Below are 56666 nucleotides of genomic sequence, written 5' to 3' on the forward strand. Positions count from 1 at the left end.
GCCGCCAAGGCGTCGGGCATGATGGGCCTGACCGCCGAAATGCTCGGCAAGATGCATGGCATCAGCCGTGAGCAGCAAGACCTGTTCGGCTTGCGTTCGCATCAGCTCGCCCACAAGGCGACTGTCGAAGGCAAGTTCAAGGATGAGATCATCCCGATGCAGGGTTACGACGAGAACGGCTTCCTCAAGGTCTTCGACTACGATGAAACCATTCGCCCGGACACCACCCTGGAAAGCCTGGCGGCGTTGAAGCCAGCGTTCAACCCGAAAGGGGGTACGGTAACAGCCGGTACGTCTTCACAGATCACTGACGGTGCTTCGTGCATGATCGTGATGTCGGCCCAGCGCGCCCAGGACCTGGGTATCCAGCCGCTGGCCGTGATCCGTTCCATGGCTGTGGCGGGTGTCGACCCGGCAATCATGGGTTATGGTCCGGTGCCTGCGACCCAGAAAGCGCTCAAGCGTGCAGGCCTGACCATCGCCGATATCGACTTCTTCGAGCTCAACGAAGCCTTCGCTGCACAGGCCCTGCCAGTGCTCAAGGATCTGAAAGTGCTCGACAAGATGGATGAGAAGGTTAACCTGCACGGCGGCGCCATCGCTTTGGGTCACCCATTCGGTTGCTCGGGCGCACGGATTTCCGGCACCCTGCTCAACGTCATGAAGCAGAATGGCGGGACCTTCGGCGTTTCGACCATGTGCGTCGGCCTGGGCCAAGGTATTACCACCGTCTTCGAACGCGTTTAAGCGTTTTGCGGATGGAAACCGGGGCCTGGTGCCCCGGTTTTTGTTTTTGTAGAAATTTTTTTCAAGAGGGTGAGCAACATGCAGATACAGCCAGGCATATACCGGCATTACAAGGGGCCTGAGTATCGTGTGTTCGGTACGGCGCGCCATTCTGAAACCGAGGAATGGATGGTGGTTTACCAGACGCTTTATGGCGATTTCAGCTGCTGGTTGCGTCCGTTGACGATGTTTACCGAGACGGTTGAGGTTGACGGGAAGTGCGTACCGCGCTTTGCTTTGATCACGCCTGAGGCCGAGCAGTTTCCTCCTCCGGCGCCTGAGCAGCTATTGCGTCAAGCTTGACCTCACTCTGTTGCCACTATATATAGCGGTGCCGCGTCAGGTACCTGCCGTGTTTTTATTTTCAGTATTCAGGAATTTTCCGATCCATGGGCAAATCGCTGGTCATTGTGGAATCCCCGGCTAAGGCCAAGACCATCAACAAGTACCTGGGCAGCCAGTACGTGGTGAAGTCGAGTATCGGCCATATCCGCGACCTGCCCACCAGCGGTTCGGCCAGCGCCAATAAGGAGCCTGCTGCCAAGCGTGGCAAGGCCGCTGCGGGCGAGGCGCCAGCTTTGTCGCCAAAAGAAAAGGCCCGCAAGCAACTGGTTGCGCGCATGGGGGTTGATCCGGACCACGGCTGGAAAGCCAAGTACGAGATCCTTCCAGGCAAGGAAAAGGTCATCGAAGAACTGCGTCGTCTGGCCAAAGACGCCGACACCATCTATCTCGCAACCGACTTGGATCGCGAGGGGGAAGCCATTGCCTGGCACCTGCGCGAAGCCATTGGTGGTGACGACAGCCGCTACAAGCGTGTGGTGTTCAACGAAATTACCAAGAAGGCCATTCAGGAAGCCTTCTCGCAGCCGGGCGAGCTGGACATCGACCGGGTCAATGCCCAGCAGGCCCGTCGCTTCCTCGACCGTGTCGTGGGCTACATGGTTTCGCCACTGTTGTGGGCCAAGATCGCCCGTGGCCTGTCTGCCGGTCGCGTACAGTCGGTCGCGGTGAAGCTGGTGGTCGAGCGTGAGCGTGAAATTCGCGCGTTCATCCCGGAAGAGTACTGGGAAGTGCATGCTGACCTGGGCACCGCCAAGGACGCCAAAGTGCGCTTCGAAGTGGCCCGTGAGAAGGGTGAGGCGTTCAAGCCGCTCAACGAAGCCCAGGCCATGGCGGCGCTGGAGAAGCTCAAGTCTTCCAGCTACACCGTTGCCAAGCGTGAAGACCGCCCGACCAGCAGCAAGCCGTCGGCGCCGTTCATTACCTCGACCTTGCAGCAGGCCGCGAGCAACCGCCTGGGCTTCGGGGTAAAGAAAACCATGATGATGGCTCAGCGCTTGTACGAAGCGGGCTACATCACCTATATGCGTACCGACTCGACCAACCTCTCGACCGATGCAGTGGAAATGGCCCGCAGCTACATCGAGAGCGAGTTCGGCAAGAAATACCTGCCTGAAGCGCCGATTGTCTACGGCAGCAAAGAGGGGGCTCAGGAAGCGCACGAAGCCATTCGTCCATCTGACGTCAACACGCACCCGACCAAGCTCAGTGGTATGGAGCGCGATGCCGAGCGTCTGTACGAGCTGATCTGGCGCCAGTTCCTCGCCTGCCAGATGCCACCGGCGCAGTACTTGTCGACCACCGTCAGTGTCACTGCCGGCGACTTCGAGCTGCGTGCCAAGGGCCGTATCCTCAAGTTCGACGGTTACACCCGCGTGCTGCCACAGCAGAGCAAGCCAGGTGATGACGACGTATTGCCGGAAATGAACCAGGGCGAAGTGCTCAAGCTGATTCAGCTTGATCCGAGCCAGCATTTCACCAAGCCGCCTGCACGTTACTCCGAGGCCAGCCTGGTCAAGGAAATGGAAAAGCGCGGTATCGGCCGTCCTTCCACTTATGCAGCGATCATTTCGACGATCCAGGATCGCGGCTATGTGACCCTGCACAACCGTCGTTTCTATTCGGAAAAGATGGGCGATATCGTCACCGAGCGCCTGTCTGAGAGCTTCTCCAATCTGATGGACTACGGCTTCACCGCCGGCATGGAAGAGAATCTCGATGACGTTGCCCAGGGCGAGCGCGACTGGAAAAACGTTCTGGATGAGTTCTATGGTGACTTCAGCACCAAGCTCAAGCTGGCTGAAGATGGCGAGAAAGGCATGCGTGCCAACCAGCCGACCCTGACCAACATCGCGTGCAAGGATTGCGGGCGGCCAATGATGATCCGTACCGCGTCCACCGGTGTGTTCCTCGGTTGTTCGGGTTACAGCCTGCCGCCCAAAGAGCGTTGCAAGGCCACGGTCAACCTGGTGCCGGGTGATGAAATTGCCGCTGATGACGAGGGTGAATCGGAATCGCGTGTGCTGCTCAACAAGCACCGTTGCCCGATCTGCTCCACGGCAATGGACGCGTACCTGCTCGATGAAAAGCACAAGTTGCACATCTGCGGTAACAACCCGGATTGCACCGGCTATGAAATCGAAGAGGGTAGCTACCGCATCAAGGGGTACGAAGGGCCGAGCCTGGAGTGCGACAAGTGCGGCAGTGAAATGCAGCTCAAAACCGGTCGCTTCGGCAAGTTCTTCGGTTGCACCAATGCCGAATGCAAGAACACCCGCAAGCTGCTCAAGAGCGGCGAAGCGGCACCGCCGAAGATGGATGCGGTGAAGATGCCGGAACTCAAGTGCGAAAAGGTCAACGACACCTATGTGCTGCGTGACGGTGCTTCGGGGTTGTTCCTGGCGGCCAGCCAGTTCCCGAAAAACCGTGAGACCCGTGCGCCGTTGGTGATCGAGATCATTCCGCACAAGGACGAAATCGATCCGAAGTACCACTTCCTCTGCGAAGCGCCGAAAAAAGACCCGGACGGTCGCCCGGCGGTGATTCGCTACAGCCGTAAAACCAAGGAGCAGTACGTGCAGACCGAGGTTGACGGCAAGCCGACTGGCTGGCGCGCCTTCTACGACGGTAATGCCTGGAAGGTTGAAGACAAGCGCTGACCGAGTTGCGGGGCAAGCCCGCTCCTACAGGGCACCAATAACCTGTAGGAGCGGGCTTGCCCCGCGATGAAGTAGTGTAGATTGATAGACCGCCTTGCAGCCTTTCGGAGGGCATCCAGATGGCCCAGGAACTCTATACCCGCACCAACCAGAAGATTTACTTCGCAGGCCTGGCGCTCGACGCCATGGGCAAGGCGCAAGAGAGCCGGGCGATGAATGCCCAGGCGCTGATTCAGGCCGAGCGTGAGTCGGCGCTGTTCCACCTCTACGGTGCCTTACTGGGGCTTTGTCACGAGATTGCCGGTTTTTACCGCTTGCCACAGGCGGTAGCGCCGCGTGCAGAACTGCTGTTGACCCGTGATGTGCTCGACGCAGTGGCCATTCCAGAAATGGCCGAGTTGGTTGAGTTGGCCGAACAACGTGAGACCTGGCTGGCGCAGCTGCTGGTGGCTTATGCCGATTTGTTCCGACCGCCGGTCGCGAAAAAAGCACCGAAAAGCGATGTTACCCAGCCGCTGATTCAGGCGGTGAGCCTTGATGAGCCTGAAGCGCAGCCGCTTTCACGGGAAGAATTGGAAAGCTGGCGGCAAAACCTCAAGGGCCTGACTGTTCGTTTTCGCGAAGGCCTGAGTGAGTGCTGATTGAGGCACTCGCTGGTACAATAACCGCCTTTCGTGGAGAACAGCCCCTTATGCCAACGTCCTTTTTAGAAATTGTCGAGTTACCTGATGGCCGGATCGAGCTGCGCCGTGCCGAGGACGAAGGCTCCCTGGTAACCCTGGATTTCTCCGAGGACGCCAAGGCCTTCCTGCAGGGGCAGCACGTCGAAGTGGCCAAGGCCATGCTCAGTGTTGGCGTGCAGATGGCCGGCAAGCTGGTGGAAGGCGAAATCGAGCGAGACGACGGACCACGCGTCCTGCATTGATCGCGCTGCATGGCTTCCTCGTCCTGAGGAAGCCTGGCTAAACCAATCAATAGTGCTCCTGAATATCAGCCCAGGCGGATGTTCAGGCTTTGCGCATCTCCTGCGCGTGCGGCGTTGCTCAATTGCTGGCGGGTGCTGCTGTTGACGGTGTTCAACCAGCTGACCACGGTATGGCTGCGGCCCAGGCGCAAGGCTTCGCAGGCCAGTTGCAAAGCGCTCTGGTTGCCGCGTGGCTGCAGCAGCAGGATGCGTTCGCGGTTAAGGCCCGCCTCACGTAACCATGCCTGGGTCAGGCTGGCGGGTGGGGCGATCAGGGTGAGCCAGCGCTCGTCCTGTTCTTCGCTCAATTCACTCAGTTCACGCAGCATGGGAGCCAGCAGGCTCTGGCAGCTGCCCAGCGCGCCACGCAAGGACAGTTCGCTGAAAACCTGAGCGGCGCCAGGGTGGGGCGCAGGCTTGGCGGTTTTCAGTCCGGGCAGCACTGGCTGGGCCAGGAACGCTTCGAACAGGGGCAATTGTGCTTGCTGTGGTGCGTGGGGGAACTGCATGACGCCTCCTTTTATCGGCGAATAACGCCGACACTCAAGCCCTCGATCACCAGCTCCTGCTCTTTCAGGTTGACTTCGATGGGGGCGAACTCGGGGTTTTCAGCAATCAGCCAGACCTTGCTGCCTTCTCGCTTGAAGCGCTTGACCGTTACCTCGTCGCCCAGGCGGGCGACCACGATTTGGCCATTACGGGCTTCGCGGCAGGTGTGCACGGCAAGCAAGTCGCCATCGACAATACCGACGTCTTTCATGCTCATGCCGTTTACGCGCAACAGATAGTCGGCCCTGGGGTGGAAGAAGGCCGGGTTGATGTTGCAGGACTCTTCGATGTGCTGCTGGGCGAGGATGGGGGCGCCGGCTGCAACCCGGCCGATAATCGGCAGGCCGCTATCTTCGGTTTTGGCCTCGACGCCAGGGATGCGAATGCCGCGCGAGGCGCCTGGGGTCATCTCGATTGCGCCCTTGCGTGCCAGGGCCTTGAGGTGCTCTTCGGCGGCGTTAGGCGACTTGAAACCCAGCTCTTGGGCGATTTCCGCACGGGTAGGCGGGAAGCCGTTGTCTTCCAGGCAGCGCTTGATGAAAGCCAGAATCTCAGCTTGGCGTGGCGTCAGTTTTAGCATATTGATCGCTCTGTCTTTTTATACAGTGACTGTAATTATATACAGTAAGCGTTGAGCTGCAAGCGCCATGCTTGAAGAAAAACCGGGGTGGGGCGTCAAGCGCTTGCAGCACGCGGCCTGCAGCTGTGATTTAATAGCTGACCGTATAGCCGCAAAACGCCTGCACAGACTTGACAAATCACCGCTTTGAAACGTATGTTTCAAACAAGTGTTTGTCAGGCGGAGTAGTCATGGCCCAGTCGGAAACCGTTGAACGCATTCTCGATGCTGCCGAGCAGTTGTTCGCGGAAAAAGGTTTTGCCGAAACCTCATTACGGCTGATCACCAGCAAGGCCGGCGTCAACCTGGCAGCGGTGAATTACCATTTCGGTTCGAAGAAGGCGCTGATCCAGGCGGTCTTCTCGCGCTTTCTCGGCCCTTTCTGCACCAGTCTCGAGCGCGAGCTGGAACGCCGTCAGGCGCGCCCCGAACACAAACCCAGTCTTGAAGAGCTGCTGGAGATCCTGGTTGAGCAGGCGCTGGTCGTGCAGCCGCGCAGCGGTAACGATCTGTCGATCTTCATGCGCCTGCTGGGCCTGGCGTTCAGTCAGAGCCAGGGGCATTTGCGCCGTTACCTCGAAGACATGTACGGCAAGGTGTTCCGTCGCTACATGTTGCTGGTCAATGAGGCCGCGCCGCGTATCCCACCGATCGAGCTGTTCTGGCGTGTGCACTTCATGCTCGGCGCGGCGGCATTCAGCATGTCCGGGATTAAAGCCTTGCGCGCCATTGCCGAGACCGATTTTGGCGTCAACACCTCGATCGAGCAGGTCATGCGCCTGATGGTGCCGTTCCTGGCTGCTGGCATGCGTGCCGACAGCGGTGTCACCGATGAAGCCATGGCCGCTGCGCAACTGCGCCCGCGCAGTAAATCGTCGAGCACGACAGCCACCGCCAAGGCCTAGCATGGCTGGGCGCGGCGGGCCGCATCGGCTAAGCTAGCGCTCATGCCCAGTCTGGATTTACTGCACATATCCCTTGCCGATCAATGCCTCTATGGGTTTTCCCAGGGGCAGTTGTGCCTGCGCTTGCCGGTGTCCACTGCCGTGAAGGGGGCGGGTGAGCGCAACGGTTCCGGGTGTACGCCACGCGGCCTGCACCAGGTGCGGGCGAAGATCGGTGCCGGCTTACCGCAAGGTGCAGTGCTGCGCGGGCGGCGCTGGACCGGCGAGATATGGACACCTTCTCTGCACATGCAACATCCCGGTCGCGACTGGATCCTCAGCCGTATCCTCTGGCTCAGTGGTTGCGAGCCAGGGTTGAATCGCATGGGCGAAGTCGACACGTTCCGTCGTTACATTTATCTGCATGGCACGCCCGACTGCGAACCTTTGGGTGTGCCGTTGTCCCATGGCTGCGTACGCCTGCGCAATGCTGACCTGTTGCACCTGTTTGAGCGGGTGCCGGTGCATTGCCGGGTGCTGATCGCACAAGCCGCATGCCCTCAATGGGCCAATATGCCCCTGAACTGAAGGATCAAATATGAGTGCCAGCCTGCAAGGCTCCCTGATGGTAGATATCGCCGGTACCTGGCTGACTGCAGAAGATCGTCAGTTGCTGCGCCAACCCGAAGTGGCCGGCCTGATCATCTTCGCACGCAACATCGAAAGCCCACGTCAGGTGCGTGAACTGACCGCCTCGATTCGCGCCATTCGCCCGGACCTGATCCTGGCGGTGGATCAAGAGGGCGGTCGGGTGCAGCGTCTGCGTCAGGGCTTTGTGCGTTTGCCGGCGATGCGCGCGATTGCCGATAACGACAACGCCGAGTACCTGGCCGAGCAGTGCGGTTGGTTGATGGCCACTGAAGTGTTGGCCGTGGGTCTGGACCTGAGTTTCGCCCCGGTTCTGGACCTGGATCACCAGCGCAGCGCGGTGGTCGGTAGCCGTGCGTTCGAGGGTGATCCGCAGCGCGCTACTGCGCTGGCAGGTGCGTTCATTCGCGGCATGAGCGCTGCTGGCATGGCGGCATGCGGCAAGCACTTCCCCGGGCACGGTTGGGCTGAAGCTGATTCCCACGTTGCCATCCCGACCGACGAGCGCAGCCTGGAGCAGATCCGCGCCGTTGATCTGGTGCCCTTTGCGCGCCTGAGCGGTCAGTTGGCAGCGGTGATGCCAGCCCATGTGATCTATCCGCAGGTCGACAATCAACCTGCAGGCTTCTCGCGGCGTTGGCTGCAAGACATTCTGCGCGGTGAGTTGGGCTTTGACGGGGTTATCTTCAGTGATGACCTGTCGATGGCCGGTGCCCATGTAGTAGGTGATGCCGCCAGCCGCATTGAGGCGGCGTTGAGCGCCGGTTGTGACATGGGGTTGGTGTGCAATGACCGGGCCGCAGCGGAGCTGGCGTTGAGCGCGGCGCAGCGCCTGAAGGTCAAGCCTTCGCCGCGTATTGCGCACATGCGCGGGCAGGGTTTTGCACGTACCGATTACCGCCAGCAGCCGCGTTGGCTGGAGGCGCTGGGGGCGTTGAAAGAGGCTCAGTTGGTTGATTGAAATCGCGGGGCAAGCCCGCTCCTGCCGCGGTCGGTGGGAGCGGGCTTGCCCCGCGATACAATCACCCTGTTTTCGACGCTTTACGCTTGCCCGGCAGCGGCGCAAACAACGCATCAATATCTTCTGCCGCCAAACGCCAATCCCCAGCCTGCCTACCATCCAGCACCCCGGCCGCCAGCGCTGACTTCTCCTGCTGCAACTGCTGGATTTTCTCTTCCACCGTGCCGCGGGTAATCAGCTTGTACACGAACACCGGTTTTTCCTGGCCGATGCGATAGGCGCGGTCGGTGGCCTGGTTTTCAGCCGCCGGATTCCACCAGGGATCAAAGTGGATCACCGTGTCGGCGGCCGTCAGGTTCAGACCGACACCTCCAGCCTTGAGGCTGATCAGGAAGATCTGCAAGCGCCCGCTCTGGAAGTCGTGCACCGGCGCCCGGCGATCACGGGTTTCGCCCGTCAACAGGGCATAAGCGATGGCGCGTTGCTGCAGCTCAGCCTCGATCAAGCGCAACATGCTGGTGAATTGCGAGAACAGCAACACGCGCCGCCCTTCGGCAAGCAGCTCTTCAAGCATTTCCATCAGGCTCGCCAGCTTGCCTGAGTGAGCGCTGCGGGCGGTTGATGCCTGGCTGTTGACCAGGCGCAAGTCACAGCACACCTGACGCAGCTTGAGCAGCGCCTCAAGGATGATGATCTGGCTGCGGGCGACGCCTTTGCGGGTGATTTCCGCGCGGACTTTCTGGTCCATGGCCAGGCGCATGGTTTCGTAAACATCGCGCTGGGCATCGCTGAGTTCGACCCAGTGAACCATCTCGGTTTTCGCTGGCAGTTCAGTGGCGACTTGTTCCTTGGTGCGCCTGAGCAGGAAGGGTTTGATCCGTGCGTTGAGGTGCTGCAGGCGTTCATCATTGCCCTGACGCTCAATCGGCACCCGGTAGTCGCGGTTGAAGGCTTTGGCGTCGCCCAGCCAGCCGGGCAGCAAGAAGTGAAACAGCGACCACAGTTCGCCCAGATGATTTTCCAGCGGTGTGCCGCTCAGGCACAGGCGTTGGCGCGCTTCGAGCTGGCGCGCGGCCTGGGCGGCCTTGCTGCCTGGGCTTTTGATGTACTGCGCTTCGTCAAGAATCAGCACATGAAACACCAGGCCCTTGAAGTGTTCCAGGTCCTTGGGCAACAGGGCGTAGGTGGTCAGCAGCAGGTCGTAATCCTGCAGCTGGTCAAAGTGCTTGCGTCGGCCGACGCCTTGCAGGGCCAGCACCTTCAGGCCTGGGGCAAAACGCGCGGCTTCATCCTGCCAATTGGGGATCAGGCTGGTGGGCATAACCACCATGGCCGGGCGGGTCAGGCGTCCGGCGTTTTTTTCGGTAAGCAGGTGGGCGAGGGTTTGCAGGGTTTTGCCCAGGCCCATGTCGTCAGCGAGGATGCCACCGACGTCCAGCTCGCGCAGGGCCTGCATCCAGCTCAGGCCTTCGAGCTGATAACTGCGCAGGGTGGCGTTGAGGCCGTCCGGGGTCTGCGCAGGCTGCAAGCGTATGTCGCGCAGGCGTTCAGCCAGGTTGCGCACCCGGTCGCCACCTTGCCAGCTCAGCGGCAATTCCTCGAGGGCATTCAGGCGTGTGGCGTCAGGGGTGGCCAGGCGCAGGCTGATTTCGCCCGGCTCGCGCTGGTAGAAATCACCGAGGGTAGCCAGCACCGGTTTCAGTCGCCCGTAGGGCAGGGCAACTTGCAGTGGGCGGCGCCCTCCCGCGTGCCCGGGGATGGTCACCAGCAGTTGTTCATCTTCGCGGCGTTTGGCCAGTTGTGCGGTGTTGAGCAACTCCGGGTGAGTGCGTAGCAGGTTGAGCAGAATCGGCAGCAGGCTCAGGCGTTCACCGTCGACCACAATGCCCAACTCCAGGTCGAACCAGTCGCGTTCCGGTGCTTCCTGGATATGTGCATACCAGTCGTCTACCGGGGTCAGGTCAAAGGCGAAGTCATCGGCAAACTCAATCTGCCAGCCTTGCTCACGCAGGGCTGGCAGTTCGCTCAGGACAAAGCGCAGCCAGGCGCTGTCGTTAGGCAGTTCGAACGGATCACCCGCGCTTTCCGGCAGCGCCTTGCTCTGGCGTGTGGCAATTTTGAAGCCCAGGCGCAGCAGCGTTTCACGCAGGCTGCGCTCGGCGGCAGGTTGGCGCTGGATGCGCAGGGTCTGCTCGGCTTCATGCTTGACGATGGCGATGTTCTTGGTGCCGCACACGTATTCGCCGGCGTAACCAAAGGCCAACGCTGCGCGGTGCTGGATGTGGCGCTGCATGCGCCCGTTACGCGGTTCGAAGGCGCTGAATTCGATGCTGCCCAGCCACAACCGTGGTTGTGGCTGGAGGGTGTCAATCAGTTGCTCGGGCATTTTCAGGGCTTGCTGACCTTGAGCAGCAGGGCCAGGTGGCCGCCGTCAAGGAAGGTCAGTTCTCCATTTTTTACCGTGCTGTTGCTTTGCTTGAGTTGTTCGCTCTGGGTGACGGCGCCGTTGCCATCGAACTGGTTGACCCAGAAGCTGGCCTCGACACTGATAAAGCGCTCTTCTTTAAGGTTCAGGTTGCCCTCGATGGGGAAGTGCCCGAACTGTTCTTTGCCGTCACTGATGGCAACGCTGCCGGCATCCTGTTTCCAGGCTTTGTGCAGCAGCACGGTGTATTGGCTGTCAGCGCTCAATTTGGCGGCTTCTTCGGTCAATGCCGGCTGGCGCAGATCGCCTGCGGCAATGGCCTGGGCGCCGTTGCTCCAGTCTTCCGGGGCGAACTGGCTGGTGATCGCCGGAACGGCGTTCTGCCGTACCAGCAGCATTTCAACCTGATAAACGCCTTCAGCAAACGCCGCTGGAGTGAACAACGCCAGCAGCAGGGTCAGGCAGCGAATGGCACGCATGGGTCTTCCTTCACGCAGATTGTGGGGTCAGGCGCTCGAACAGCGCCTCGAGGTTATTGAAGCGTTCTTCCGGGCGTTCCATTGGCACCATGAACTTGAACTGGGTGGCGCCTTCGAACTTGTAGCGTTTGGGCTGGCCCTGGATCAGTTTGATCAGCACCAGCGGATCGACCGGGGTCTCGGCTTCGAACTCGATCTTGCCGCCGTTGGGGCCGGCATCGACTTTCTTGATGCCGAGCTTTTCCGCCTGCAGCTTGAGCAAGGTCAGGCGCACCAGGTTTTTGGTCGGTTCCGGCAGCAGACCGAAGCGGTCGATCATTTCCACTTGCAGGTCTTTGAGGCCGTCTTCGTCCACCGCCGAGGCGATGCGCTTGTACAAGATCAAACGTGCGTGCACGTCTGGCAGGTAGTCTTCGGGAATCAGCGCAGGCAGGCGCAGGTTGATTTCCGGGCCACCGCCCAGCGGCTGGTCGAGGTTTGGCTGCGTGCCTTTGCGGATGGCCTTGACCGCACGCTCGAGCATTTCCATGTACAGGGTAAAGCCGACGGCCTGGATTTGGCCGCTCTGGCCTTCGCCGAGTAGTTCACCGGCGCCACGGATTTCCAGGTCGTTGGTGGCCAGCACGAAACCGGCGCCCAGGTCCTGGGTATTGGCAATCGCTTCCAGGCGCTTTTCGGCGTCCGGAGTGATCTGCTGGCGCGGCGGCGTCAGCAGGTAAGCGTAGGCCTGGTGGTGACTACGGCCGACCCGGCCGCGCAGCTGGTGCAGCTGGGCCAGGCCGAACTTGTCGGCACGCTCGATGATGATGGTGTTGGCGCTCGGCACGTCGATACCGGTCTCGATAATGGTCGAGGCAATCAGGACGTTGAAGCGCTTGTGGTAGAAGTCGCTCATCACCTGTTCGAGTTCGCGCTCGCGCATCTGCCCATGGCCAATGCCGATGCGCGCTTCAGGCACCAGTTCGGCCAGGTCGGCAGCACATTTCTCGATGCTCTTCACATCGTTGTGCAGGTAGTAGACCTGACCACCGCGCAGCAATTCACGCAACAGCGCTTCTTTGACTGTGCTCTTGTTCTGCTCCATGACGAAGGTGCGCACCGACAGGCGGCGGGCGGGCGGGGTGGCAATGATCGACAGATCACGCATGCCGGCCACGGCCATGTTCAAGGTGCGAGGAATCGGCGTGGCGGTCAGGGTGAGGATATCCACCTCGCTGCGCAGGGCCTTGAGCTGTTCTTTCTGGCGCACACCAAAGCGGTGCTCTTCATCGATGATCACCAGGCCCAGGTCTTTGATCTTGACGTCGTCCTGCAGCAGCTTGTGGGTGCCGATAACGATGTCGATCTTGCCTTCGGCCAGGTCGGCGACAGCAGTCGCAACTTCCTTAGGCGACTTGAAGCGGCTCATGACTTCCACGGTCACCGGCCAATCGGCAAAGCGGTCGCGGAAGCTGTTGTAGTGCTGCTGGGCGAGCAGGGTGGTCGGTACCAGAATGGCCACCTGACGGCCGCCGTGCACGGCAATGAAGGCGGCGCGCATGGCCACTTCGGTTTTGCCGAAACCAACATCGCCACACACCAGGCGATCCATGGGCTTGGCTGCCAGCATGTCTTCGCGCACCGCTTCGATCGCGCTTTGCTGGTCGGGCGTTTCTTCGAACGGGAAGCCGGCACTGAAGGTGGCGTAGTCCACCGACGGGTCAGCGAAGGCGTAGCCTTTGCGGGCGGCACGGCGTGCATAGATGTCGAGCAGCTCGGCGGCCACGTCGCGTACCTGTTCGGCGGCCTTGCGCTTGGCCTTTTGCCAGGCCTCGGAGCCGAGCCTGTGCAGCGGTGCCAAGGCGTCGTCACTGCCGGTGTAGCGGGCGATCAGGTGCAGGTTGGCGACCGGTACGTAGAGTTTGGCGCCTTCGGCATATTCCAGGGTGAGGAACTCGGCGGTCTGGTTATCGATTTCCAGTGTCGCCAGGCCCAGGTAGCGGCCCACGCCGTGGTCGATATGCACCACCGGTGCGCCTTCGCGCAGCTCGGTAAGGTTCTTGATCACCGCGTCGTTGTTGGCGTCGCTGCGCTTGTCGCGACGGCGGCGCTGCATGACCCGTTGTCCGAACAGCGGGCTCTCGGCGACCAGGGCAATTGCCGGGTCGTCCAGCAGCAGGCCTTCATCGAGCGGTGCGATAGTGATCGCCAGGCGTTCTTTGCCAGCAACAAAGGCGCTCCAGCTGTCGACCGTTTGCGGACGCAGCTTCAAGCGTTCGAGCAACTCCAGCAGCACTTCGCGGCGGCCTGCCGACTCGGCGGTGAACAGCACCCGGCCTGGGAACTGATCGAGAAAGCCCGACAATGCCGCCAATGGCTGATTGGCTTTGGCTTCAATGGCCAGGCTCGGCAAGGGCTGGGCCGGGAAACGTTCACGGCCAACACCGCTGTCGACATCGTCTTGGCTTACGACCACGCGCGGCCAGTTTTTCAGGCGGGCAAAGCAGTCTTCCACCGGCAGGAACAGTTCGGCCGGTGGCAACAGCGGGCGCGAAATGTCGATGCGGCGCTCTTCATAGCGATTGCGCACATCGTTCCAGAAGTGTTCGGCCGCCTGTTCAACACCTGGCAGGGAAAACACCTGGGTGTCCTGGGGCAGGTAGTCGAACAGGGTCGAGGTGTCTTCAAAGAACAGCGGCAGGTAATACTCGATGCCGGCCGGGGTAATGCCGCTGGACAGGTCCTGGAAGATCGGACAGCGACGGAAGTCGACATCGAAGCGTTCGCGAAAACGTGCCTTGAATTGCGTGACCGCTTCTTTTTGCAGCGGGAACTCGCGGGCCGGCAGCAGGCGTACCGACTCGACCTTGTCGATCGAGCGCTGGGTCTCCGGGTCGAAGGTGCGCAGGGTTTCGATCTCGTCGTCGAACAGATCGATCCGGTACGGCAGTTTGCTGCCCATGGGGAACAGGTCGATCAGTGCGCCACGCACGGCGAACTCGCCGTGTTCGTAGACCGTGTCGACGCAGCGGTAGCCGCTGGCCTCCAGGCGCAGGCGCATCTGCTCGACGTCGAGTTTCTGGCCGATGTCCAGCACCAGGCTGCTGCCCAGCAGAAAGCGCGTTGGCGCCAGGCGATGCAGGGCGGTGGTGATCGGCACCACCAGAATGCCGTGATCAAGCTCCGGCAGCCGGTACAGGCTGGAGATCCGCTGGGAAATGATGTCCTGGTGCGGCGAGAACAGGTCGTAGGGCAGGGTTTCCCAGTCGGGGAAGGGCAGTACCGGCAGCTCAGGCGCGAAGAAGCGCAACTCCTGCTCCAGTCGGTCAGCGCTCTGGCTGTCGGCGGTCAGTAGCAGGGTGAAGCGCTTGGCGGCGCTGGCGGCTTCGGCAATGGCCAGGCTCAGGGCAGCGCCCGGCAGGTTGCCCCAGGTTTGTTTGCCGGCAGTGGCCGGCAGGTGCGGTAGACGCAGAACAGGCACGGGAGGTCGAGCTCCAAGCGTTGCGACAAAGACGCCAATTGTACCGTTCAGAGGCCCGTGCTGTCAGGTTTGCACCAGCTAATTACATGTAGTGACAGAGCGGCGACAGGCGCTCATTGCTCGATGGGCTGCGGGGCGTCATAATGTAGCCCCTTTTTTCTGTCCCTACATGTGGAAGGTTCCCGTGACTCAGAAGCCCGACCAGTGTCTTGGTGAGTGGATTGATCGTGAAGCACTTGCAGAAGCGATGATCCCGCTTATCGGTCAGCTCTACCGCAATAACAATGTGGTGAGCTCGATCTATGGCCGCAGCCTGATCAACCGCTCGGTGATCTCGATCCTCAAAGCGCATCGCTTTGCTCGTCATCGCCAAACCGACGAAACCGAACTCTCTGTCCACGAGACATTCCCGCTGCTCAAAGCGATGAGCGAGCTGAAACTGGGCGCCGCTTCGGTTGACCTGGGCAAGCTGGCCAACAAATTCAAGCTGGAAGGCAACGGTCGCAGCGCCGAGCAGTTCGTGCGTGAAGAAATGGCTGAAGTGGTTGGTCAGCAGAACGCTTCGGCGCGTAAAGGCACCGACGTTGTGCTTTACGGCTTCGGTCGTATCGGCCGCCTGCTGGCGCGCATCCTGATCGAAAAAACCGGTGGCGGCGACGGCCTGCGTCTGCGTGCCATCGTTGTGCGCAAAGGCGCCGAGAACGATCTGGTCAAGCGTGCCAGCCTGCTGCGTCGTGACTCGGTTCACGGCCCGTTCGATGGCACCATCACCATCGACGAAGCGAACAACACCATCACCGCCAACGGTAACCTGATCCAGGTTATCTACGCCAAGAACCCGAGCGAAGTCGACTACACCCAGTACGGCATCGAAAACGCCTTGGTCGTGGACAACACCGGTGTATGGCGTGATGCCGACGGTCTGGGTCAGCACCTGGCTTGCCCGGGCGCCGCTCGCGTGATCCTCACCGCGCCTGGCAAAGGCGCGCTGAAGAACATCGTTCACGGTATCAACCACGGCGACATCAGCGCTGACGACAAGATCATCTCCGCCGCTTCCTGCACCACCAACGCCATCGTGCCGGTGCTCAAGGCTGTGAATGACAAGTTCGGCATCGTCAACGGTCACGTTGAAACCGTTCACTCGTTCACCAACGACCAGAACCTGATCGACAACTTCCACAAGGGCAGCCGTCGTGGCCGCGCCGCGCCGCTGAACATGGTTATCACCGAGACCGGTGCAGCCACTGCAGCCGCCAAGGCACTGCCAGTGCTCAAGGGCAAGCTGACCGGCAACGCGATCCGTGTACCAACGCCGAACGTGTCGATGGCCATCCTGAACCTGAACCTGGAAAAGGCCACCAACCGCGAAGAGATCAACGAGTACCTGCGCCAGATGGCCATGCACTCGGATCTGCACAAGCAGATCGACTACGTGAGCTCGCAGGAAGTGGTATCCACCGACTTCGTTGGCTCGCGCCACGCCGGTGTGGTCGATGCCGAAGCCACCATCTGCAACGACAACCGTGTTGTTCTGTACGTTTGGTACGACAACGAATTCGGTTACAGCTGCCAGGTAGTGCGCGTGATGGAAGACATGGCCGGTGTAAACCCGCCAGCTTTCCCACGCTAAGCTTGTCTTGGTTGTGAAAAACGGGAACCTCAGGGTTCCCGTTTTTTTTGCCTGAATATTCCAGGAGGACGGATGCGCAAGGCAGTCTTGGGGGTTGTGCTGGCGAGTCTGCTGGGCTGTGGGCAGGAGCACGCGCTGGAGCGGATCAGCGGCCCGACCATGGGCAGCAGCTACACCGTGCAGTATGTCCGCACGCCACAAGGACCGGCGCCGGAGCGGGTCAGGCGCGAGGTGGAGGAGGTTCTTGAAGGTATCGACAAGCACTTTTCCACCTACCGCGGCGACTCATCCATCGAAACCTTCAATCGCTTGCCCGTCAATAGCTGTCAGCGTATGCCCGCTGAGGTGCTGGAACTGGTGCGTATGGGCGAGCAACTCGCGCAGCAGAGTGACGGTGCGTTTGACCTGACCGTGGAGCCCTTGCTTGATCTGTGGGGCTTCGGTCCGCAGTCGCGAATGGAAAAAGTACCCGATGCACAGGCGTTGGCCAGCGCGCGTGCGCGTGTCGGGCATGGGCATTTGCGCATAGTCGGTGAGCAGTTGTGCAAGGATGCGCCGGTGGCCGTGGACTTCAACAGCATTGCTGCAGGGTATGCGGTGGACGTGCTGATTGAGCGGCTAAAAGCCCTGGGCGTCGCGGATTTGCTGGTCGACGTCACGGGTGAGCTGAAGGCGGTCGGGCGCAAACCTGATGGTCAAGGCTGGAAAGTGGCCCTGGAGTTGCCGCGCGAAGATCGCCAGATTGTCCAGCAAATGCTGGTGGTCGATGGTTTTGGTGTTTCCACCTCCGGTGACTATCGCAATTATTTCGAGGAGAATGGCCAACGCTATTCGCACACCTTCGATGCGCGCCTGGGGCGACCGGTACAACACGATCTGGCGGCGGTCACGGTAGTGGATCGTTCGGCGTTGATGGCTGACGGCTATTCCACCTTGCTGTTGATCCTTGGGCCGCAGCAGGGCTGGGACTTTGCTCTCAGGCACGGGATCGCCGCGGTATTCGTGACCCGGGTTGGTGACGGTTTCGTTTCGCGCAGCACGCCAGCGTTTGCTCAGGTGGTGGAGTGAAAGTGCTTCGCGGGGCAAGCCCGCTCCCACCGTGGGAGCGGGCTTGCCCCGCGATAAAACACATGTAGTGCAGAGAAAATTAGCCTACGACGCGACCAAGGGTTAATGTGCGCGGCGTTCAAGCTTGATTAGACTGCACCCGAATTTTTTTCATGGCGCCGCTGGCGACATGATCTAGCCTCGCTCGCCAATGTGGCGACCGGGCCTGTTCTGAAGGAGTACGCATGGCTGTCTACAACTACGACGTAGTGGTGCTGGGTTCCGGCCCCGCAGGAGAAGGGGCGGCAATGAATGCTGCCAAAGCAGGACGCAAGGTGGCGATGGTCGATTCCCGTCGCCAGGTCGGCGGTAACTGCACCCACCTGGGCACCATCCCGTCCAAGGCCCTGCGTCACTCGGTTCGCCAGATCATGCAGTTCAACACCAACCCGATGTTCCGGGCCATTGGTGAACCGCGCTGGTTCTCGTTCCCGGACGTGCTCAAGAGCGCCGAGAAGGTGATCGCCAAGCAGGTTGCTTCGCGCACCGGCTACTACGCCCGCAACCGCGTCGACGTATTCTTCGGCACCGGCAGCTTTGCCGATGAGCAGACCATTGAAGTGGTCTGTGCTAACGGCGTGGTCGAAAAGCTGGTGGCCAAGCACATCATCATCGCCACCGGTTCGCGTCCGTATCGCCCGGCCGATATCGATTTCCACCACCCGCGTATCTACGATAGCGACACCATCCTCAGCCTCGGCCACACCCCGCGCAAACTGATCGTTTACGGTGCCGGTGTGATCGGCTGCGAATACGCTTCGATCTTCAGCGGCCTGGGTGTACTGGTCGAGCTGGTGGACAACCGTGGCCAGTTGCTGAGCTTCCTCGACTCGGAAATTTCCCAGGCGTTGAGCTACCACTTCAGCAACAACAACATCACCGTTCGCCACAACGAAGAGTACGAGCGGGTTGAAGGCCTGGATAACGGTGTGATTCTGCACCTGAAATCGGGCAAGAAGATCAAGGCCGACGCCTTGCTCTGGTGTAACGGCCGTACCGGCAACACCGACAAGCTGGGCCTGGAAAACATCGGCATCAAGGTCAACAGCCGTGGCCAGATCGAAGTCGACGAAAACTACCGTACCCACGTGCCGAACATCTACGGTGCCGGTGACGTGATCGGCTGGCCGAGCCTGGCCAGCGCTGCGCACGACCAGGGCCGTTCGGCTGCTGGCAGCATCGTCGATAACGGCAGCTGGCGCTTCGTCAACGACGTACCCACCGGTATCTACACCATTCCGGAGATCAGCTCGATCGGCAAGAACGAGCAGGAGCTGACCCAGGCCAAGGTGCCTTACGAAGTCGGCAAAGCGTTCTTCAAGGGCATGGCGCGGGCGCAGATCGCCGGTGAGCCGCAAGGCATGCTGAAGATCCTGTTCCACCGTGAAACCCTGGAAATCCTCGGCGTGCACTGCTTCGGCTACCAGGCTTCGGAGATTGTTCACATCGGTCAGGCGATCATGGATCAGCCGGGTGAGCGCAATACCCTGAAGTACTTCGTCAACACCACCTTCAACTACCCGACCATGGCCGAAGCCTATCGGGTAGCGGCCTACGACGGCCTCAACCGGCTTTTTTGAGCGGCTCCGGCCGGTGGCCTGAGCCGGCCGGGGAGACCGATTTCAGCGATTCTCGAGGGTGGCGCTGGCCAAACCGGGAAAGTCTGTAATCAGGCTGTCTACGCCGAAGTCAGCGAGTCTGCGCATCAGCGCCGGCTCGTTGACTGTCCACACCGACACGTGCAAACCCTGGCGCTGGGCCTTGATCAGGCGTTCAGGGGTGCACAGTGTCCAGTTCAGCGCGAGCAAACTGCAGCCATAGTTCTGGGCGACCTTCAGTGGGTCGAGCCAGGCATATTCGGCAACCAGCCCTCGGGCAATATCCGGTGTCAGTTCAAGAGCCGCGCCCAGCACTTCCCGTGAACTGGAGGTGATGGTGATCTTGTCGAGCAGGCCGAATTGCTGGGCCATTTCGCGAATGGCCAGCACCGTGGTCACGGCGCGGGTGCGCGAAGCGCTCTTGACCTCAAGCTGCCAATGCTCGAAGTCGCATTTCTCGAACAATTCTTCCAGCCGTGGAATCGGGCTGTGCGAAACCCAGCCCGGGCCACCCTTGCGCGCATCGTAGGTGACCAGGTCGGCGGCCAGGTGCTCGGCGACTTTGCCGCGCCGGCCGGTGGTGCGTTTGAGCGTTGGGTCGTGGATCACCATCAGTTCGTTGTCGGCTGACAAGTGCAGGTCCAACTCGCAGCGGCGCACGCCGTGCTTGAGACAGTGTTGGAAGCTGGTCAGGGTATTTTCGGGGGCTTCGCCCTTGGCGCCGCGGTGGCCGTAAATCTGGGTCACGTTTGTTCCTTCAAGAAGAGGTGAGACTCAAGACGCGCTCGGGGCGTTCTGTTCCAGCGCCTGGCGCCGTTGTTGCGCCTGGCGTTGCAAGATGTAGCGCGCCAGCAACTGGCGCTGGGCGTCAGTCATGTCGACGAATTCGGTGCCGATCTCGTATTGGCCATCCGCCTGGCGGTCGCAGTGGGTGACCCTGGCGCGCAGCAGCAGGCCTAGTGCTTGCGGCATCAAGACCATCTTCACGGCAACACGGGCGTCGGCGGCAATCGGTTGGGCCTGGTTGAATTCAATACCGCCTTCGGACAACACCACCGCCTGTGGCGCGCTGAGTTGCCCCAGCAGGGTTTGCGCGACTACAGCGCTGAGCAGGTCGATACGTTTGTTCTGGGCTTTGAGGAAGGCGGCCAGGGTGCGATCCTTGTCGCTGAGCTGGCGCAGCAGGTGCTGGGACTCGAATTCGCTCAGGTGCAACTCGCTGAGCAGATTGAAAAGTGGTGAATCATCTTGCAACAAGTCTGGGCCAAGGGCTTCAGCAGAACTCAGCGGGCTAATTTCCAGTGCGATCCGATCCTCGATACGGTAGTATTCGCGGCGATCTTCTTCATCTAATGTCGACATGGCGAACCCATGGTAGCGGCGGTGGTCTGAGTGTAAAGCTGCTATTCAAGCCCCGCCACAAGGACGTTCCTCTTTCATCCGAACAAGCCCCGACATGTTCAGACCTCTCTTCGTATTCATCGGTACGCGTTACACCCGTGCCAAACGCCGCAACCACTTCGTCTCGTTCATTTCCCTGACCTCGATGATCGGCCTCGCCCTGGGCGTGGTGGTGATGATCGTGGTGTTGTCGGTCATGAACGGTTTCGATCACGAGATGCGCACCCGGGTATTGGGCATGGTGCCCCATGCCACACTGGAAACCGGCCAGCCGATCAACGACTGGCCGACCCTTGCCAATCAAGTAAAGCAGAACCCGCGGGTTGTGGCGGTGGCGCCCTTCACCCAGATGCAGGGCCTGCTGACCCATGAAGGCAAGGTGCAGAAAGTGCTGCTCAACGGCATCGACCCGGCCCAGGAACGGCAAGTCTCGATCATCGACAACTTCATCCAGCAAGGGCGTCTCGACGCGCTGGCACCGGGGGAGTTCGGCATCATGATCGGCGACAAGGCCGCGGCTAAATTGGGTGTGGGCATCGGTGACAAGCTCACCTTCGTGGCCCCGGAGGTCACCGTGACCCCGGCGGGGATGTTCCCGCGCATGAAGCGTTTTACCGTGGTCGGCATCTTTCATGTCGGTGCCGGTGAGATCGACGGCTACCTGGGCCTGACCAATCTGTCCGACCTGTCGCGCCTGCACCGCTGGAAGGCTGATCAGGTCCAGGGCCTGCGCCTGAAGTTCGACGACCTGTTCCAGGCGCCGCGTGCTGCCTGGGATATCGCGCAGAAACTCGGGGAACACGAGTTCTACGCCCGCGACTGGACCCGCACCCATGGCAACCTGTACCAGGCGATCCGCATGGAGAAGGCCATGATCGGCCTGCTGTTGCTGCTGATTGTTGCGGTGGCGGCGTTCAACATCATTTCCACCCTGGTGATGGTGGTCAACGACAAGAAAGGCGACATCGCCATCTTGCGTACCCTGGGGGCTACCCCCGGGCAGATCATGGCGATTTTCATGGTCCAGGGCACCGTTATCGGTGTGGTCGGTACCTTGATCGGCGGCATTGTCGGTATTGCTGCGGCGCTGAATGTCAGTGCCGCGATTGCCGGGCTCGAGACCCTGATCGGCCACAAGTTCCTCAATGCCGACGTGTACTTCATCGACTACCTGCCGTCCCAGGTCATGGCCGAAGACGTGTGGATGGTCTGCGGCGCGGCATTGGTTCTGAGTTTCCTCGCCACCCTGTATCCGGCCTGGCGTGCGGCACGCACCCAGCCTGCGGAGGCGCTACGTTATGAGTGAGTTGGGCATGAGTAATCAAGCAGTGCTGAGTTGCCGCAACCTGGGCAAGTCCTACGAGGAAGGCCCGGAGTCGGTACAAGTGTTGTCCGGTTTGCAGCTGGAGCTGCACCGCGGTGAGCGCGTGGCGATTGTCGGTAGTTCGGGCTCGGGTAAAAGTACCTTGCTCAACCTGCTCGGCGGCCTCGACACCCCAACCGAGGGCAGTGTCTGGTTGGCGGGTGAAGAACTGTCGGCCCTTGGTGAGCGCGCCCGTGGCCTGCTGCGCAACCGCGCATTGGGTTTCGTTTATCAGTTCCACCACCTGCTGCCGGAGTTCACCGCGCTGGAAAACGTGTGCATGCCGCTGCTGATCGGCCGCACCGCCATTCCCGAGGCGCGTGAGCGTGCCGAAGCATTGCTCAAGCGCGTAGGCTTGGGCCATCGCCTGAGCCACAAGCCGGCTGAGCTGTCCGGCGGTGAGCGCCAGCGTGTGGCGATTGCCCGTGCCTTGGTCAACCGTCCCGGGCTGGTGATGCTCGATGAGCCTACCGGTAACCTCGATCATCACACCGCACAAGGTATCCAGGACCTGATGCAGGAGCTGAGCAATTCCTCGCAAACAGCGTTCCTGGTGGTCACCCACGACCTCAACCTGGCGCGTCAGATGGACCGTGTGCTGCGTCTGGAAGACGGGCATCTGGTGCCGATCTGAGCTGACCGAGTAGCGTGCCCGTCATTGTGGCGGGCCCCGTGTTCCTTTTCTTTACCTGGGTGCTTTCGTTCATGTTCAGACCCTTGGCAATTTTCATCGGCGCGCGCTACACCCGCGCCAAGCGCCGCAACCATTTCATTTCGTTCATCTCCATGACCTCGATGATCGGCCTGTCCCTGGGCGTGCTGGCGATGATCGTGGTGTTGTCGGTGATGAATGGATTCCAGCGTGAAATGAGCGCGCGGATTCTCGGCATGGTGCCGCACGCCAGCATTCTCGGCGTGCAGCCACTGGCTGACTGGCGCCCGGCGGCTGACGCGGCGCTGAAAAACCCGCAAGTGCTCGCCGTGGCGCCATTGACCGAGATGGAAGGCATGCTGTCCTACAAAGGGGCGATGCAGCCGATTCAGGTCAGTGGCATCGATCCGGCCGAAGAGGGCAAGGTTTCGATCGTTGCCCAGCACATTGTCCAGGGCAGCTTGCAGGCGCTGCAGCCGGGGGAGTACGGGGTGGTGATCGGTGAGATCAGTGCCCGGCGTTTCCGTTTGAATGTCGGTGACAAGCTGACCCTGATCGTGCCGGAAGTGAGCAGCGCTCCGGGTGGTATCACCCCGCGCATGCAGCGTCTGAATGTGGTCGGCGTGTTCAAGGTGGGCGCTGAGCTGGATGGCTCGATGGCTTACATTCACATGGCCGATGCCGCGCAGATGCAGCGCTGGCAGCCGGGGCAAGTGCAGGGCGTGCGCCTGAAACTCAAGGATCTGTACAGCGCACCGCAAGTGTCGAAAGCCATCGCAGCGGACTTGGGTGCACAGTACCGCGCAGATGACTGGTCGCACACTCAAGGCAGCCTGTTCAGTGCCATGAAAATGGAAAAGACCATGATTGGTCTGTTGTTGCTGATGATCATCGCTGTGGCTGCGTTCAACATCATTGCCACGCTGATCATGGTGGTCAATGACAAGGGCGCGGACATCGCCATCTTGCGCACCATCGGCGCGACCCCGGCGCAGATCATGGGCACCTTCATGGTGCAGGGTACCTTGATCGGTATTGTCGGCACCTTGATCGGTGGTGTGCTCGGGGTGATTGCCGCGCTCAATGTCAGCCAGATTGTCGGCTGGCTGGAGCGGGTCAGCGGCCAGCACATCTTCACCTCGGATGTGTATTTCATCAGCAGCTTGCCGTCGGAACTGCAATGGGGCGATGTGGCGCTGATCTGCAGTGCCGGGCTGGTGATGAGCTTTCTCGCGACCCTGTATCCGGCGTATCGGGCTTCGCAGGTGGAACCGGCGTACGCGTTGCGTTACGAGTAAGAGCGATCGCGGGGCAAGCCCGCTCCCACAGAGCATGCAATTTCAGGTGGGAGCGGGCTTGCCCCGCGATGATGTTCACGCCACTGGCAATTCAATCAAAAACCGCGTCCATCCCGCCGCCGACTCGGCACGAATGCTTCCGCCATGGGCCTGGATTATCGATCGGGTAATCGCCAGCCCCAACCCCGCATGTTCACTGCTGCCTTCACGGCGCGCCGGATCGGCCCGGTAAAAACGATCGAACAATCGCGGGAGCAGGGCAGGGTCAATCGGTCCGCCGGTGTTGGCAACCTGTAAGCGCACCTGCGCGCCGTGCAGCTCGATGCTGACCCGTATCTCGCCCTGCGCCGGGGTGAAGCGCAAGGCATTGTCCAGCAGGTTGGACAGGGCGCGCCGCAGCATGTGGCGGTCGCCTGCCAGGTTGGCCTGGCCTTCTCGCTGCAGGGTCACACCGGCATCCTCAGCCAGTGGCGCGTAATACTCAAGCAAGGCATCAGCCTCTTCTTCGAGCTTCAGTTGCTGGCGGCTGGGCATCAATAAACCGTGGTCGGCTTTGGCCAGATAAAGCATGTCGTTGACCAGTTGCGCCATCCACTGCAGCTCTTCAAGGTTGCTGTGCAGCGCTTCACGGTACTCGTCCAGTTCGCGTGGGCGGGTGAGGGTGACCTGCGTGTGAGTGAGCAGGTTCGACAGTGGCGTGCGCAGTTCGTGGGCAATATCTGCGGAAAAGGCCGACAGGCGCTGGAAGGCATCATCCAGGCGTTCGAGCATGGCGTTCACCGTTTGCGCCAGCTCAGCCAGCTCCACCGGCATTTGCCCTTCTGGCAGGCGTGTGGTCAACGAGCGTGCCGAGACCTTCGAGGCAATTTCACCCATCTGCCGCAACGGGCGCAGTCCGCTGCGCGCGGCCCAAGCGCCAAGCAGCGCAGTGGCCAGGGCCGAGAGGCCGACGGTCAGCCAGATCAGTTGCTGCATACGCTGGAGAAAGTGCTGGTGGTGGGTGATGTCCAGAAACAATGTCAGCTGTGCCGAGTGCGGGTCGTCATTGTCGAGCATGACGCACAGGCTGCGGTAGTCGCTGTTGGGGCTGTGCACGGTGCTCAGCCCCGGCACCTGCGGCGAGTCAGGCAAGTTGGCCTGGCTGTCGAACCACACCCGGCCATCACTGCCGCGCACACGCACGGCAAGATCGGTCTGATGGCTCAATTCGCTTTGCAGCTCAGGCAAGCGCTGGGAGAGGCTGGCCGGGTCATGCACGCCCTCGAGCATCTGCCTCAATAGCGACAGGCGGCTTTCGAGCAGTTGCTGATCCAGTTCGATGAAATGCCGTTCACTGGCACTGCTGAACAGCACCCCGGCGGTCAGCGACACTGCGGCGGTACAGGCGGCAAACAGCAGTGCCAGGCGGCTACCAAGGGACAATCGACGCATCAGGCCGCCCGCTCTTCAAGTACATAGCCCATACCGCGCACGGTGTGGATCAGTTTGTGGTCGTGGCCGTCGTCGATCTTCAGGCGTAAACGGCGGATCGCCACCTCGATGACGTTGGTGTCACTGTCGAAGTTCATGTCCCACACCTGCGAGGCAATCAGCGACTTGGGCAGCACTTCGCCCTGGCGGCGCAGCAGCAGTTCGAGCAAGGCAAACTCCTTGGCGGTCAGGTCGATGCGTTGGCCGTTACGCTCGACCCGGCGGCGGATCAAGTCCAGACGCAGATCGGCAAGCCCCAGGCTGGTTTCTTGCGTTGGGCTGCTGCCGCGGCGCAGCAGGCTGCGAACCCGTGCCAGTAACTCGGAGAAGGCGAAGGGCTTGATCAGGTAGTCATCGGCACCTAATTCCAGGCCGTGCACGCGGTCTTCGACAGCATCGCGGGCGGTCAGGAACAGCACCGGCACTTCACTGCCTGAGGCGCGAACGGCCTGGAGGATCTGCCAGCCATCGCGGCCAGGCAGCATGACATCGAGGATCAACAGGTCGTAATCGCCAGTCAGCGCCAGGTGTTGACCGGTGTTGCCGTCGGTGGCCAGTTCGGTGGCAAAACCTGCTTCACTCAAGCCTTGGCACAGGTAGTGGCCGGTTTTGCTCTGGTCTTCGACGATTAGCAGTTTCATCGTGGTGGCTCTTGGACATGGATTGCCGGGGGGTTATACCGCGTCGGACAGGGTGGGTGGTTAAGCTGACAAAGTTGTAATGTTTTTGTCAGGTTGCTGCCAGCGCTGGTTTTCTACAGTGAAGGCTGATTTGTCGCAATCCTGGAGTAGGCCTGACATGAAACACTTTTTTTTCGCCGCCACCCTGGCGCTGTCCAGCCTTCCTGCAGTGGCGTCCCCGGCGCCTACGTTTGCCTTTGGTGCGCCCGCAACTGCGGCCAAGGCTGATCGCACCGTCGAGATCGTGATGGGCGATATGTATTACGAACCGCGCAGCTTGCAGGTCAAGGCGGGCGAAACCGTCCGCTTCGTGCTGATCAACAAAGGCGCGGTCGCGCATGAGTTCAGCCTGGGCGATGCACTCATGCATGCCAAACATCAAAAGGAAATGATCGCCATGATGGGGCAGATGGACCACGCGGCGATGGGCCATGGCGGCATGCAACATGGCGCCGGCATGCAGCATGACGATCCCAACACCGTGATGGTTGAGCCCGGCAAGCAGGGTGAATTGACCTGGACGTTCAGCCAGGCCACGCCGATCGAGTTTGCCTGTAACGTGCCTGGGCACTATCAGGCTGGCATGGTTGGCAAGCTGACTATCGGCCAATAACAGGCGATTACCCAATGCATGGCACAAACCCGATAAACTAGGCACATTTCGTCCTTCAGGTTTGAGCCATGCACCCCGCCGCCGAACATTCCCCGCTGGGCAAGTCCAGCGAATACATCACCACTTACACCCCCTCGCTGCTGTTCCCGATCCCGCGTACCGCCAAATGGGCCGAGTTGGGCGTCAGCGCCGAGACCTTGCCCTGGCAGGGCGTCGACTTCTGGAACTGCTTTGAATTGTCCTGGTTGTTGCCGTCAGGCAAGCCGGTGGTGGCCATTGGCGAATTCGCGATTCCTGCCGATTCGCCGAACATCATTGAATCCAAATCGTTCAAGCTCTACCTGAACTCGCTGAACCAGACGGTGTTCGAAACCCCGGCTGCATTGCAGGCCTGCCTGAGCAAAGACCTCTCGGCAGCCGCTGGCAAGCCGGTGGCGGTGCAGATTCGCAGTCTGGCTGAAGTTGAAGGGCAGGGTGTAGTTGCCTTGCCGGGTGTGTGCATTGACGATCTGGATGTCAGCATCAGCAACTATGAACAACCGCAGCCTGAACTACTGCGCTGTGACAGAAGCCGTATCGTTGAAGAACAGCTGCATAGCCATCTGCTCAAATCCAACTGCCCGGTGACGGGTCAGCCGGACTGGGGAAGTGTCACCGTGCATTACCGTGGAGCGGCGCTGGATCACAGCAGCCTGCTGACCTACTTGATCAGCTTCCGTCAGCATGCGGATTTCCATGAGCAGTGCGTAGAACGTATCTACCTGGACCTCAAGCGCCTGCTCAACCCTGAGTTCCTGACGGTGTATGCCCGTTACGTGCGCCGTGGCGGTCTGGACATCAACCCGTATCGCAGCACCGAAGTGGTGACCTTGCCGAACCTGCGTCTGGTTCGCCAGTAACACTGGATCATCGCGGGGCGTGTGCCCCGCGAGGGTTGTTCAGATGCCCATGCTTTGCAGGCTTTGGACAATATTGCGCAGGGTAGCGGTCAGGCCTGGGTGATCGACCTCGAAGCGCTCCACTGCCAGGTTGACGCCATCGACCAGGTTGTTGTCCGGGGTTACCGCTTCAAGTTTCATCTCGGCTTCAATCTGCTGCATCAGCTGCTGCAGTTGGTCGCGCTCTTCCAGCGAGAGCGGCGGATTTTGCTCCAGTTGCTCGCGCAGGGCGTTGAGTTGCTCTTGCAGTTCGCGGGCAGGCATGGGTATCTCCCTCTATCAATAGGCATAGTCATGGACCCTGGCAACGGCTGAAAGGTCCATACCTGCCTACTAGAGTAATCCACTGTCTGATGCTTTGCATGACCCGGATCAACGGCCCTGTGTCAGGGTTTTTCGCCCTTCAGGCGACGTTGACCAATGTCGGCCAGGCAGTCGTCCAGCGCGCCGAGATGGTCAATCACCGAGTGTACGCCCAAGGCGAACAGTTGCAGGGTTGCCCTGGCGCGCTTGCACTCTTGTTCCTGCGGTGAGTCGCTGGCGCGGCTCACGCCGTCAGTTGCCAGGCCGATGGTCCACAGGCCGGCGTTAAGGCCCGATTGCAGCAGGCGGGGTTCACTGCTGATCAATACACAGCCTTCCAGGGTGTGGGTCTGCAGGGCCATTAGTGCTTGCCAGCAGGCATCGGGCGCAGGCCAGGGGGCTTGGGCGCGATATTGAGCTTTTATCCAGTTCGGCAGCGGGCTGGCCAGGTGCTCGGCGTCGCTGCTGCTCAGCTCGTCAATCCAGGCACAGGGGATTTGTAGCTGATTCAACCAGTCGAGGGTGTGTAACGCACCGGGCGCAGCGTGTGGACGCTGATGGCTGGCGGCTTCGATCAGGCAACCGCGCAGGCCGAACAGCAAAGCGGTGAAGGCGGGAGAGTCAGGCATGGCAACGTCCCTGAAAATAGCCTGCAGGCTACACTCGGGCTATTACAGATTGGTGACGGTGACAAACACAGTTGTTCACAAAATCGTGACCTCTTTTGTGTCAGGCTGTTTATCAGTGTCAGACCCTTTATACTTGTTTCCTTTTTTGAGCGCCGGGCGTTTAGGGCCTGGCGCAGTGACTGTCGAGGAGTAACTCTATGCGTCGGATCGGTACAGGCGTGATCAATCGGATGACCCAGGCCTGTGTCTGTGCCAGCCTGCTGTTGGCACCGTTGGCTGTAGCTCAGGCGGCAACCGAAGATGACCCATGGGAGAGCGTTAACCGGCCGATCTTTACCTTCAACGACACCGTTGATACCTACGCACTCAAGCCACTGGCCAAGGGTTACCAGGCCGTGACCCCGCAGTTTCTGGAAGATGGCATTCACAACATGTTCCTCAACCTGGGGGACGTTACCAACCTGGCCAACAACATCCTGCAGCTCAAGCCGCATGCTGCCGGTGTCGACACCGCACGGCTGATCATCAACACCACCTTCGGCCTGGGCGGCTTCTTCGATGTCGGCACCAAGATGGGCCTGCAGCGTAACGATGAAGACTTCGGCCAGACCCTGGGCTACTGGGGCGTGAGCAGTGGTCCGTACGTGATGCTGCCGTTGCTCGGCCCAAGCACGGTGCGTGACGCCCTCGGCAAGTACCCTGATACCTACACCGAACCCTACCGCTACATCGATCACGTGCCGACCCGCAACAGCGCCTTGGCCGTGGATGTTGTCGATACCCGCGCCAGCCTGTTGTCGGCGGAAAAGCTGATCAGTGGCGACAAGTACGTGTTCATTCGCAATGCCTACCTGCAGAACCGCGAGTTCAAGGTCAAGGACGGCGAAGTCAAAGACGACTTCTAATTGTTGCGGTAATGATTGGGCGGCCCTTGGGCCGCCTTTTTCATGTCCGTTGTTCAGTTGAGGTGTAACTACTAATCAATCGCATTTGTTTTGCGGTAAACAATATGCCCTTTGGTAACTGAAAAATGCCCCTCTAATAACTCCTGGTGATTTACCGTACTAAAGAGCAACCGCGAGCATCGGCGTACCCTTGAAACCCCCTGCGGATGGGAGTACCGTCTGCGCCTTAGAGGGCACCTCTGCTAGTTGTCGGACAGCCTGTCTTGTCCTACAACTCTTATAAGAGTGGCTAGAAGAAAATCCAGTACGTGTGCTCATGCCTTGTCGAGCCACCTACGCCAACCTAATTCTGGCGCCGTTTGCCCACATGCAGAAAACCAGTGCAACGCTGCTGATAATCGATGACGACGACGTCGTACGTGCGAGTCTAGCCGCCTACCTTGAAGACAGTGGTTTCAGTGTCCTGCAAGCGAGTAATGGCCAGCAGGGCCTGCAGGTCTTCGAACAGGAACAGCCCGATCTAGTCATCTGCGATCTGCGCATGCCGCAAATGGGCGGTCTTGAGCTGATTCGCCAGGTAACCGAGCGCGCGCCTGAGTTGCCGGTGATCGTGGTATCCGGTGCCGGGGTGATGAACGATGCGGTAGAAGCGCTGCGCCTGGGCGCAGCGGACTACCTGATCAAGCCCCTGGAAGACCTCGCAGTGCTGGAGCATTCGGTCCGCCGCGCGCTGGACCGTGCACGCCTGGTGCTGGAAAACCAGCGCTACCGGGAAAAGCTTGAAACCGCCAACCGCGAGCTGGAAGCCAGCCTGCACCTGCTGCAGGAAGACCAGACCGCTGGGCGCCAAGTACAGATGAACATGCTGCCAGAAAGCCCCTGGGTGGCAGACGAACTGTCGTTCGAGCACCAGATCATCCCTTCGTTGTACTTGTCGGGCGACTTTGCCGATTATTTCCGGGTCGATGAGCGACGTATCGCGTTCTACCTGGCAGACGTTTCCGGTCACGGCGCCTCTTCGGCGTTCGTCACCGTATTGCTGAAGTTCATGACCACCCGGCTGCTGTTTGAATTCAAGCGCAACTCCAGGTTGCGTGATTTCAAACCGTCGGAAGTGCTCGGTCACATCAACCGCGGCCTGATCAACTGCAAGCTGGGCAAGCATGTGACCATGGTGGGTGGTGTCATTGACGAGGACACCGGGCTGATGACTTACAGCATTGGTGGCCATTTACCGTTGCCGGTGCTGTATACCCCAGGCCAGAGCCGCTACCTGGAAGGCCGCGGATTGCCGGTGGGGCTGTTCGAAGAGGCCACCTATCAGGACCACGTCCTGGAGTTGCCACCACAGTTCAGCCTGACCTTGCTCTCTGATGGCATCCTGGACCTTTTGCCAGGTGGAACACTCAAAGATAAAGAGGCGGCCTTGCCTGAAATCGTCAAGGCTGCGGGTGGTAGCCTGGATGGGCTGCGCCAACGATTCGGATTAGCTACGCTTGGGGAGATGCCGGATGATATCGCCCTATTGGTGTTGAGCAGGAACCTTCAATGAGTACGGGAAGAATCCAGTTCGCTGAGCAGAGCGGCACGTTCGTTCTGAAGTTTGTCGGCGAAGTGCGCCTGACCTTGTGTTCGGCGTTGGATGCGACTATTGAAAAGATCTTCACGGCGCTGAATTTCTCGGCGATCGTCATCGATCTGACTGAAACCGAAAGCATCGACAGCACCACCCTGGGCTTGCTGGCCAAGCTCTCGATCCTGTCGCGCCAGAAGGTCGGCCTGCTGCCGACCGTGGTCACCACCAACCCGGATATCTCCCGGTTGCTGCAGTCGATGGGCTTCGATCAGGTGTTCAACATCGTCGACCGGCCGGTTCCGTGCCCCGAGTGCCTGACCGACCTGCCGTCGCAAGACCAGAACGAAGATGTAGTGCGCTCCAAAGTGCTGGAGGCGCACAAAATCCTCATGGGCCTGAACGACTCCAACCGTGAAGCCTTCCACGACCTGGTCAACGCCCTCGAGCGCACCTGACCCGTCAGCCAGGCGCTTTTCAGCGCCTGCTTACTGATCCGATACCCGGGCTGGAAATTCGGTCGGCGCCGCACCATCGGCGTTGAGCTGGAAAATCCGCTGCGGCTGCCCTTGCTCATTGAAAAACACCTGGCCCAGGCCGGCGCTGTTCCACAGGCGTTCGCCGGCTTTGCTGTGGCTGGGGGTACGTGGAATCACTTCCATCCGCCGGCGCTTGGTGAACCAGTTGAGCGGTGAGCGTGGCGCATACAGCCAGCGGTTGAGGCGATCGAAGGTGTCCAGCAGGCGTCGTGGAAACTCGTTCTTGATACCGCTGCTGGTGATCTGCCACAGGTGTGGGCTGCGCTGGCGGTGTCGTATGCGCACTTCATAAACGAACGAGTAGTGCACGTCTCCGGAGAGAATCACGTAGTGCCCCGGCGTGCGCGAGTGGCGGAAGATGTTCAGGATCACCTGCGCAGCGCCCTGGTGGGCCATCCAGTTCTCAGCGTCAACCAGCAAGGGGTAGCCCAGCCAGCTGAACACCCGCTGCACCGTCTCGATCAGTTTGACCCCGAATATCGGCGCAGGCGAGACGATGATTGCCGAAGGGTGGTCAAGCAAGGCCTGCTGCAGCTCGCTCAGCGCCTCCCAGTCGAGCAGGCCGGAAGGCTTGGCGAAGTTGCTTTCGCTGCGCCAGCGGCGCGTGCGGGTGTCGAGCACCAGCAAGGGAGGATTGCTCGGCAGTACGAACTGCCAGCCTTGAAAGCGCAGCACTTCATCGATCAGTGCATCTTGCAGCGGGGCATCCAGGTGGTGGTCGGTTGCAGCGCTGCGGCTCAGTTCCTGGCATTTGAGCACCAGCTCCCGGCAGGTGTCGGGGTCATTGCCCCAGCCTTGGCACAGCAGGTAGGCCAGCAGGGCATTGCCAATGATGCGCTTTGAGAAAGGATGGCCATAGGCGGTCTCTTCCCACTGCGCCGACAGATTCCAGTCGTCGGTGATGTCGTGGTCGTCGAAGATCATCAGGCTGGGAAGGTGCGCCAGCACCCGGGCGACACCGCCCAGACCGCTGACAAACGCCTGGATCAGCTGTTGTTCCTGGCGGTAGCGCTGCTGCTGTTGTGGCGTCAGCCCGGCGGGCATGTCGGTTTCGATCAATGTCCAGGGAACCGGCGACCAGACCAGCAGGTACATGGCCATGACCTCGGCAAAGGTCACCAGATGGTTGTCGGCATTGCTGCTGGTGAAGATTGGCTTGCGCGCGCCGCCGAAGAAGCGTTCACGCAAGGTTTCATTGCTTTCCAATGCCGGCAACAGGTCGGCGCGGTGGTAATAGCTTGCCGGGTGGCGATACAGCGCGGCGCTGTCGTCAACCAGCGCGCCTTGTAGCGTCTCGTCAAACAAGCCCAAGCGTTCAATCAGCGCATGAATCGCCCGCAGCATTGGCCCGGCGACATCGTCTGCGTAAACCTGATCACCGCTCATCAGCAGCAGGGCAGGGCGTGAGCGGGGTTCTGTGCAGGTCATCAACAAGCGGTCGGCACACAGCAGGCCGTCTGCGGCGTGATGGTGGGGTTTGCGGCACGAGCCGTGCAGCAGTTGTTCAATTCGTGAATGCACGACGAAGCTGGGCTGCTCGCTGCCGTCGTAAAGCAGGTGTGGCGCCCAATGCGCAATACCTTGCGGCCCCTCGCTAGTGGGCAGGATCAGGTCATAGTCGATTTGCACATCGCAGGGCAATGGACTGTCGAGGTGAATGTCGATCAGGTGTACGAAGGCCTGCTGGCCGATGGCGATGACCTGGCAATCGAGCGTCGGGGTGATGCCTGTGCAACTGAGTGACAGGGTCGGTTGCAACGCTTGTGAAGCCACCAGCCAGAACACCATGCGGGTGGGTTCAAGGCGGCGCAGAACAGGGCCGGCCAATACGGTTGGCAATGCGGAAGAGTCAGGCATCTACATCTCTGAGAGCACAATTGAAAGCATCGCGGGGCAAGCCCGCTCCTACAGTAGGAGCGGGCTTGCCCCGCGATGAGGCCTCAAGGCCGCAAAAAAAGGCAAGAATACTCAGCGTTCCCCACTGGCGTGGCAAACCCCGTTTTGTATCAAGCTTTTGCCGCCAGCAACGCCTCAAGCTTCTCCTGATCGCGAGCGAACAGGCGAATGCCTTCTGCCAGCTTCTCAGTCGCCATGGCATCTTCATTGGACGCCCAGCGGAATTGCGCTTCGCTCAGTTGTTGGCGGGCCTCACCCGGGTTACCCGGCTTGAGGATGCGCGGCAGCTCGCCCTGATCATCGCTCAGTTGCTGGAGCAGTTCTGGGCTGATGGTCAAACGGTCGCAGCCTGCCAGTTGTTCGATCTGACCGATATTGCGGAAGCTCGCGCCCATGACCACAGTGTTGTAGCCGTTGCTCTTGTAGTAGTTGTAGATCCGCGTCACCGACTGCACGCCCGGATCCTCGGCGCCGACATAGTCGGTACCGGTGGATTTCTTGTACCAGTCGTAGATACGGCCCACGAACGGCGAAATCAGGAACACCCCGGCATCGGCACAAGCCTGGGCCTGAGCAAAGGAAAACAGCAGGGTCAGGTTGGTCTGGATACCTTCCTTTTCCAGCACTTCGGCAGCGCGAATGCCTTCCCAGGTCGACGCCAGCTTGATCAGCACCCGATCACGACCGATACCGGACTGTTCATACAGCGCGATCAATTGCCGGGCCTTGGCCAACAGCGCAGGCTGATCGAACGACAGACGTGCATCGACTTCGGTGGAAATACGACCCGGAATCACCTTGAGAATCCCCGCGCCCACCGCCACGGCAAAGGTGTCGCACGCCAGGCCGACATCGCCTTTGCTGCGCTCGATCGATTGCTTGAGCAGCTCGGTATAACCGGGCATGGCTGCAGCCTTGAGCAACAACGACGGGTTGGTGGTGGCATCGACCGGTTTCAGGCGGTTGATGGCATCGATATCACCCGTGTCGGCAACGACAGTGGTGAACTGCTTGAGTTGTTCCAGCTTGGAGGTCATGGGCGTGCTCTGTCCTGTGCGATGGCTTGACATTACCCGAGCGCTGCCAGCCGCTCAAGGGCTGGCTGGCATGCGGGTGAAGGGATAACCCTTCGAGTGTCCAATCGTGCACAGGTTCCGACGCTAGCGACCTTGCAGCAGCTCGCCGGCCTGATCGAGCAGGGCCAGCGGGTCGTTGCTCTTGTGGATATCCACCGACAGTAACTGACGGAACTTGCGCGCCCCCGGGAAGCCCTGGGCGAGGCCGAGAATATGCCGGGTCACATGGTGCATGGCGCCGCCGCTGGCCAGATGCTGGGCAATGTAGGGACGCAGTTTGGCCAGTGCTTCGCTGCGGCTGATCACCGCTGCCTGGCTACCGAACAACTGCTGATCGACCTCGGCCAGCAAGTAAGGATTGTGGTACGCCTCGCGCCCCAGCATCACCCCGTCGAAGGTCTGCAGGTGCGCCTGACATTCGGCCAGGGTCTTGATGCCGCCGTTGAGGACGATCTCCAGGTCTGGGAAGTCCGCTTTCAACTGCGCGGCGACCTCGTAACGCAGCGGCGGAATCTCGCGGTTTTCCTTCGGCGACAGGCCTTCAAGAATGGCAATGCGCGCATGCACAGTGAAACTGCGGCACCCGGCATCACGCACCTGCCCGACGAAGTCGCACAACTCGGCATAGCTGTCACGGCCATTGATACCGATGCGATGCTTGACCGTCACCGGAATCTGCACCGCATCCTGCATCGCCTTGACGCAATCGCCCACCAGCGCCGGATGCGCCATCAGACAGGCGCCAATCATATTGTTCTGCACCCGGTCGCTCGGGCAGCCGACGTTGAGGTTCACCTCATCGTAGCCAGCGTCCTGCGCCAGCTTGGCGCAGGCGGCGAGATCGGCCGGAACACTGCCACCCAGTTGCAAGGCCAGGGGATGCTCGGCTTCGTGGTGGCGCAGAAAACGTTCGGCATCGCCATGCAGCAGGGCGCCGGTGGTGACCATTTCGGTGTAGAGCAGGGCGTTGCTCGACAGCAGGCGCAGGAAGAAGCGGCAATGGCGGTCTGTCCAGTCCATCATCGGCGCAACGGAGAAGCGGCGAGACGGCTCAGGCCTTGGGTTTACTGGGGTTGCAGCGGATTCTAAGGACATTTTTACGTACGCGTATTAGTGCCATTTTCGGGTGTTTTCGGGCGTTTTTGTGCCTCGGCGGTACGATCTACCACCGCTAACCTCATGTGTACCACCGCAATCCATGGCAATGATCAGAGCACGAAAAAGGCCGACGGAACGGTCAGTTACACCGTCCAGGTCCGTCTTAAAAACAAAGGTGCCATAGTCTACCAAGAGTGCCAGACATTCGCCTGCAAGCAGGCTGTCCAAGCCCGGGCGAAAGGACGGGAAGCCGAGTTGTCCGAGCTTGGCACGATCGAGATGAGCCAAGCCAGGCTTAACGCCGACTCAGAGCCAGTCGAACGCCGAGCGCAATAAATGTGCTGCCAACCACCCGATCCATCAAATTCTGCAATGATCTATTTTGCGACACTTTGCCAGCTGCGCTCCCTGCTAACAACGCGAACATTGAGTCAGTCAGGAAAGCTACCAATGCATAGGTAAGGCCCAGAATCAGAAATGATTCTGTTTGATGTGCTCCATTGGGCGTCACAAATTGAGGGAAGAACGAGACAAAAAACAACAGAACTTTTGGGTTGGTAAGCGTGGTAATAAAGCCTTTCGAAAGCAGATCTTTTAAGTGTGCATTGTTTTTGATTTTTGGTTGGTCGGGAGTCGCAGCACTTGTTTTGCTAAAAGTGCCAAGAATCATCTTCAAACCTAAGTACATAAGGTACAACGCCCCGGCATACTTCACCACTGAAAACATAAGGGGTGACGCAGCAATCAATGCGGTCAGTCCCACCACGCTGGCCACCGCATGTGTACAGCTTCCCAACGCTACGCCAGCGGCCGAAATTACACCGGCGCGGCGGCCGTTGGCTACGCTTTGGCCAACGACATAGGCCATGTCTGGGCCGGGAGTAATAGACAGAAGAAAAACAGACAAAATAAAAAGCCACAGGTTGGTAATGTCTAACATCGCTACCTCAAATTTCTGAAATACCTAGGTCCGCAGCGCTTTGGCATGAGCGATCTACCATAATACACAGGGAGAGGGACTCATGGGCATGCTTGAGGGACGGGTGGGTGGCCCAGGTTTTGCGAAGGGGGGTGTGCTTTAACGACGAAGGGCGTTTTGCGGGCCAATTCAGCTGTTGTCGGAGGGTTAGCCTTCGAAGTCCTTGTTCAATTGACAATCTTCAGCGCCTTTTCAGCAGCTGTGAATTGATGATCTGCATCAATTTTTGTCTTTTGTTTGAGTCTTATATTGATCTAAAGGGAATGAATAACTTTCCACCTTTGCGATTATGTTTTGGTGTGAACGTTAATAAAAAATAAGGATTCGTCCGTATTTCGAGTGCACATCGATCAAGGGTGGTGGGTGCTCGATGGTTCCCAGGTGTTACCCATGAAGTCAACCGTGGTTTCCGTTGCCCGCAAGCTCAAACTCTATCAATTGGTGGTTTTCGACCGGTCCCTGTGCAGTGGTTCGCTGGTGGGCGCTGCCCAAGCGCTGAACCTGACCCAACCGGCCGTGACCAAGATCATTCGCGAAATGGAAGGGCTAATCACAGCTGATCTGATCAAAGTACAAACGGATACCCGATTATGAGAACCAATCTGCCGGTCACCCAGCAGGAAGTCATCTTCCAGAATGAGCAGCGGCTGATATCAGCCACCGACTTGCAGGGCAATCTGACCTACTGCAATGACGAATTTGTGGCAGTCAGTGGCTACAGCCGTGAAGCGTTGCTGGGCAGTGCGCACAACATCGTGCGCCACCCTGATATGCCTGAAGCGGTCTTCGCCCATATGTGGTCGTACTTGAAGGCGGGCAAAAGCTGGATGGGGATCGTCAAGAACCGTTGCCGCAATGGCGATCACTACTGGGTCAGTGCCTATGTCACGCCGGTGCTGGAAGGCAACGTGGTGGTGGGGTACGAGTCGGTTCGGGTCAAGCCGCAGCGCGCCGATATCGAGCGTGCCTCGGCCTTGTATGAACGCATGCGCACCGGCAAGCGCAGCTGGGATTTCAGACGGCGGCTCAACGCTGTGATCGAGCACGGGCTGGCGCCGCTTGCCCTGGGTATTCCTGCGGTGGCCGCAGTGATCTTCCTGGACAGCTGGGCGGCCAGTGCGGTGGTGGCGTGCGGTTTTATCGGTATGCAGGTGGCGGCGCAGTGGCGTCTGCAACAGCGCTTTGCCCAGGCCAGGCGAGTAACGCCAGACAGCTTCGACAGCGAGTTGATTGCCCGTACTTACACCGACGAGCAGGGCCCGCTTGCACAGTTGATGATGACGCTGATCAGCGAGCAGGCCAAGTTGCGCACGGCACTGAGCCGCTCCGGTGACTATGCCAGCCAGACCGAGAGCATGGCCGGCGAAAGTGGCAAGCTGGCGCAAGCGTCGGAAGTGTCGCTGCAGCGTCAGCGTGACGAAACGGATATGGCCGCCACCGCCATGACGCAGATGGCGGCGTCGATTGCCGAGGTGTCTACCCATATTCACGATACCGCCCGCGAGGCCGACGACGTCAACCAGCTGACCCAGGTGGGCTCCGAGGAAGCGGGCAAGACCCGCCTGGTGATCGAGACGCTGCAGCGCACGGTCAATCAGATCAGCCAGTCGGTGGAGCATTTCGCGGACGAAACCCAATCGATTCAGATTGCCTCGAACATGATTCGGCAGATCGCCGACCAGACCAACCTGCTGGCGCTCAACGCCGCGATCGAAGCCGCGCGAGCCGGGGAGCAGGGGCGTGGTTTTGCCGTGGTTGCCGATGAGGTGCGGGCACTGGCATTCAAGACTCAGGAATCGACTGAAACCATTCAAGGCATCATTCAGTCGCTGCACGGCGCGGCCAATCAGGCTGTGGAGATTGCCCGCCAAGGCAGTGATGAAGCCCACACCGGGGTGGAGCAGGTGATCGCTACGCAAACTGCGCTCGACGGTATTGGCGTCGCGGTGGAGCGAATCCACCAGATGACCGAGCAAATGGCCGCAGCCTCCGAGCAGCAGGCCCATGTGGCCGAAGACATCAGCCGACAAATCACCACCATCGCTCAGGTGTCGGAGCAGAATGTCGACATTGCTGCCAGTTCGGCCACGCTGGGGTTGGAGCTGGAACATACCGCGCACGAGATGTATGCGCTGGTGGACCGGTTCAATCGCTAGGCTGCGTGGATAACGCGAAATGGCTGTCGATCAGCCTGGCCAACCGATGTGCGATTGCTGCGCGCGATGGGCGAGTTGCCGGGTTGCCGGGCGCCAGAATTCGGTATTACCGGAGGCGCCTGGGAGGAAGATCAGTTGGGAGGGCAGGGACGTCAACAGAGCCTCTGAGTCAGAATGCCAGCTTGTAACCGATCATCAACAACATCCCTGCCAGGCACGGGCGCAGGACGCTGTCGGAAATACGCCCGGTCAAGTGACTGCCCAGGTAGATGCCCGGCAGTGAGCCTAGCAGCAAGTAGCCCAGCAGCGACCAGTCCATGTTACCCATGCTGGCGTGGCCCAGGCCCGCGACCAGGGTGAGTGGCACGGCGTGAGCGATCTCGGTGCCGATCAGGCGGCGGGTAATCAGGAACGGGTAGAGCAGGAACAGCGCCACAGTACCCAGCGCGCCAGCACCAATGGAGGTCAGCGAGACCATGACGCCGAGGATGATGCCGGTGACCACCGTCAGTGCGTTGAGGCTGGTGCCGCTCAGGTGATAGCGATCACCTGCGTGTTTGCTGGCGAAGGCCTGCAGTTTGCTTTTGAACAAAATGGCCAGGGCGGTGAGCACCAGCACCACGGCCAGGCCTTGTTTGATCACGGCGTTGGCGGCCTGGGTGTCGGCATCCAGAGTGCTGAGGAACCACAGGGTCGCGCCGGCGGCCGGGACGCTGCCCAGGGTCAGCCAACCAGTGATTTTCCAGTCGATGTTCTTCTGCTTGCTGTGCACCCAGACGCCGCTGGCTTTGGTAATGGCGGCGTACAACAGGTCAGTACCCACGGCAGTGGCCGGGCTGATGCCGAACCACAGCAGGATCGGTGTCATCAGAGAACCGCCGCCGACGCCGGTCATCCCGACGATGAAACCTACGATAAGGCCCGCAATGGTAAAGCCGAAAGAACCTACATCCATAATCTACCTAACGCCCAACGTGCCCGTGATCGGATGGCAGCCAGCATAAAGGTTTTTTTATAGCGAAATAGACTAGTTCGTTATTAGGTTATAACTGTAGGAGCGGGCTTGCCCCGCGATAGCGCTCTATCAGACACACCGTCTCGCGGGGCAAGCCCGCTCCTACCGGTCGGTCATCACCACCATCACCTGAGCATCGCTGCCGTCTTCACTCTCCGACAGGTAGATATGCCCGACGTTGCTGTTGAAGTACGCGGTTTCCTGCTCGCCGATACTCACTGATTCACCCGTCTCGAACACGATACGTACACGACCGCTGAGCACCAGGGCAAATTCCTGCCCGGGGTGGCGGATGAATTCATCGAACTGCTGACGCTCACGGGCAATGATGCGGGCGTACATCGGCGTCATCAGACGCTCGGGAAACTCCCCGGCAATCAACTGGTATTCGTAGGTGCCGGTGCTGTATCCGGGGCCCTTGGGCAATGGATGCACCACCACGGTGGTCGACGCTGGTGCCTCACTCATCTCCGAAGTTCGAAACAACTGGGCGATGTCTACATTCAGCGCCCGCGCCGCCGCCGCCAGCTTTTCGTAGCTCACCGAAACCTGCGCCAGTTCCATTTTCGACAAGGTCGACACCGGCACCCCGGAGCGTTCCGACAATTGCTTGAGGGTCAGTTGCTGACTTTTGCGCACCGTGCGCAAACGCGCGCCGACTTCACTGCGGTCGATCGGGGCATGCGTACCAGGGCGGTCGGCAGCAGGGGAGCGGTCACTCATCAAGGGTCTCGGTCAGGCATTACGGAGGCGCATCTTACCGTGGGCGCTTGCGTATTTCTAAATTCTCATATATTAGAATTCTCATAAGTGATAATTTTAATTCCCCTTCAGGCATTGGCAAGGTTATGACGCAGATTTTCGACAGCGTGATCATTGGCGCCGGCATCGCAGGTGCGTCCCTGGGCTACCGGCTGGCTGACCAGCAACGGGTGCTGCTGCTTGAGCGCGAAGCGCAACCCGGTTACCACTCCACCGGGCGTTCGGCGGCGATGTTCATGGAGGCCTATGGCACCGAGCAGATTCAGGCGTTGACCCGCGCCAGCCGCGAATTCTATGAATCGCCGCCGACCGGCTTCTGCGAGCATCGCCTGCTTGAGCCACGCGGCTGCCTGTATGTCGCCAACCTTGAGCAACAGGAACTGCTGGCCAGCAGTTACGCGCAGAACCTGGCCAATGGCACCGAAGTCCACTTGCTCGACCCTGAGGCCGCCGTGGCGATGGTGCCGAGCCTGCGCGGCGAGGCGATTGCCGGTGCCTACCATGAGCCGGGCGCGATGGACCTGGATGTGCATGCGTTGCATCAAGGTTTTTTACGCGGCTTTCGTCAGGCTGGCGGTGAGTTGCGCTGCAATGCCGAGCTGGTGGAAGGCTGCTTTGCCGACGGCCTCTGGCACCTGCACCTGGCCGATGGCAGCGTGCTGCAGGCACGGCAATTGATTAACGCTGCCGGTGCCTGGGCCGATCAGGTCGCCAGGCTCTGCGGCGTGCAGCCGGTTGGCCTGCAGCCGTGCCGGCGCAGTGCGTTTACCTTCGAAGGGCCGCAAGAACAGGCGTTTGCCCAGTGGCCTGCGGTTATCGGCGTGGATGAAAGTTTCTATTTCAAACCCGACGCGGGCCAGCTGCTTGGCTCGCCGGCCAACGCCGATCCAGTTGAACCGCAGGATGTAATGCCGGAAGAGCTCGACGTAGCCATCGGTATCTACAACATCGAAGCGCTGACCACGCTGACGATCCGCCGCCCCAGCCATACCTGGGCCGGGCTGCGTTCCTTTGTCGCCGACGGCGATCTGGTGATTGGCCGCGACCCGCAAAACCCGGCGTTTTTCTGGCTGGCCGCGCAGGGCGGTTACGGCATCCAGTCGGCGGCCGGGGTGTCGCAACTGGCTTGTGCGCTCCTGCTCGATCAGGCGCTTCCCGCTTCCTTGCACCGCCAGGGTGTCGAGCCGCAGCGCTTGTCACCGGCGCGTTTTCGTTGATAACCCAAGAGGACCTTTCCATGAGCTCGACCCTCCAGCGTGTTCCCAGCCATCTGCCGTTTCCGTTCTCCAAGGCGATCAAGGTCGGCGGCTTTGTGTTCCTTTCCGGCCAGGTGCCGATGACTGCCAGCGGCGAAGTGGTGCGTGGCGACATCCAGACCCAGACCCAGGCCACCCTGGAGCGCATTGGCGAAACCCTGGCCGAATGCGGCGTCGGCTTCGGCCAGGTGGTCAAGGCCACCGTGTGGCTGTCGGACATGGCGCATTTCGCCGGTTTCAACGAGGTCTACAAAACCTTCTTTGCCGAAGGCTATCCGGTGCGTTCAACGGTGAGCGCCGGGCTTGCCCTGGGCGTGGATGTGGAGATCGAAGTACAGGCCTGGATCGGTCACGACTGAGTCCGCCTGCTTGCGTGGTGCTGGGTAAAAACAACAAGGTCCGACCAGGGCCATAGATGCCAGAGGGTTCGAGATGAAAGAACAGCTGAAAATTGCAGGCGCCTTTATTGGCGTGATCGTCGGTGCAGGTTTTGCCTCAGGGCGGGAGCTGCTGCTGTTTTTCGTCAACTTCGGCCTCTGGGGGCTACTCGGCACACTGGTCAGCGCAGCGCTGTTCACTTTTCTCGGCATGGCCCTGGCCGGACTCGGCAATCGCTTGCAGGCGGCGTCGCACAAAGATGTGGTGTACGCCATATGTGGGCGCTACCTGGGGGTGTTCGTCGACCTGTTGATCACCTTCTTCATGTTCGGTGTCACGGTGGTGATGCTCGCGGGCGGCGGTGCCTTGCTCGAACAGCAGTTCGGCATCCCAGCGCTGACCGGTAGCGTTCTGGTTACCGTGCTGGTGGTGGCAGTGGTGTGCCTGGATGTGCAGAAGGTCATCATGCTGATCGGCGCGGTTACGCCGTTCCTGATCCTCGCTGCGGTTGCCATTGCGATGTACGCGGTGTTCACCCGTGATTTGAGCTTTAGCGCTTTGGACCAAATCGCCAGTCAGCAGGAGGCGGGTGCCAGTCACTGGCTGCTGGGGGCCTTGTTGTATGTGTCGTACAACGTGGTGGCCGGCGCGCCGATGTTGGCGATCCTGGGTGGTTCCGCACGCCTGGAGAAAACCGCGATCTGGGGCGGCATTCTGGGTGGTGCAGGCTTGGGTGGCTTGATGCTGGTGATGAGCGCCGGGTTGCTTTCGCGTCTGGATTCGGTGGCCGATTTGCCGATGCCGATGCTGTCGATTGCCAGTGAAATTTCCCCCGCGCTGGGCGTGATCATGTGCGTGATTATCTTCGGCATGATCGTTAACACGGCCGTGGGCATGCTCTATTCGTTTCTGGCGCGGCTGTTACCGGCGGGCACCCGTAGTTTCCGTGTCGGCTCTGTTGTGGCAGGCGTGGCGGCGTTTGTCTGTAGCCTGATTGGCTTTATCAGCCTGGTCGGCCAGGTTTATCCGCTGTTCGGTTACTTGGGTTTTGTGGTCATGCTGGCGGTGCTGGTCGGCTGGCTGCGCATGGGCAGAATCAAGCGCGCGGTGGTGGCCTGAGGCAAAACGCCGGGCGCGGGCAGAGGGCCCGCACCCGGCGTTGACTCAGATTTTGAAGCTGTCGACCAACTGCTTCAAACGCCCGGCCTGCTGGGCCAACGCGTCGCAATGACGCAGGGTGTCATTGAGGTTGGCCACCCCTTGCTGGTTCAACACGTTGATCTGGGTGATGTCCAGATTGAGGCTCTCGACCACGGCGGTCTGCTCTTCAGTGGCCGCAGCCACCGACTGGTTCATGCCGTCGATCTCACCGATACGCTGGGTCACGCTGCTCAGGCGCTCACCGGCCTGGTTGGCGACCATCACGCTCTCTTCGCTCGATACCTGGCTGGCGTTCATGTTGTGCACCGCTTCACGTGAACCGACCTGCAGGGTGGTGATCATCTTGTGGATCTCTTCGGCCGACTCCTGGGTACGGTGTGCCAGGTTGCGCACTTCGTCGGCCACCACGGCAAAACCGCGTCCGGCTTCACCGGCACGAGCGGCTTCGATGGCGGCGTTGAGGGCCAGCAGGTTGGTTTGCTGGGAGATGCCTTTGATCACATCGAGAATCTGCCCGATGTCGTCGGTGCTGGCATTGAGCGTTTCGATCTGCTCGCACGACTCACTGATTTTCTGCGACAGCGAGGTCATCGCCGAGATGGTTTCTTCCACCACCTGACGGCCATCGTTGGCCTGTTCGCTGGCGCCGCTGGCGTGCTGCGAAGCATCGGCGGCGTTGCGGGCGATTTCCTGGGTGGCGGCGCCCAGCTCGTTGATCGCGGCGGCCACGCTATTGGTGCGCATGCTTTGCTCTTCGGAGCCGATGATCGAGGCGTTGGAGGCGCTCATCACCCGTTCCGACAAGTCATGCACCTGGCGGGTGGCGGAGGAAACTTCGGCAATCGAGGCGTGAATACGCTCGACAAACTGGTTGAAGGCCGCGGCCAATTCGCCGAACTCGTCCTTGTTCTCGACTGTCAGGCGGCGGGTCAGGTCGCCTTCGCCTTGAGCGATGTCTTGCATGGCACGGCCCATGGTGGTCAGCGGGCGCATCAGCACAGGGATCAGCAGGCTCAGCAGGCCGGCGATGGCGGCCACGGCAATGAGCATGGCGATAATGGCCGAAGTGCGGAACTTGCTGATAGGCGCGTAGGCTTTGTCTTTGTCGATGGACAGGCCGATGTACCAGTCCGCCGAAGGCAGGCCACTGACCGGGGCGAACGAGATGATTCGCTCTTTGCCGCCCAGGGTCACGTCATGAATGCCCGGTGCCACTTGCACGGTGCTGCCTGGGTAGATGTCCTTGAGGTTTTTCATGACATGGTCTTTGTCCGGGCTGACGATCACCTGGCCGTTGCCGTCTACCAGGAAGGCATGGCCGATACCGCCGAAGTCCACCGCGTTGATGATCTCGACCAGGGTCGCCAGGCTCAGGTCACCACCGACAACGCCGAGCAGCTCGCCGTTGGCGTTGCTCTTCACCGGCATGGCAATGGTCACCACCAGGCCACCGACTGCCGCCATGTAGGGCGGGGTCAGCATGGTCTTATTGGCGGAGACGGCGGCGCTGTACCACGGGCGTTGGCGCGGGTCGTAGCCATCAGGCATTTTCGCGTCCGGGCGCTGGGTGAACACACCGTTGGCCTGTCCGACGTAGGTGAACTGGAAGTTGCGGGTGAAGGCCGGCTGGTCGACCAACCCGGCAAAATCGGCGTTGGCGCCCTGATGGGCGACGTTCTGGGCCAGGTTCTCCAACACCAGAATGCGTCCGCTCATCCAGTTCTGCACACTGCTGGCGGTTTGCGCGCCGGCCTGTCTGACCGACGACTCGATGTTCTGTCGGATGCTGTTGCGTTGCAGGTAATCGTTGTAGAGGGTGAACAAAGCAAATGCCAGAACCACGACGCCGCAGGCGGACAGCAGGATCTTGTGGCGAAATTTCAGGTTCATGTTCCGAGACCTTGGCCAGTAAGGAGGAGTGCCGAGCGGTGCTTTTGGCGAGTGCTCGTACCTATCCACACCGCTATCGGCCTGGGCTGGGAAAAATTGAAAGGCAAATTGCCGCAGGCCGTGACAGGTTTTTTTGCACCGGTAGGAGCGGGCTTGCCCCGCGATCGCGTTCTGTTAGACACACCGCATCGCGGGGCAAGCCCGCTCCAACTGCCGGACCAATTCCTGAGCCGCCTTCTGTAACGGTTGATTGTGTCGCCAGAACGCATGCACCGGCAATTGCAGCTCGTTACGGGTGTTGTTGAAATCCAGGCGCAGTAAACGTCCGGCCTCCAGCAGCGGTGCAACCTGTGACAACGGAAAATCGCCCCAGCCCAGGCCCGCTTCAACCATGTCCACGGCCATGCTCAGGCTGTCGGTGCGCCAATGCGCTTTGCCGATCAGCGCGCGGGTGTCGGTGATCGGCAGGTCACGATTGGCCACCAGAATTTGCCGGACATTGACCAGGTCTTCGAGGCTGGCGATCTGCCGCGGTTGGCGCTGCAGGGCAGGGTGCTGCGGCGAAATGGTCGCCACCAGCGACTCCATGCCGATGTTCTGGAAGCGTTGCTGCGGGTTGACGGTTAACCCGGCGAAGGCCAGGCACAGATTGACCCGGCCACTGTGCAGCAGGTGCAGGGCTTCTTCCTGAGGGGCGCTCAGGACCTCGACCTCCAGCAACGGATAACGCTCGCTGAGGGCCTTGATTGCCGCCAGCAGCGGCTGGTGATCGATGTCCGGTACCACACTGATGGCCAAGGTGCTTTCCAGCCCTTGCGATAACTCCAGGGCATGTACCTGCAACTGCCCCAGTTGCGCGGCAATCATGCGTGCATGCGGCGCCAGGGCCAGGGCCTGCGCGCTGGGCCGGGTTTCGCGGTGGGTACGTTCGAACAGGCTGTAACCCAACTCGGCCTCAAGGTGCCCGACGGCCATGCTCACCGCCGAGGGTACGCGCCCCAGGGCGCGGGCGGCGGCCGAGAACGAACCGTGATCAAGCACGGCGAGAAACAGTTGGATGTTATCGCTGGAAAAATTCAAATCGGCTATCTCCTTTCAGTTAAGTTGATAGCTGCTGACTTTTTCTGTCAATAACACTGATGCAATCATGCGCACCGCTGCCGCCTGAATGGGTGGCGTTTGTAGATGCAATTGAGGTACTACGGTGCAAGGTGTAAAACGCAAACTGGTCTATGTGACCGCCTACGAAGCTATTGGCCTGTGTCTGTCGACCCTGGGGTTGGCCTACCTGTCAGACACGGCGCCCAGCCATACAGGGCCGCTGGCGGTGATGATCACCACCATCGCGATGGCCTGGAACTTTATCTACAACATCTTGTTCGAGCGCTGGGAAAGCCGCCAGGCCACGCGCGGGCGCAGTGTCACCCGGCGTGTGGTGCATGCCATTGGCTTCCAGCTGACCCTGGTGGTGTACCTGATTCCGTTGATTGCCTGGTGGCTGGACATGAGCCTGGTCGAAGCCTTCCTGGTGGACCTGGCCTTTATCATCCTGATCCCTTGCTACACCTTCTTCTACAACTGGCTGTTCGATCGCCTGTTTGGCCTGCCGACTTCGGCACAGGTGCTGGAGGACAAACCCGTGGCAGCCTGAAGCGGGCTACTGGGCCGGCAGCACGATGCGTAACGAGCCGCGCTCGGGCTCCTGTTGCAGTTGCCGGGCGCCGAGCAGGTTCTCTTCGATTTCGCCGGACAGGTAGTACACCCCGGCCATGGCGCCGGTCTTGCGGTTTTCCATCAGCTCACGCCATTCCTCATTGAGGGCCACATTGAGGATCACCCGCAACTGCTCGACCATTTGCGGTTGTTCCTGGTTGTGCGTGATGACGCCGTAACCGGTCGCCGCCACCGAGATCAACGCCCCGGCGACACGGCCCACTGCGCTGGCCACGGCACTGGCGATACCGCGCGGTGCCAGGGTTGCCCCGAGTTTTTCACTGGCCTGTTGCGCCACCGATGACAGGCCGACGTCTGAGCGCTGGGTGCCGGCGCGCACGGCACTGTGCATTTGCGCGAGTAGCGCCGCATAGCCTGACTGCTGGTTCAGGGGCTTACTGAACAGCAGTTGATACAGCGAGGCATTGCGTGCTGCAGGCGGCCCGAGGTTGATGGCCTGGATGCGCGTCAGGCGCAGATTGAGCTGCTCGGGTGGGGCCCGGTAGCGCTGGGCGATCTGTTGCACTTGCTGGCCCAGTAACTGCAGGTACAGCTCCATGGCGCGCACACGAATGCCTTCGGGGTCGATCTCCTTGGCCACCTGATCGAGCACGCGTTGGTGATACTGTTCCTGCAGGTACAAGGCCAGACGCTTTTCCGGAGGATCTTTGCCCTCACCGCTGTTCATCTTGTACCAGGCCACTTTCATGGTCAGCCATTGCTGGGTCCAGTAACCGGTGAACCAGGGGATGAAATCGCTTTCGGTAAATTGCTGTACGCGGTCTTTCCAAACACGCATGGAGCGCCGCGCGTAGTCATTGACCGAGCTGGTGTTGGCCAGCGAAGCATCGATGATTTCCCGGTCGATCTGCTCCCAGGTGGCGGGGCTCAGTTGCACCGGCGGTGGCTCGACTGCTGGCTGGCGCGAGGCGCAACCGCCCACGGCAAGCAGCACAATGAACACCAGCAGCAGAGGGGAACAAGGGGTCACCAGCGCTACCCCCTTGCGATGGGATGTTTGCCAGGATGGGTACCTCGATGATTTCAGTATAGTTGCGAGGGGGCGGCAGGATGCATCAGAAGGTAATAAGACCGAGGCTCGATGGCGCCGGCTTCGACCTTGCCTGATAAAGGGATATCGACGTCCGATGTTTTCATGCCTGACCGTTTGATCAGCTTAAAATCAATGAAAAACAATTGGTTATGTGAATCAATAGCCATTTGGTAGAAGAAAAACCGTCACCGCTGGTTACAAAAATGTGATGTAATTTGTAGGGTTATTTGACTGTTTTATTACACCGCGTCGCGCAGGGTCTGACACCTTGCCGCTCATTCCTCAGGCCGCGGTAAAGGGAGTGTTAACGTGTGTCTGTACCTGCCGGTTGCCTCAGCCGAACCACGGTTCGCCGAAGGCCAATCGCGTATTCCTGCAATTTTGCGCCGCTACCCGTGTAGCGATACGAGAACACTTTCTAGTGGGCTGTGTGCCCTGGTCGAGCGTTTCACGCGCTGACTTTCCAGGGACGAGGCTTTCATGGACGACAACTACCGCGCAGCCGTTGATGCGGCGGCGATCTTTTCTGAAACCGACCTCAGTGGTCGGATCACTTACGTCAACGAACAGTTCTGCAGCATTTCCGGCTACAGCCGCGATGAGCTGCTGGGCGCCAACCACCGTATTCTCAATTCCGGCCTGCACGAGCCGGCGTTTTTCCAGGGCATGTGGCGGGCCCTGATGGCTGGCAAGGTCTGGAAAGGCGAGATCTGCAACCGTGCCAAGGACGGTTCGCTGTATTGGGTCGACAGCACCATGGTGCCGCTGATCGATCCGGCCAGTGGCCGGGTGCGCAAGTACGTGTCGATTCGCTTCGATGTAACGGAGAAGCGCCAGCTCCTGCATACCTTGCAGTGGCGGGTAGGGCATGACGTACTTACCGGCCTGCCTAATCGCGCCTACCTGTCCGACCTGCTCAATCAGGCGTTGGAGTTCTCGCGGCGAGAAGGCAAAGCCTTGGCCGTGTGCATGCTTGATCTGGATGGCTTCAAGGCGGTCAACGACGGCTACGGCCATGCCTGCGGCGACTTGCTGCTGGTGGAAGTGGCCACTCGGCTCAAGGGTATTTTGCGCGGCGGTGACGCCGTGGCCCGTCTCTCTGGCGACGAGTTCGTGCTGATTTTGCGCGATGTGCCAGACCCTGCCCAGTTGCAACTGGCGCTGGACCGGGTGCTGCGGGCGATCGCTGCGCCGTACCTGATTCGCGAGCGTGAGGTCAGTGTCAGCGCCAGTATCGGGGTGACCTTATTCCCCCTCGACAATGAAGACGCCGACACCCTGGTCCGCCATGCCGATCAGGCCTTGTACGTGGCCAAACAGCGTGGGCGCAATCGCTATCACTTGTTCGATGTGTCGCTGGACCGTGAGGTCAAGGCCACCCACCAGACCGTGGCGCGGGTGCGTCAGGCCCTGAACAAGGGTGAGCTGTGCCTGCATTACCAGCCCAAGGTCAACATGCGCAGCGGCAAGATCCTCGGTTTTGAAGCCCTGCTGCGTTGGCGGCACCCACTCAAAGGCCTGGTGACGCCGGGCGAATTTTTGCCGCTGGTGGAACAGACCGACTTGATTGTCGACATCGGCGAATGGGTGATCGATCAGGCGCTGGCGCAGATGCAGCGCTGGCAGGAGGCCGGGCATGTCTGGCCGGTGAGCGTGAACATTGCTGCCCGGCATTTCCACCGTGGCGATTTTGTCGAGCGTCTAGAGCGTTTGCTGGCACGCCATGCGGCCGTACCTGCACAGATGCTCGACCTGGAAATTGTCGAGTCGGTGGCGATCGAAAATATCCAGCGGGTCAGCCAGTGCCTGGAAGCGTGTCAGCAACTGGGCGTGCAATTCTCGCTGGATGATTTCGGTACGGGCTACTCGTCCTTGAGTTATCTCAAGCGCTTGCGCACACGCACGATCAAAATCGACAAGTCGTTCGTGCGCGACATCCTCCATGACCTGGATGACCTGGCCCTGACCCAGGCGGTGATCAGCCTGGCCACCGCCTTCGGCCGCCAGGTGATTGCCGAGGGTGTGGAAACGGTCGAGCACGGTCTGGTACTGATGGGCCTGGGCTGCGATGTGGCCCAAGGCTACGGCATCGCCCGGCCGATGCCGCCGCAGGCGGTGATCGGCTGGGTTGCCGAGTACATTCAACCGCCGCAATGGGCAGCACTTAAAGGAGGCTGAGCGGCATTTTTACGTAATCTTTATGGCCGGGCTGGCCTCCTGATCTCGCACCTTTACAGGTGCTCTACCGACAATGACCGTCAGCGGCAAGTGCCGTAAGGACGGAGAGTTTCGATGAGCATTGTGGACGGGGTGTCACTGCTGTTGGCAGTGGCGTTGATGATCTACCTGATGGTCGCGCTGCTGCGCGCAGACCGGGGTTAGGAGCAGCCATGCACAGTTACGATTACGCGTTGTTGCTGGCGTTCTTCGCGCTGGTATTGCTCCCGGCACCCTGGCTGGGGCGTTTTTATTACAAGGTCATGGAAGGCCAGCGCACCTGGCTGTCACCCGTTTTGGGGCCAGTGGAGCGTGGCTGCTACAAGCTCTCCGGGGTCAATGCTGAAACCGAGCACAGCTGGAAGCAATATGCCCTGGCCTTGTTGGCTTTCAACCTCGCGGGCTTCGTGCTGGTGTTCTCGGTTCTGCTGTTGCAGGGCTACCTGCCACTCAACCCGCAGAAGCTGCCGGGGCAGGAGTGGTCGTTGGCATTCAACACGGCGGTGAGTTTCGTCACCAACACCAACTGGCAGGCCTACAGCGGTGAAGCATCGGTCAGCTACCTGAGCCAGATGATCGGCCTGACTGTGCAGAACTTCGTCAGTGCCGCCACCGGCCTGGCGGTGTTGGTTGCGCTGTGTCGCGGCATTGCCCGGCGTTCGGCCAGTACCCTGGGGAATTTCTGGGTCGACATGACCCGTGCCACCCTCTATGGCTTGTTGCCGCTGTGCCTGCTGCTGGCCTTGTTTCTGGTCTGGCAGGGCGTGCCGCAAACCTTCAGTCATTACGTCCAGGCCTTGACCTTGCAGGGCACTGAGCAAACCATCCCGCTCGGCCCGGCGGCCAGCCAGATTGCCATCAAACAATTGGGCACCAATGGCGGTGGCTTCTTTGGTGTCAACTCGGCGCACCCGTTCGAGAACCCAACGGCCTGGAGCAATCTGTTCGAAATGGCCTCGATCATTCTGATCTCGGCGGCGCTGGTGTTCACCTTCGGTCACTACGTCAAGGACCTGCGCCAGAGCCGGGCGATCATCGCCTGCATGTTGGCACTGTTCCTGATCGGTGGCGGTACTGCACTGTATTCGGAGTACCAGGCCAACCCGAGCTTGAACAACCCTCAGGTGGAGCAGAGCGCACCGCTGGAAGGCAAGGAAAACCGCCTCGGCACCACTGCCAGTGTGCTCTGGACGGTGACCACCACCGCAGCCTCGAACGGCTCGGTCAACAACATGCATGACAGCCTCAACCCCATCAGCAGCATGGTCGCGCTGGTCAACATGATGGTCGGCGAGGTGATCTTCGGCGGCGTTGGCGCCGGGCTTTACGGCATGTTGCTCAACGTGCTGATTGCCGTGTTCCTGGCGGGTTTGATGATTGGCCGCACCCCGGAATACCTGGGCAAAAAGCTTCAGGCGCGGGAAGTACAACTGCTGGTGGCAACCTTGCTGGTGATGCCGGTGGGTGTGCTGGTGCTTGGCGCCCTGGCGGCGAGCCTGCCCGGCCCGGCAGCGTCAGTGACCAACCCGGGTGCCCACGGCTTCAGCCAGGTGCTGTACGCCTACACCTCGGCCAGTGCCAACAATGGTTCGGCGTTTGCCGGCTTCGGCGCCAACACCACCTTCCACAACCTGATGTTGGGCCTGGGCATGTTGATCGGCCGCTTCGGTTACATCCTGCCGGTGCTGGCCCTGGCGGGCAGCCTGGCGCTGAAGAAGACCGCGCCCATCGGTGCGAACAGCTTTCCGACTCACGGCCCGCTGTTCGCCACCTTGCTGGTGGTAACCATCCTGTTGATCGGTGGCCTGACGTTCTTGCCGGCCCTGGCCCTTGGCCCGATCACTGAACACTTGAGCCTGGGTTTCTGAGGAGCGAATCATGAACATGCCGATTCCTGAAGTGAAAGCGGCCCCGGCTGCAGTGGCTCGCACTAGCTTTGCCGCCCTGTGGCGCCCAGCGTTGCTGCAGGCGTTTATCAAGCTTGACCCGCGTCAGTTGAAACGCTCGCCGGTGATGCTGGTGGTGGAACTGACGGCGATCTTCACCACCGTGCTGTGCCTGATACCTGACAGTGCTGTGCCGGTGACCGTGGCGGTGCAGATCGCTCTGTGGTTGTGGTTCACCGTGCTGTTCGCCAACTTTGCCGAAGCCCTGGCCGAAGGCCGCGGCAAGGCCCGTGCCGACAGCCTCAAGGCCGGTAGCCAGGGGCTGAACGCGCGGCGTCGTAACGCCTCGGGCAGTTTCGAGACGGTGCCTGCCACCAGCCTGCGCAAGGACGATGTGGTCAAAGTGGTTGCCGGCGAGATGATCCCCGGTGACGGTGAAGTGCTCGAAGGGATTGCGGCAGTCAACGAGTCTGCAATCACCGGCGAATCGGCACCGGTGATCCGCGAGTCTGGCGGTGACCGTTCAGCGGTGACCGGCAATACACGCCTGGTGTCCGACTGGTTGCTGATCCGTATTACCAGCAACCCGGGCGAGTCGACCCTGGACCGCATGATCGCCCTGGTCGAGGGCGCCAAGCGCCAGAAGACGCCCAATGAGATCGCCCTGGACATCCTGCTGATCGGCCTGACCATGATCTTCCTGGTGGTTGTGGTGACCTTGCAGCCGTTCGCCCACTTTGCTGGCGGCAGTATCCCGCTGGTGTTCCTGGTGGCGCTGTTGGTGACCTTGATCCCCACCACCATCGGCGGTCTGCTCTCGGCCATCGGCATCGCCGGTATGGATCGCCTGGTACGGCTGAATGTCATCGCCCGCTCTGGTCGCGCCGTGGAAGCCGCCGGTGATGTGCATGTGCTGATGCTCGACAAGACCGGCACCATCACCTTCGGCAACCGCCGCTGCAGTGCTTTGCATGCCGCACCAGGGGTGACCAGCAAGGAACTGGGGGAGGGCGCGTTGCTGGCCTCGCTGGCCGATGACACCGCCGAGGGCAAGTCGATTGTCGAGTACCTGCGCCAGTTGCACGACTTCGCCGAGCCGCGTGCCGAGCAACTGACGCCGGTGCCGTTCAGCGCCGAGACGCGCTTGTCTGGCGTTGACTACCAGCAGCGTCAACTGCGCAAGGGCGCGGTGGATTCGGTACTGGCGTTTGTCGGCATGCAGCGTCTGGAAATGCCAGCCTCGCTGGCCCGCGAAGTGGACAAGATTGCCCAGAGTGGCGGCACGCCGTTGTTGGTGTGTGCGGATAAACGCCTGCTGGGCGTGATTCACCTCAAGGACGTGGTCAAGCCCGGTATTCGCGAGCGCTTTGCCGAGCTGCGCAAGCTGGGTATTCGCACGGTGATGGTGACCGGTGACAACCCGTTGACCGCCGCCGCCATCGCTGCCGAAGCCGGTGTTGACGATGTGCTGGCCGAAGCCACGCCAGAGAAGAAACTCGCACGCATTCGTCAGGAGCAGAACGATGGCCGCCTGGTGGCCATGTGCGGTGACGGCGCTAACGACGCGCCAGCGCTGGCCCAGGCCGATGTCGGCATGGCCATGAACGACGGTACCCAGGCCGCGCGTGAGGCCGCCAACATGGTGGACCTGGACAGCGACCCGACCAAACTGCTGGATGTGGTTCAGGTCGGCAAGGAACTGTTGGTGACCCGCGGCGCCTTGACCACGTTCTCGATTGCCAACGACGTGGCCAAGTACTTCGCCATCCTGCCGGCGCTGTTCGCCGCCATTTACCCGCAGTTGGGCGTGCTCAATCTCATGCAATTGAATAGCCCGCAGAGCGCGATTCTGTCGGCCATCGTCTTCAACGCGCTGATCATCGTCGTGTTGATACCGCTGGCCTTGCGTGGGGTACGGGTACAGGCCGCGAGTGCCGCGCATCTGTTGCGGCGCAACCTGCTGATCTATGGCCTGGGTGGGCTGATCGTACCGTTTGCCGGGATCAAATTGATCGACATGCTGCTTAGCGCTTTGCACCTGGTTTGATGCCAAGGAGATGAACATGACAATGTACCTTCGTCCGGCCGTGAGCCTGATCATGCTGATGACCCTGATCACCGGCGTGGCTTACCCGCTGGTGGTCACCGGAGTGGCGCAAGTGGCGTTCCCGGAGCAAGCCAACGGCAGTCTGCTGCGCGATGATCAAGGCCAGGTGCGCGGATCGCTGCTGATCGCCCAGGCGTTCAGCGGCGATGCCTGGTTCCACTCACGGCCATCAGCAGCCGACTACGCCACCGTGGCCAGCGGTGCCAGCAACCTGGCACCGAGCAATCCGGCCCTGGCCCAGCGCATCAATGACAGCGCCGCGCAGCAGTACAGCCCGGCGCAGGGCCCGATCCCACTGGACCTGCTGACCACCTCGGGCAGTGGCCTGGACCCGCACCTGTCACCTGCTGCCATCGCCTATCAGTTACCGCGTGTTGCCGCGGCGCGGCAACTCGATACGCAGGCCTTGCAAGCCCTGGTCGAGCAGTCCACCCTGCAGCCATTGATTGGCCCGCCGGTGGTCAATGTACTGACCTTGAACGCCGCCCTTGAACGGCTGGCCCCGGCCTTGAAGTAAGGACATGCAGTGAGCGAAAGCAATTCCGAACGCGCCGACGCGCTGTTGGCCGGGCTGCCGCGCGCAGGGCGCGGCAGGCTCAAGGTGTTCCTCGGTGCTGCACCGGGCGTAGGCAAGACCTACGCCATGCTCCAGGCTGCCCATGCGCAGTTGCGTCAGGGCGTGCAGGTGCTGGCGGCGGTGGTCGAAACCCATGGCCGGGCTGAAACCGAGTCGTTGCTCGCCGGCCTGCCACAACACCCGCTGGTGCGTACCCAGTACCGCGGTGTGCAACTTGAGGAAATGGACCTCGATGGCCTGCTCAAGGCCTCGCCACAGCTGGCGCTGGTCGATGAACTGGCGCACAGCAACGCGCCAGGCAGTCGCCATACCAAGCGCTGGCAGGATGTTCAGGAGCTATTGGCGGCGGGAATCGACGTCTACACCACGGTCAACGTCCAGCACCTGGAAAGCCTCAATGATCAGGTGCGCGGCATCACCGGTGTGCAAGTGCGTGAAACCTTGCCCGACTGGGTACTGCAAGAAGCCTTCGAGCTGGTACTGATCGACTTGCCGCCACGCGAGCTGCTCGAGCGTTTGCGCGAAGGTAAGGTCTACGTACCCGAACAGGCGAGGGCAGCCATCGATGCCTTCTTCAGCCAGACCAACCTCACTGCCCTGCGTGAGCTGGCCATGCAGACGGCAGCGGCGCAGGTCGATGCCGACCTTGCCCATGGTTACCGTCAGTTAGGCCAGGATGCGCCGTCATTGCGTGGCCGCCTGCTGGTGGGGGTTGATGGCGATGCCCAGGCCGAGCGCCTGGTGCGCCATGCCAGCCGGGTGGCGCAGCGTCGTCACCTGCCCTGGAGCCTGGTGCATGTCGACAACGGCAAGCTGCGCGACGAAACCGCCCGCCAGCGTTTGCAGGCGGCCCAGCAACTGGCCGAGCGCCTGGGCGGGGAAGTGGTGTTGCTGCGGGCCGGTGAAGTGGCGAAAACACTCATCCAGCATGCCCTGGAGCGCCGCGCCAACCTGGTGCTGGTCGGCCAGTCGCGTGATCGCCTGCGCCGCCGCTTGTTCGGCGCCGGGGTGGCCACGCGTTTGTTGCGTGAGGCCCATGGCCTGGAAGTCAACGTGCTGGACCGGGACGAGCGCCCCGAGCCGCCGAGTGCGGCGGTGAAGAAAGTCTGGGTCTGGCGCCACTACCTGCTGGCACTGGTCGCAACCGTGCTGGCGACGGGCATTGCCTGGGGCGTTTCGGCGGTGCTGCCACTGCCCAACATCTCGCTGGTGTTTCTTGCGGCGGTGTTGCTGGTTGCCGTGCGCAGCAGCCTGGGCCCGGCCCTGGCCTGTGCGGCGATGTCGTTTCTGGCTTACGACTTTCTGTTCATTCCGCCGAACTTCTCGTTCAGTATCCAGCGTGAAGAGGACGTGCTGACTTCACTGTTCTTTCTGCTGATGGCCGGGCTCACCGGCAACCTGGCCGCCCGCCAGCGCCGGCAGTTGCAGGCCCTGCGCGAAACCCAGGGGCAAACCAATCAACTGCTGGAACTGACGCGCAAGCTGACCGCCGCTACAGACCGTCAGGCGGTGTTCACCGCCGCCGGCCAGCACCTCGATGGCTGGAACGATTTGCAGGTGTGCTTGCTGGAGCGGGATGTGGAAGGCCGTCTGCAAGTTGCCAGTGCCGCCACCGTGCAGTTCAACGACAACGAACGCGCGGCCGCTGACTGGGCCTGGCAGCACGGTCAGGCGGCAGGTCTGGGCAGTGACACCTTGCCCAATGGCCGCTGGTGGTGGTGGCCGTTATCGGTGGAAGAACAGCCGCTGGCGCTGCTCGGCGTGCGTCCACGCCAGGGCCAGAGCCTCACCGCGCAACGGCGGCGCCTGCTCAAGGCGCTGAGCCAACCCTTGGCCCAGGCATTGGCGCGGGCGCGTCTGGCCGAGCAACTGGAAGCCGCGCGCCTGCACGGTGAAACCGAACAGTTGCGCAGTGCCTTGCTGGCGTCGGTGTCCCACGACTTGCGCACCCCTTTGACCGCCATGC

The 56666-nt window shown here is 60.7% G+C and carries 50 protein-coding genes and 3 pseudogenes (2 of these 53 cut by a window edge); 32 read left to right on the top strand and 21 right to left on the bottom strand.

Translation table 11 applies throughout. From position 1 onward, the window contains the following. The 5 genes from fadA to ACVWSC_RS09210 form a co-directional block, all read left to right on the top strand. Positions 1 to 747 carry the 3' portion of an acetyl-CoA C-acyltransferase FadA gene (gene fadA, locus ACVWSC_RS09190; protein ID WP_442113340.1) on the top strand. The gene continues 429 nt to the left of window position 1, outside the view, so 747 of the gene's 1176 nt are visible here — the last part of the coding sequence; the start codon falls outside the window, past its left edge; it ends in the stop codon at positions 745 to 747. 78 nt (positions 748 to 825) lie between these two features. Beyond that, on the top strand, positions 826 to 1089 hold the full coding sequence (locus tag ACVWSC_RS09195) for a DUF1653 domain-containing protein (RefSeq protein WP_442113341.1): 264 nt from the start codon (positions 826 to 828) through the stop codon (positions 1087 to 1089). A gap of 86 nt (positions 1090 to 1175) precedes the next feature. Beyond that, positions 1176 to 3788 carry a type I DNA topoisomerase gene (gene topA, locus ACVWSC_RS09200; RefSeq protein WP_442113342.1) on the top strand — a complete coding sequence of 871 codons (2613 nt, stop codon included), beginning with the start codon at positions 1176 to 1178 and terminating at the stop codon, positions 3786 to 3788. A gap of 119 nt (positions 3789 to 3907) precedes the next feature. Further along, positions 3908 to 4429: a DUF6586 family protein gene (locus ACVWSC_RS09205; protein ID WP_442113343.1), complete on the top strand. Its 522-nt coding sequence runs from the start codon at positions 3908 to 3910 to the stop codon at positions 4427 to 4429. Between the two features lie 50 nt (positions 4430 to 4479). Next, positions 4480 to 4713, top strand: coding sequence for a hypothetical protein (locus tag ACVWSC_RS09210; RefSeq protein ID WP_045194907.1), 234 nt, complete (start codon positions 4480 to 4482; stop codon positions 4711 to 4713). Between the two features lie 65 nt (positions 4714 to 4778). Here the strand turns inward: ACVWSC_RS09210 and sulA are convergent, their stop codons facing one another. Together sulA and lexA are read right to left on the bottom strand one after the other, a co-directional pair. After that, positions 4779 to 5261 (bottom strand): SOS-induced cell division inhibitor SulA, encoded by a 483-nt coding sequence (gene sulA, locus ACVWSC_RS09215; RefSeq protein ID WP_442113344.1) that lies wholly within the window; start codon positions 5259 to 5261, stop codon positions 4779 to 4781. Between the two features lie 11 nt (positions 5262 to 5272). Further along, on the bottom strand, positions 5273 to 5881 hold the full coding sequence (gene lexA, locus ACVWSC_RS09220) for a transcriptional repressor LexA (RefSeq protein ID WP_442113345.1): 609 nt from the start codon (positions 5879 to 5881) through the stop codon (positions 5273 to 5275). Between the two features lie 230 nt (positions 5882 to 6111). Here lexA and psrA point away from each other — a divergent pair, with 230 nt between their 5' ends. From psrA to nagZ, 3 genes are read left to right on the top strand one after another with little or no spacing between them, the layout of a single operon-like run. Then, positions 6112 to 6825, top strand: coding sequence for a transcriptional regulator PsrA (gene psrA / locus ACVWSC_RS09225; RefSeq protein ID WP_442113346.1), 714 nt, complete (start codon positions 6112 to 6114; stop codon positions 6823 to 6825). 42 nt (positions 6826 to 6867) lie between these two features. Beyond that, positions 6868 to 7392: a L,D-transpeptidase family protein gene (locus tag ACVWSC_RS09230; RefSeq protein ID WP_442113347.1), complete on the top strand. Its 525-nt coding sequence runs from the start codon at positions 6868 to 6870 to the stop codon at positions 7390 to 7392. A gap of 22 nt (positions 7393 to 7414) precedes the next feature. Beyond that, on the top strand, positions 7415 to 8413 hold the full coding sequence (gene nagZ, locus ACVWSC_RS09235) for a beta-N-acetylhexosaminidase (RefSeq protein WP_442114279.1): 999 nt from the start codon (positions 7415 to 7417) through the stop codon (positions 8411 to 8413). A 61-nt stretch (positions 8414 to 8474) separates the two neighbouring features. Here the strand turns inward: nagZ and ACVWSC_RS09240 are convergent, their stop codons facing one another. The 3 genes from ACVWSC_RS09240 to mfd are packed head-to-tail and all read right to left on the bottom strand — an operon-like array spanning position 8475 to position 14777. Continuing rightward, positions 8475 to 10799, bottom strand: coding sequence for a DEAD/DEAH box helicase (locus ACVWSC_RS09240; protein WP_442113348.1), 2325 nt, complete (start codon positions 10797 to 10799; stop codon positions 8475 to 8477). A gap of 2 nt (positions 10800 to 10801) precedes the next feature. Continuing rightward, a complete protein-coding gene (locus ACVWSC_RS09245; RefSeq protein ID WP_442113349.1) occupies positions 10802 to 11317 on the bottom strand; it encodes a CsiV family protein in 516 nt (171 codons plus the stop codon). Positions 11318 to 11327: 10 nt separating this feature from the next. Next, the gene (gene mfd / locus ACVWSC_RS09250; RefSeq protein ID WP_442113350.1) at positions 11328 to 14777 is read right to left on the bottom strand and encodes a transcription-repair coupling factor; all 3450 of its coding nucleotides are present in this window, start codon (positions 14775 to 14777) and stop codon (positions 11328 to 11330) included. A gap of 169 nt (positions 14778 to 14946) precedes the next feature. Here mfd and ACVWSC_RS09255 point away from each other — a divergent pair, with 169 nt between their 5' ends. The 3 genes from ACVWSC_RS09255 to sthA all read left to right on the top strand — a co-directional run bounded on the left by ACVWSC_RS09255 (position 14947) and on the right by sthA (position 19097). After that, a complete protein-coding gene (locus tag ACVWSC_RS09255) occupies positions 14947 to 16410 on the top strand; it encodes a glyceraldehyde-3-phosphate dehydrogenase (protein ID WP_442113351.1) in 1464 nt (487 codons plus the stop codon). A 72-nt stretch (positions 16411 to 16482) separates the two neighbouring features. Beyond that, positions 16483 to 17478: an FAD:protein FMN transferase gene (locus tag ACVWSC_RS09260; RefSeq protein WP_442113352.1), complete on the top strand. Its 996-nt coding sequence runs from the start codon at positions 16483 to 16485 to the stop codon at positions 17476 to 17478. A gap of 224 nt (positions 17479 to 17702) precedes the next feature. After that, positions 17703 to 19097: a Si-specific NAD(P)(+) transhydrogenase gene (gene sthA / locus ACVWSC_RS09265; RefSeq protein ID WP_038608908.1), complete on the top strand. Its 1395-nt coding sequence runs from the start codon at positions 17703 to 17705 to the stop codon at positions 19095 to 19097. A gap of 42 nt (positions 19098 to 19139) precedes the next feature. Here sthA and ACVWSC_RS09270 read toward each other — a convergent pair whose 3' ends face one another. Together ACVWSC_RS09270 and ACVWSC_RS09275 are read right to left on the bottom strand one after the other, a co-directional pair. Beyond that, positions 19140 to 19862: a glycerophosphodiester phosphodiesterase gene (locus tag ACVWSC_RS09270; RefSeq protein WP_442113353.1), complete on the bottom strand. Its 723-nt coding sequence runs from the start codon at positions 19860 to 19862 to the stop codon at positions 19140 to 19142. A gap of 27 nt (positions 19863 to 19889) precedes the next feature. Next, positions 19890 to 20477 carry a PilZ domain-containing protein gene (locus ACVWSC_RS09275; protein WP_442113354.1) on the bottom strand — a complete coding sequence of 196 codons (588 nt, stop codon included), beginning with the start codon at positions 20475 to 20477 and terminating at the stop codon, positions 19890 to 19892. 94 nt (positions 20478 to 20571) lie between these two features. On the opposite strand from ACVWSC_RS09275, the gene ACVWSC_RS09280 reads away from it, so the two are divergent. From ACVWSC_RS09280 to ACVWSC_RS09290, 3 genes are all read left to right on the top strand, one after another. Then, complete coding sequence (locus tag ACVWSC_RS09280) at positions 20572 to 21822, top strand: lipoprotein-releasing ABC transporter permease subunit (RefSeq protein WP_442113355.1); 1251 nt, start codon at positions 20572 to 20574, stop codon at positions 21820 to 21822. A 7-nt stretch (positions 21823 to 21829) separates the two neighbouring features. Next, the gene (gene lolD / locus ACVWSC_RS09285; RefSeq protein WP_442113356.1) at positions 21830 to 22513 is read left to right on the top strand and encodes a lipoprotein-releasing ABC transporter ATP-binding protein LolD; all 684 of its coding nucleotides are present in this window, start codon (positions 21830 to 21832) and stop codon (positions 22511 to 22513) included. Positions 22514 to 22584: 71 nt separating this feature from the next. Continuing rightward, positions 22585 to 23829 carry a lipoprotein-releasing ABC transporter permease subunit gene (locus tag ACVWSC_RS09290; protein WP_442113357.1) on the top strand — a complete coding sequence of 415 codons (1245 nt, stop codon included), beginning with the start codon at positions 22585 to 22587 and terminating at the stop codon, positions 23827 to 23829. A 75-nt stretch (positions 23830 to 23904) separates the two neighbouring features. On the opposite strand, the gene ACVWSC_RS09295 is transcribed toward ACVWSC_RS09290, so the two are convergent. Together ACVWSC_RS09295 and ACVWSC_RS09300 are read right to left on the bottom strand one after the other, a co-directional pair. After that, the gene (locus tag ACVWSC_RS09295) at positions 23905 to 25263 is read right to left on the bottom strand and encodes a heavy metal sensor histidine kinase (protein WP_442114280.1); all 1359 of its coding nucleotides are present in this window, start codon (positions 25261 to 25263) and stop codon (positions 23905 to 23907) included. After that, positions 25260 to 25940, bottom strand: coding sequence for a heavy metal response regulator transcription factor (locus ACVWSC_RS09300; RefSeq protein WP_442113358.1), 681 nt, complete (start codon positions 25938 to 25940; stop codon positions 25260 to 25262). The genes ACVWSC_RS09295 and ACVWSC_RS09300 overlap by 4 nt, the downstream gene beginning before the upstream one ends. 157 nt (positions 25941 to 26097) lie before the next feature. Between ACVWSC_RS09300 and ACVWSC_RS09305 the strand changes: the two genes are divergently transcribed. Both ACVWSC_RS09305 and queF read left to right on the top strand, forming a co-directional pair. Continuing rightward, positions 26098 to 26592: a cupredoxin domain-containing protein gene (locus tag ACVWSC_RS09305; protein WP_442113359.1), complete on the top strand. Its 495-nt coding sequence runs from the start codon at positions 26098 to 26100 to the stop codon at positions 26590 to 26592. Between the two features lie 68 nt (positions 26593 to 26660). After that, on the top strand, positions 26661 to 27491 hold the full coding sequence (queF, locus tag ACVWSC_RS09310) for an NADPH-dependent 7-cyano-7-deazaguanine reductase QueF (protein WP_442113360.1): 831 nt from the start codon (positions 26661 to 26663) through the stop codon (positions 27489 to 27491). A gap of 39 nt (positions 27492 to 27530) precedes the next feature. Here queF and ACVWSC_RS09315 read toward each other — a convergent pair whose 3' ends face one another. Further along, the gene (locus tag ACVWSC_RS09315; RefSeq protein ID WP_442113361.1) at positions 27531 to 27794 is read right to left on the bottom strand and encodes a DUF4404 family protein; all 264 of its coding nucleotides are present in this window, start codon (positions 27792 to 27794) and stop codon (positions 27531 to 27533) included. A gap of 122 nt (positions 27795 to 27916) precedes the next feature. Further along, complete coding sequence (locus ACVWSC_RS09320; protein WP_442113362.1) at positions 27917 to 28462, bottom strand: phosphonoacetaldehyde phosphonohydrolase-related protein; 546 nt, start codon at positions 28460 to 28462, stop codon at positions 27917 to 27919. A gap of 197 nt (positions 28463 to 28659) precedes the next feature. Here ACVWSC_RS09320 and ACVWSC_RS09325 point away from each other — a divergent pair, with 197 nt between their 5' ends. The 3 genes from ACVWSC_RS09325 to rssC all read left to right on the top strand — a co-directional run bounded on the left by ACVWSC_RS09325 (position 28660) and on the right by rssC (position 31398). Then, the gene (locus tag ACVWSC_RS09325) at positions 28660 to 29367 is read left to right on the top strand and encodes an MlaA family lipoprotein (protein ID WP_442113363.1); all 708 of its coding nucleotides are present in this window, start codon (positions 28660 to 28662) and stop codon (positions 29365 to 29367) included. A gap of 367 nt (positions 29368 to 29734) precedes the next feature. After that, complete coding sequence (gene rssB, locus ACVWSC_RS09330) at positions 29735 to 30919, top strand: two-component system response regulator RssB (RefSeq protein WP_442114281.1); 1185 nt, start codon at positions 29735 to 29737, stop codon at positions 30917 to 30919. Then, positions 30916 to 31398 carry an anti-sigma factor antagonist RssC gene (gene rssC, locus ACVWSC_RS09335; protein ID WP_016394629.1) on the top strand — a complete coding sequence of 161 codons (483 nt, stop codon included), beginning with the start codon at positions 30916 to 30918 and terminating at the stop codon, positions 31396 to 31398. Before rssB ends, rssC begins: the two co-directional genes overlap by 4 nt. 30 nt (positions 31399 to 31428) lie before the next feature. Here rssC and ACVWSC_RS09340 read toward each other — a convergent pair whose 3' ends face one another. From ACVWSC_RS09340 to ACVWSC_RS09355, 4 genes are all read right to left on the bottom strand, one after another. Then, the gene (locus ACVWSC_RS09340; protein WP_442113364.1) at positions 31429 to 33336 is read right to left on the bottom strand and encodes an alkaline phosphatase D family protein; all 1908 of its coding nucleotides are present in this window, start codon (positions 33334 to 33336) and stop codon (positions 31429 to 31431) included. 149 nt (positions 33337 to 33485) lie between these two features. After that, the gene (gene tal, locus ACVWSC_RS09345; RefSeq protein WP_476461726.1) at positions 33486 to 34412 is read right to left on the bottom strand and encodes a transaldolase; all 927 of its coding nucleotides are present in this window, start codon (positions 34410 to 34412) and stop codon (positions 33486 to 33488) included. Positions 34413 to 34535: 123 nt separating this feature from the next. Then, positions 34536 to 35546 carry a tRNA dihydrouridine(20/20a) synthase DusA gene (gene dusA / locus ACVWSC_RS09350; protein ID WP_442113366.1) on the bottom strand — a complete coding sequence of 337 codons (1011 nt, stop codon included), beginning with the start codon at positions 35544 to 35546 and terminating at the stop codon, positions 34536 to 34538. 298 nt (positions 35547 to 35844) lie between these two features. Further along, positions 35845 to 36489 (bottom strand): LysE family translocator, encoded by a 645-nt coding sequence (locus ACVWSC_RS09355; RefSeq protein WP_442113367.1) that lies wholly within the window; start codon positions 36487 to 36489, stop codon positions 35845 to 35847. Between the two features lie 429 nt (positions 36490 to 36918). On the opposite strand from ACVWSC_RS09355, the gene ACVWSC_RS09360 reads away from it, so the two are divergent. From ACVWSC_RS09360 to ACVWSC_RS09370, 3 genes and pseudogenes are all read left to right on the top strand, one after another. Continuing rightward, positions 36919 to 37122, top strand: a complete 204-nt coding sequence (locus ACVWSC_RS09360) for a LysR family transcriptional regulator (RefSeq protein ID WP_442113368.1) — start codon at positions 36919 to 36921, stop codon at positions 37120 to 37122. Continuing rightward, positions 37119 to 37382 (top strand): annotated as a pseudogene (locus tag ACVWSC_RS09365) (PAS domain-containing protein); the annotation flags it as partial. The gene ACVWSC_RS09360 and the pseudogene ACVWSC_RS09365, both read left to right, overlap by 4 nt. A gap of 351 nt (positions 37383 to 37733) precedes the next feature. After that, positions 37734 to 38684: pseudogene (locus tag ACVWSC_RS09370) on the top strand (methyl-accepting chemotaxis protein); the annotation flags it as partial. A gap of 169 nt (positions 38685 to 38853) precedes the next feature. Here the strand turns inward: ACVWSC_RS09370 and ACVWSC_RS09375 are convergent. Together ACVWSC_RS09375 and ACVWSC_RS09380 are read right to left on the bottom strand one after the other, a co-directional pair. Beyond that, positions 38854 to 39639: a sulfite exporter TauE/SafE family protein gene (locus ACVWSC_RS09375; protein ID WP_442113369.1), complete on the bottom strand. Its 786-nt coding sequence runs from the start codon at positions 39637 to 39639 to the stop codon at positions 38854 to 38856. A gap of 162 nt (positions 39640 to 39801) precedes the next feature. After that, complete coding sequence (locus tag ACVWSC_RS09380) at positions 39802 to 40422, bottom strand: helix-turn-helix domain-containing protein (RefSeq protein WP_442113370.1); 621 nt, start codon at positions 40420 to 40422, stop codon at positions 39802 to 39804. 125 nt (positions 40423 to 40547) lie between these two features. Between ACVWSC_RS09380 and ACVWSC_RS09385 the strand changes: the two genes are divergently transcribed. The 3 genes from ACVWSC_RS09385 to ACVWSC_RS09395 all read left to right on the top strand — a co-directional run bounded on the left by ACVWSC_RS09385 (position 40548) and on the right by ACVWSC_RS09395 (position 43214). Then, positions 40548 to 41678 (top strand): NAD(P)/FAD-dependent oxidoreductase, encoded by a 1131-nt coding sequence (locus tag ACVWSC_RS09385; RefSeq protein WP_442113371.1) that lies wholly within the window; start codon positions 40548 to 40550, stop codon positions 41676 to 41678. Positions 41679 to 41698: 20 nt separating this feature from the next. After that, positions 41699 to 42076, top strand: coding sequence for a RidA family protein (locus ACVWSC_RS09390; RefSeq protein ID WP_442113372.1), 378 nt, complete (start codon positions 41699 to 41701; stop codon positions 42074 to 42076). Positions 42077 to 42149: 73 nt separating this feature from the next. Beyond that, on the top strand, positions 42150 to 43214 hold the full coding sequence (locus ACVWSC_RS09395) for a YkvI family membrane protein (RefSeq protein ID WP_442113373.1): 1065 nt from the start codon (positions 42150 to 42152) through the stop codon (positions 43212 to 43214). Positions 43215 to 43259: 45 nt separating this feature from the next. Here ACVWSC_RS09395 and ACVWSC_RS09400 read toward each other — a convergent pair whose 3' ends face one another. From ACVWSC_RS09400 to ACVWSC_RS09410, 3 genes and pseudogenes are all read right to left on the bottom strand, one after another. Further along, on the bottom strand, positions 43260 to 44045 hold the full coding sequence (locus tag ACVWSC_RS09400) for a methyl-accepting chemotaxis protein (protein ID WP_400172974.1): 786 nt from the start codon (positions 44043 to 44045) through the stop codon (positions 43260 to 43262). Between the two features lie 69 nt (positions 44046 to 44114). Next, a pseudogene (locus tag ACVWSC_RS09405) lies at positions 44115 to 45146 on the bottom strand (HAMP domain-containing protein); the annotation flags it as partial. Between the two features lie 174 nt (positions 45147 to 45320). Next, positions 45321 to 46226: a LysR family transcriptional regulator gene (locus ACVWSC_RS09410; RefSeq protein ID WP_442113374.1), complete on the bottom strand. Its 906-nt coding sequence runs from the start codon at positions 46224 to 46226 to the stop codon at positions 45321 to 45323. Between the two features lie 124 nt (positions 46227 to 46350). Between ACVWSC_RS09410 and ACVWSC_RS09415 the strand changes: the two genes are divergently transcribed. Next, the gene (locus ACVWSC_RS09415; protein WP_442113375.1) at positions 46351 to 46797 is read left to right on the top strand and encodes a PACE efflux transporter; all 447 of its coding nucleotides are present in this window, start codon (positions 46351 to 46353) and stop codon (positions 46795 to 46797) included. 6 nt (positions 46798 to 46803) lie between these two features. Here the strand turns inward: ACVWSC_RS09415 and ACVWSC_RS09420 are convergent, their stop codons facing one another. Further along, positions 46804 to 47850, bottom strand: coding sequence for a hypothetical protein (locus ACVWSC_RS09420; RefSeq protein ID WP_442113376.1), 1047 nt, complete (start codon positions 47848 to 47850; stop codon positions 46804 to 46806). Positions 47851 to 48393: 543 nt separating this feature from the next. Here ACVWSC_RS09420 and ACVWSC_RS09425 point away from each other — a divergent pair. From ACVWSC_RS09425 to ACVWSC_RS09450, 6 genes are all read left to right on the top strand, one after another. Further along, positions 48394 to 50091, top strand: a complete 1698-nt coding sequence (locus tag ACVWSC_RS09425) for a putative bifunctional diguanylate cyclase/phosphodiesterase (RefSeq protein ID WP_442113377.1) — start codon at positions 48394 to 48396, stop codon at positions 50089 to 50091. A 114-nt stretch (positions 50092 to 50205) separates the two neighbouring features. Continuing rightward, a complete protein-coding gene (gene kdpF, locus ACVWSC_RS09430; protein WP_442113378.1) occupies positions 50206 to 50295 on the top strand; it encodes a K(+)-transporting ATPase subunit F in 90 nt (29 codons plus the stop codon). Positions 50296 to 50303: 8 nt separating this feature from the next. Next, complete coding sequence (kdpA, locus tag ACVWSC_RS09435) at positions 50304 to 51998, top strand: potassium-transporting ATPase subunit KdpA (RefSeq protein WP_442113379.1); 1695 nt, start codon at positions 50304 to 50306, stop codon at positions 51996 to 51998. A gap of 10 nt (positions 51999 to 52008) precedes the next feature. Further along, the gene (gene kdpB / locus ACVWSC_RS09440; RefSeq protein WP_442113380.1) at positions 52009 to 54063 is read left to right on the top strand and encodes a potassium-transporting ATPase subunit KdpB; all 2055 of its coding nucleotides are present in this window, start codon (positions 52009 to 52011) and stop codon (positions 54061 to 54063) included. Positions 54064 to 54079: 16 nt separating this feature from the next. After that, complete coding sequence (gene kdpC / locus ACVWSC_RS09445; protein ID WP_442113381.1) at positions 54080 to 54640, top strand: potassium-transporting ATPase subunit KdpC; 561 nt, start codon at positions 54080 to 54082, stop codon at positions 54638 to 54640. Between the two features lie 9 nt (positions 54641 to 54649). Beyond that, a protein-coding gene (locus ACVWSC_RS09450) for a DUF4118 domain-containing protein (protein WP_442113382.1) crosses the window boundary here: on the top strand, positions 54650 to 56666 show its 5' portion. 644 nt of this gene lie beyond the right edge of the window; only the first 2017 of its 2661 coding nucleotides appear in the window; its start codon is at positions 54650 to 54652; its stop codon lies beyond the right edge, outside the window.

Source organism: Pseudomonas sp. NUPR-002 (assembly GCF_056322725.1).

Coding starts and splice junctions, on each gene's coding strand:
- ACVWSC_RS09255 (WP_442113351.1), top strand. CDS start 14,947: ATGTGGAAGGTTCCCGTGACTCAGAAGCCCGACCAGTGTCTTGGTGAG.
- ACVWSC_RS09385 (WP_442113371.1), top strand. CDS start 40,548: ATGACGCAGATTTTCGACAGCGTGATCATTGGCGCCGGCATCGCAGGT.
- sthA (WP_038608908.1), top strand. CDS start 17,703: ATGGCTGTCTACAACTACGACGTAGTGGTGCTGGGTTCCGGCCCCGCA.
- ACVWSC_RS09205 (WP_442113343.1), top strand. CDS start 3,908: ATGGCCCAGGAACTCTATACCCGCACCAACCAGAAGATTTACTTCGCA.
- psrA (WP_442113346.1), top strand. CDS start 6,112: ATGGCCCAGTCGGAAACCGTTGAACGCATTCTCGATGCTGCCGAGCAG.
- ACVWSC_RS09240 (WP_442113348.1), bottom strand. CDS start 10,799: ATGCCCGAGCAACTGATTGACACCCTCCAGCCACAACCACGGTTGTGG.
- kdpB (WP_442113380.1), top strand. CDS start 52,009: ATGAACATGCCGATTCCTGAAGTGAAAGCGGCCCCGGCTGCAGTGGCT.
- ACVWSC_RS09260 (WP_442113352.1), top strand. CDS start 16,483: ATGCGCAAGGCAGTCTTGGGGGTTGTGCTGGCGAGTCTGCTGGGCTGT.
- ACVWSC_RS09195 (WP_442113341.1), top strand. CDS start 826: ATGCAGATACAGCCAGGCATATACCGGCATTACAAGGGGCCTGAGTAT.
- rssB (WP_442114281.1), top strand. CDS start 29,735: ATGCAGAAAACCAGTGCAACGCTGCTGATAATCGATGACGACGACGTC.
- lexA (WP_442113345.1), bottom strand. CDS start 5,881: ATGCTAAAACTGACGCCACGCCAAGCTGAGATTCTGGCTTTCATCAAG.
- ACVWSC_RS09210 (WP_045194907.1), top strand. CDS start 4,480: ATGCCAACGTCCTTTTTAGAAATTGTCGAGTTACCTGATGGCCGGATC.
- ACVWSC_RS09360 (WP_442113368.1), top strand. CDS start 36,919: ATGAAGTCAACCGTGGTTTCCGTTGCCCGCAAGCTCAAACTCTATCAA.
- topA (WP_442113342.1), top strand. CDS start 1,176: ATGGGCAAATCGCTGGTCATTGTGGAATCCCCGGCTAAGGCCAAGACC.
- kdpA (WP_442113379.1), top strand. CDS start 50,304: ATGCACAGTTACGATTACGCGTTGTTGCTGGCGTTCTTCGCGCTGGTA.
- ACVWSC_RS09230 (WP_442113347.1), top strand. CDS start 6,868: ATGCCCAGTCTGGATTTACTGCACATATCCCTTGCCGATCAATGCCTC.
- ACVWSC_RS09290 (WP_442113357.1), top strand. CDS start 22,585: ATGTTCAGACCCTTGGCAATTTTCATCGGCGCGCGCTACACCCGCGCC.
- ACVWSC_RS09305 (WP_442113359.1), top strand. CDS start 26,098: ATGAAACACTTTTTTTTCGCCGCCACCCTGGCGCTGTCCAGCCTTCCT.
- ACVWSC_RS09375 (WP_442113369.1), bottom strand. CDS start 39,639: ATGGATGTAGGTTCTTTCGGCTTTACCATTGCGGGCCTTATCGTAGGT.
- rssC (WP_016394629.1), top strand. CDS start 30,916: ATGAGTACGGGAAGAATCCAGTTCGCTGAGCAGAGCGGCACGTTCGTT.
- ACVWSC_RS09425 (WP_442113377.1), top strand. CDS start 48,394: ATGGACGACAACTACCGCGCAGCCGTTGATGCGGCGGCGATCTTTTCT.
- ACVWSC_RS09380 (WP_442113370.1), bottom strand. CDS start 40,422: ATGAGTGACCGCTCCCCTGCTGCCGACCGCCCTGGTACGCATGCCCCG.
- dusA (WP_442113366.1), bottom strand. CDS start 35,546: ATGTCCTTAGAATCCGCTGCAACCCCAGTAAACCCAAGGCCTGAGCCG.
- ACVWSC_RS09390 (WP_442113372.1), top strand. CDS start 41,699: ATGAGCTCGACCCTCCAGCGTGTTCCCAGCCATCTGCCGTTTCCGTTC.
- queF (WP_442113360.1), top strand. CDS start 26,661: ATGCACCCCGCCGCCGAACATTCCCCGCTGGGCAAGTCCAGCGAATAC.
- tal (WP_476461726.1), bottom strand. CDS start 34,412: ATGACCTCCAAGCTGGAACAACTCAAGCAGTTCACCACTGTCGTTGCC.
- ACVWSC_RS09300 (WP_442113358.1), bottom strand. CDS start 25,940: ATGAAACTGCTAATCGTCGAAGACCAGAGCAAAACCGGCCACTACCTG.
- kdpF (WP_442113378.1), top strand. CDS start 50,206: ATGAGCATTGTGGACGGGGTGTCACTGCTGTTGGCAGTGGCGTTGATG.
- ACVWSC_RS09340 (WP_442113364.1), bottom strand. CDS start 33,336: ATGCCTGACTCTTCCGCATTGCCAACCGTATTGGCCGGCCCTGTTCTG.
- ACVWSC_RS09325 (WP_442113363.1), top strand. CDS start 28,660: ATGCGTCGGATCGGTACAGGCGTGATCAATCGGATGACCCAGGCCTGT.
- ACVWSC_RS09395 (WP_442113373.1), top strand. CDS start 42,150: ATGAAAGAACAGCTGAAAATTGCAGGCGCCTTTATTGGCGTGATCGTC.
- ACVWSC_RS09400 (WP_400172974.1), bottom strand. CDS start 44,045: ATGAGCGCCTCCAACGCCTCGATCATCGGCTCCGAAGAGCAAAGCATG.
- lolD (WP_442113356.1), top strand. CDS start 21,830: ATGAGTAATCAAGCAGTGCTGAGTTGCCGCAACCTGGGCAAGTCCTAC.
- ACVWSC_RS09320 (WP_442113362.1), bottom strand. CDS start 28,462: ATGCCTGACTCTCCCGCCTTCACCGCTTTGCTGTTCGGCCTGCGCGGT.
- ACVWSC_RS09315 (WP_442113361.1), bottom strand. CDS start 27,794: ATGCCTGCCCGCGAACTGCAAGAGCAACTCAACGCCCTGCGCGAGCAA.
- ACVWSC_RS09275 (WP_442113354.1), bottom strand. CDS start 20,477: ATGTCGACATTAGATGAAGAAGATCGCCGCGAATACTACCGTATCGAG.
- kdpC (WP_442113381.1), top strand. CDS start 54,080: ATGACAATGTACCTTCGTCCGGCCGTGAGCCTGATCATGCTGATGACC.
- ACVWSC_RS09355 (WP_442113367.1), bottom strand. CDS start 36,489: ATGTTAGACATTACCAACCTGTGGCTTTTTATTTTGTCTGTTTTTCTT.
- ACVWSC_RS09280 (WP_442113355.1), top strand. CDS start 20,572: ATGTTCAGACCTCTCTTCGTATTCATCGGTACGCGTTACACCCGTGCC.
- ACVWSC_RS09245 (WP_442113349.1), bottom strand. CDS start 11,317: ATGCGTGCCATTCGCTGCCTGACCCTGCTGCTGGCGTTGTTCACTCCA.
- sulA (WP_442113344.1), bottom strand. CDS start 5,261: ATGCAGTTCCCCCACGCACCACAGCAAGCACAATTGCCCCTGTTCGAA.